General features: G+C 55.8%; 46 protein-coding genes (2 of these 46 only partly in view). 20 read left to right on the forward strand and 26 right to left on the reverse strand.

What is annotated here, in order from left to right; all coding sequences use genetic code 11:
- From A3850_RS11595 to A3850_RS11605, 3 genes are all read left to right on the forward strand, one after another.
- A protein-coding gene (locus tag A3850_RS11595; RefSeq protein ID WP_068216670.1) for a glycosyltransferase family 4 protein crosses the window boundary here: on the forward strand, positions 1–784 show its 3' portion. It extends 434 nt beyond the left edge of the window; 784 of the gene's 1,218 nt are visible here — the last part of the coding sequence; its start codon lies beyond the left edge, outside the window; its stop codon occupies positions 782–784.
- A gap of 105 nt (positions 785–889) precedes the next feature.
- Positions 890–1,981: an endonuclease/exonuclease/phosphatase family protein gene (locus A3850_RS11600; RefSeq protein WP_068216671.1), complete on the forward strand. Its 1,092-nt coding sequence runs from the start codon at positions 890–892 to the stop codon at positions 1,979–1,981.
- 76 nt (positions 1,982–2,057) lie between these two features.
- Positions 2,058–2,915, forward strand: a complete 858-nt coding sequence (locus A3850_RS11605) for a hypothetical protein (protein ID WP_157501081.1) — start codon at positions 2,058–2,060, stop codon at positions 2,913–2,915.
- Positions 2,916–2,920: 5 nt separating this feature from the next.
- Here the strand turns inward: A3850_RS11605 and A3850_RS11610 are convergent, their stop codons facing one another.
- On the reverse strand, positions 2,921–5,581 hold the full coding sequence (locus A3850_RS11610; protein ID WP_068216674.1) for an AAA family ATPase: 2,661 nt from the start codon (positions 5,579–5,581) through the stop codon (positions 2,921–2,923).
- A gap of 538 nt (positions 5,582–6,119) precedes the next feature.
- Here A3850_RS11610 and A3850_RS11615 point away from each other — a divergent pair.
- Complete coding sequence (locus A3850_RS11615) at positions 6,120–6,590, forward strand: ribonuclease H-like YkuK family protein (protein ID WP_068219713.1); 471 nt, start codon at positions 6,120–6,122, stop codon at positions 6,588–6,590.
- Positions 6,591–6,973: 383 nt separating this feature from the next.
- Here A3850_RS11615 and A3850_RS11620 read toward each other — a convergent pair whose 3' ends face one another.
- From A3850_RS11620 to A3850_RS11630, 3 genes are all read right to left on the reverse strand, one after another.
- Positions 6,974–8,359 (reverse strand): MATE family efflux transporter, encoded by a 1,386-nt coding sequence (locus tag A3850_RS11620; protein WP_068216675.1) that lies wholly within the window; start codon positions 8,357–8,359, stop codon positions 6,974–6,976.
- Positions 8,360–8,440: 81 nt separating this feature from the next.
- Positions 8,441–9,190, reverse strand: coding sequence for a DUF6438 domain-containing protein (locus A3850_RS11625; RefSeq protein ID WP_068216676.1), 750 nt, complete (start codon positions 9,188–9,190; stop codon positions 8,441–8,443).
- A gap of 32 nt (positions 9,191–9,222) precedes the next feature.
- The gene (locus A3850_RS11630; RefSeq protein ID WP_068216677.1) at positions 9,223–10,200 is read right to left on the reverse strand and encodes an OmpA family protein; all 978 of its coding nucleotides are present in this window, start codon (positions 10,198–10,200) and stop codon (positions 9,223–9,225) included.
- Between the two features lie 139 nt (positions 10,201–10,339).
- Between A3850_RS11630 and A3850_RS11635 the strand changes: the two genes are divergently transcribed.
- Positions 10,340–10,906, forward strand: a complete 567-nt coding sequence (locus A3850_RS11635; protein WP_068216678.1) for a cohesin domain-containing protein — start codon at positions 10,340–10,342, stop codon at positions 10,904–10,906.
- On the opposite strand, the gene A3850_RS11640 is transcribed toward A3850_RS11635, so the two are convergent.
- Positions 10,907–11,890, reverse strand: coding sequence for a septal ring lytic transglycosylase RlpA family protein (locus A3850_RS11640; protein WP_068216679.1), 984 nt, complete (start codon positions 11,888–11,890; stop codon positions 10,907–10,909).
- A 301-nt stretch (positions 11,891–12,191) separates the two neighbouring features.
- Here A3850_RS11640 and mnmA point away from each other — a divergent pair, with 301 nt between their 5' ends.
- The 3 genes from mnmA to A3850_RS11655 are packed head-to-tail and all read left to right on the forward strand — an operon-like array spanning position 12,192 to position 16,648.
- A complete protein-coding gene (gene mnmA / locus A3850_RS11645) occupies positions 12,192–13,295 on the forward strand; it encodes a tRNA 2-thiouridine(34) synthase MnmA (RefSeq protein ID WP_068216681.1) in 1,104 nt (367 codons plus the stop codon).
- Positions 13,296–13,341: 46 nt separating this feature from the next.
- Positions 13,342–13,998, forward strand: coding sequence for a hypothetical protein (locus A3850_RS11650; protein WP_068216683.1), 657 nt, complete (start codon positions 13,342–13,344; stop codon positions 13,996–13,998).
- Between the two features lie 34 nt (positions 13,999–14,032).
- Complete coding sequence (locus A3850_RS11655; RefSeq protein ID WP_068216685.1) at positions 14,033–16,648, forward strand: lamin tail domain-containing protein; 2,616 nt, start codon at positions 14,033–14,035, stop codon at positions 16,646–16,648.
- 78 nt (positions 16,649–16,726) lie between these two features.
- On the opposite strand, the gene A3850_RS11660 is transcribed toward A3850_RS11655, so the two are convergent.
- Positions 16,727–17,662, reverse strand: a complete 936-nt coding sequence (locus A3850_RS11660; RefSeq protein ID WP_068216687.1) for an N-acetylmuramoyl-L-alanine amidase — start codon at positions 17,660–17,662, stop codon at positions 16,727–16,729.
- A 132-nt stretch (positions 17,663–17,794) separates the two neighbouring features.
- Here A3850_RS11660 and A3850_RS11665 point away from each other — a divergent pair, with 132 nt between their 5' ends.
- Positions 17,795–19,456: a caspase family protein gene (locus tag A3850_RS11665; protein ID WP_068216688.1), complete on the forward strand. Its 1,662-nt coding sequence runs from the start codon at positions 17,795–17,797 to the stop codon at positions 19,454–19,456.
- 37 nt (positions 19,457–19,493) lie between these two features.
- Here the strand turns inward: A3850_RS11665 and A3850_RS11670 are convergent, their stop codons facing one another.
- Genes A3850_RS11670 through A3850_RS11680 form a run of 3 tightly spaced genes read right to left on the reverse strand, consistent with a single transcriptional unit; the run spans position 19,494 to position 21,244 of the window.
- A complete protein-coding gene (locus tag A3850_RS11670; protein ID WP_157501083.1) occupies positions 19,494–20,465 on the reverse strand; it encodes a YbbR-like domain-containing protein in 972 nt (323 codons plus the stop codon).
- Positions 20,434–20,748, reverse strand: coding sequence for a preprotein translocase subunit YajC (gene yajC / locus A3850_RS11675; protein ID WP_068216692.1), 315 nt, complete (start codon positions 20,746–20,748; stop codon positions 20,434–20,436). The genes A3850_RS11670 and yajC overlap by 32 nt, the downstream gene beginning before the upstream one ends.
- Positions 20,749–20,758: 10 nt before the next feature.
- On the reverse strand, positions 20,759–21,244 hold the full coding sequence (locus A3850_RS11680) for a DUF1573 domain-containing protein (RefSeq protein ID WP_197494041.1): 486 nt from the start codon (positions 21,242–21,244) through the stop codon (positions 20,759–20,761).
- Positions 21,245–21,342: 98 nt separating this feature from the next.
- On the opposite strand from A3850_RS11680, the gene A3850_RS11685 reads away from it, so the two are divergent.
- Both A3850_RS11685 and A3850_RS11690 read left to right on the forward strand, forming a co-directional pair.
- A complete protein-coding gene (locus tag A3850_RS11685; RefSeq protein WP_068216694.1) occupies positions 21,343–21,888 on the forward strand; it encodes a shikimate kinase in 546 nt (181 codons plus the stop codon).
- A gap of 75 nt (positions 21,889–21,963) precedes the next feature.
- Positions 21,964–23,382: a S8 family serine peptidase gene (locus tag A3850_RS11690; RefSeq protein ID WP_197494042.1), complete on the forward strand. Its 1,419-nt coding sequence runs from the start codon at positions 21,964–21,966 to the stop codon at positions 23,380–23,382.
- A 625-nt stretch (positions 23,383–24,007) separates the two neighbouring features.
- Here A3850_RS11690 and A3850_RS11695 read toward each other — a convergent pair.
- The gene (locus A3850_RS11695; protein ID WP_068216696.1) at positions 24,008–25,354 is read right to left on the reverse strand and encodes a dihydroorotase; all 1,347 of its coding nucleotides are present in this window, start codon (positions 25,352–25,354) and stop codon (positions 24,008–24,010) included.
- 286 nt (positions 25,355–25,640) lie between these two features.
- On the opposite strand from A3850_RS11695, the gene A3850_RS11700 reads away from it, so the two are divergent.
- On the forward strand, positions 25,641–26,285 hold the full coding sequence (locus tag A3850_RS11700; protein ID WP_157501085.1) for a hypothetical protein: 645 nt from the start codon (positions 25,641–25,643) through the stop codon (positions 26,283–26,285).
- A gap of 107 nt (positions 26,286–26,392) precedes the next feature.
- Here the strand turns inward: A3850_RS11700 and A3850_RS11705 are convergent, their stop codons facing one another.
- Together A3850_RS11705 and A3850_RS11715 are read right to left on the reverse strand one after the other, a co-directional pair.
- Positions 26,393–28,894, reverse strand: a complete 2,502-nt coding sequence (locus A3850_RS11705; protein ID WP_068216699.1) for a M12 family metallo-peptidase — start codon at positions 28,892–28,894, stop codon at positions 26,393–26,395.
- A 371-nt stretch (positions 28,895–29,265) separates the two neighbouring features.
- Positions 29,266–29,883 (reverse strand): NifU family protein, encoded by a 618-nt coding sequence (locus A3850_RS11715; RefSeq protein ID WP_068216704.1) that lies wholly within the window; start codon positions 29,881–29,883, stop codon positions 29,266–29,268.
- Between the two features lie 260 nt (positions 29,884–30,143).
- Between A3850_RS11715 and A3850_RS11720 the strand changes: the two genes are divergently transcribed.
- From A3850_RS11720 to A3850_RS11735, 4 genes are all read left to right on the forward strand, one after another.
- Entirely contained in the window at positions 30,144–31,028 is an 885-nt protein-coding gene (locus tag A3850_RS11720; RefSeq protein ID WP_068216706.1) for a porin family protein, read from the forward strand.
- An 89-nt stretch (positions 31,029–31,117) separates the two neighbouring features.
- Complete coding sequence (locus A3850_RS11725) at positions 31,118–31,645, forward strand: GNAT family N-acetyltransferase (RefSeq protein ID WP_231915314.1); 528 nt, start codon at positions 31,118–31,120, stop codon at positions 31,643–31,645.
- Between the two features lie 50 nt (positions 31,646–31,695).
- Positions 31,696–32,265, forward strand: a complete 570-nt coding sequence (locus A3850_RS11730; RefSeq protein ID WP_068216710.1) for a nitroreductase — start codon at positions 31,696–31,698, stop codon at positions 32,263–32,265.
- A 123-nt stretch (positions 32,266–32,388) separates the two neighbouring features.
- Positions 32,389–32,616 (forward strand): hypothetical protein, encoded by a 228-nt coding sequence (locus A3850_RS11735; RefSeq protein WP_068216712.1) that lies wholly within the window; start codon positions 32,389–32,391, stop codon positions 32,614–32,616.
- Positions 32,617–32,649: 33 nt separating this feature from the next.
- On the opposite strand, the gene A3850_RS11740 is transcribed toward A3850_RS11735, so the two are convergent.
- Both A3850_RS11740 and A3850_RS11745 read right to left on the reverse strand, forming a co-directional pair.
- Complete coding sequence (locus A3850_RS11740; RefSeq protein WP_068216714.1) at positions 32,650–33,525, reverse strand: hypothetical protein; 876 nt, start codon at positions 33,523–33,525, stop codon at positions 32,650–32,652.
- A gap of 140 nt (positions 33,526–33,665) precedes the next feature.
- Positions 33,666–34,250 (reverse strand): Dps family protein, encoded by a 585-nt coding sequence (locus A3850_RS11745; RefSeq protein ID WP_068216716.1) that lies wholly within the window; start codon positions 34,248–34,250, stop codon positions 33,666–33,668.
- A 215-nt stretch (positions 34,251–34,465) separates the two neighbouring features.
- Here A3850_RS11745 and A3850_RS11750 point away from each other — a divergent pair, with 215 nt between their 5' ends.
- Positions 34,466–35,290 carry a type 1 glutamine amidotransferase gene (locus tag A3850_RS11750; RefSeq protein ID WP_068216718.1) on the forward strand — a complete coding sequence of 275 codons (825 nt, stop codon included), beginning with the start codon at positions 34,466–34,468 and terminating at the stop codon, positions 35,288–35,290.
- Positions 35,291–35,443: 153 nt separating this feature from the next.
- Positions 35,444–36,352, forward strand: a complete 909-nt coding sequence (locus A3850_RS11755) for a transcription antitermination protein NusB (RefSeq protein ID WP_082921924.1) — start codon at positions 35,444–35,446, stop codon at positions 36,350–36,352.
- Between the two features lie 46 nt (positions 36,353–36,398).
- Here A3850_RS11755 and A3850_RS11760 read toward each other — a convergent pair whose 3' ends face one another.
- The 6 genes from A3850_RS11760 to A3850_RS11785 all read right to left on the reverse strand — a co-directional run bounded on the left by A3850_RS11760 (position 36,399) and on the right by A3850_RS11785 (position 45,465).
- Positions 36,399–37,430 carry an OmpA family protein gene (locus A3850_RS11760; protein ID WP_082921771.1) on the reverse strand — a complete coding sequence of 344 codons (1,032 nt, stop codon included), beginning with the start codon at positions 37,428–37,430 and terminating at the stop codon, positions 36,399–36,401.
- A gap of 94 nt (positions 37,431–37,524) precedes the next feature.
- Positions 37,525–38,208 (reverse strand): outer membrane beta-barrel protein, encoded by a 684-nt coding sequence (locus A3850_RS11765; RefSeq protein ID WP_068216724.1) that lies wholly within the window; start codon positions 38,206–38,208, stop codon positions 37,525–37,527.
- 134 nt (positions 38,209–38,342) lie between these two features.
- Complete coding sequence (locus A3850_RS11770; RefSeq protein WP_068216726.1) at positions 38,343–38,861, reverse strand: hypothetical protein; 519 nt, start codon at positions 38,859–38,861, stop codon at positions 38,343–38,345.
- Between the two features lie 26 nt (positions 38,862–38,887).
- The gene (locus tag A3850_RS11775; protein ID WP_076639946.1) at positions 38,888–40,327 is read right to left on the reverse strand and encodes a SusD/RagB family nutrient-binding outer membrane lipoprotein; all 1,440 of its coding nucleotides are present in this window, start codon (positions 40,325–40,327) and stop codon (positions 38,888–38,890) included.
- A gap of 86 nt (positions 40,328–40,413) precedes the next feature.
- Complete coding sequence (locus A3850_RS11780; RefSeq protein ID WP_082921772.1) at positions 40,414–43,539, reverse strand: SusC/RagA family TonB-linked outer membrane protein; 3,126 nt, start codon at positions 43,537–43,539, stop codon at positions 40,414–40,416.
- A 288-nt stretch (positions 43,540–43,827) separates the two neighbouring features.
- Positions 43,828–45,465, reverse strand: a complete 1,638-nt coding sequence (locus A3850_RS11785) for a helix-hairpin-helix domain-containing protein (RefSeq protein ID WP_068216730.1) — start codon at positions 45,463–45,465, stop codon at positions 43,828–43,830.
- 114 nt (positions 45,466–45,579) lie between these two features.
- On the opposite strand from A3850_RS11785, the gene A3850_RS11790 reads away from it, so the two are divergent.
- Positions 45,580–46,728 carry a hypothetical protein gene (locus A3850_RS11790; protein WP_068216731.1) on the forward strand — a complete coding sequence of 383 codons (1,149 nt, stop codon included), beginning with the start codon at positions 45,580–45,582 and terminating at the stop codon, positions 46,726–46,728.
- A 36-nt stretch (positions 46,729–46,764) separates the two neighbouring features.
- On the opposite strand, the gene A3850_RS11795 is transcribed toward A3850_RS11790, so the two are convergent.
- Positions 46,765–48,972, reverse strand: a complete 2,208-nt coding sequence (locus A3850_RS11795; RefSeq protein WP_068216733.1) for a pyrroloquinoline quinone-dependent dehydrogenase — start codon at positions 48,970–48,972, stop codon at positions 46,765–46,767.
- Between the two features lie 151 nt (positions 48,973–49,123).
- Positions 49,124–51,313 carry a right-handed parallel beta-helix repeat-containing protein gene (locus A3850_RS11800; RefSeq protein WP_068216735.1) on the reverse strand — a complete coding sequence of 730 codons (2,190 nt, stop codon included), beginning with the start codon at positions 51,311–51,313 and terminating at the stop codon, positions 49,124–49,126.
- A 496-nt stretch (positions 51,314–51,809) separates the two neighbouring features.
- Between A3850_RS11800 and A3850_RS11805 the strand changes: the two genes are divergently transcribed.
- A complete protein-coding gene (locus A3850_RS11805) occupies positions 51,810–54,719 on the forward strand; it encodes a leucine--tRNA ligase (protein WP_068216737.1) in 2,910 nt (969 codons plus the stop codon).
- A gap of 132 nt (positions 54,720–54,851) precedes the next feature.
- Here the strand turns inward: A3850_RS11805 and A3850_RS11810 are convergent, their stop codons facing one another.
- From A3850_RS11810 to A3850_RS11825, 4 genes are all read right to left on the reverse strand, one after another.
- Positions 54,852–55,166, reverse strand: coding sequence for a helix-turn-helix transcriptional regulator (locus tag A3850_RS11810; protein ID WP_076639947.1), 315 nt, complete (start codon positions 55,164–55,166; stop codon positions 54,852–54,854).
- Complete coding sequence (locus A3850_RS11815; protein WP_068216740.1) at positions 55,163–55,588, reverse strand: SRPBCC domain-containing protein; 426 nt, start codon at positions 55,586–55,588, stop codon at positions 55,163–55,165. Before A3850_RS11815 ends, A3850_RS11810 begins: the two co-directional genes overlap by 4 nt.
- Positions 55,585–56,115 carry a DUF5655 domain-containing protein gene (locus tag A3850_RS11820; RefSeq protein WP_068216741.1) on the reverse strand — a complete coding sequence of 177 codons (531 nt, stop codon included), beginning with the start codon at positions 56,113–56,115 and terminating at the stop codon, positions 55,585–55,587. Before A3850_RS11820 ends, A3850_RS11815 begins: the two co-directional genes overlap by 4 nt.
- A gap of 196 nt (positions 56,116–56,311) precedes the next feature.
- On the reverse strand, positions 56,312–57,671 hold the 3' portion of the coding sequence (locus A3850_RS11825) for a hypothetical protein (RefSeq protein ID WP_068216744.1). It continues 752 nt past the right edge of the window; the window shows 1,360 of its 2,112 coding nt (coding positions 753–2,112); its start codon lies beyond the right edge, outside the window — the gene reads right to left on this strand; its stop codon occupies positions 56,312–56,314.

A 57,671-nucleotide genomic window follows, 5' to 3' on the forward strand; every position in this document is an offset into this window, starting at 1 on the left:
AATTTGGGAACGGTGCTCGGCCAATATGTCCTTCGCGCCCAAGCGTTGGTACGTCCGCCACCTCACCAAGCAGCTCAAAGCCTACGAGTGCCAACAGCTCAATCAGTACGATCTCTTGTTACCAATCACGAAGCGGGACGAGAAGCAATTTGAGGGCCTCGGCTTCCGCGGCGAAAGTCACGTGCTACCCATCGGTCTTGATACGCCCTGCGGGGAGCCGCGCTACGATAGTTACGGGCGCAAACTGAGCATGCACTTCATCGGTTCGCTCGACTGGTTGCCCAATCTGGAGGGCCTTAAATGGTTCTTTACTGATATCTGGCCGGCCATCCACCGCGCTTACCCCGACCTAGAATTTCACGTTGCGGGGCGGAATATGCCGGCTTCCATCAGCCAGTTGCGGATGAAGAATGTCATCATCCACGGCGAGGTGGAAAGCAGCTGCGATTTCGTGGCGGCCCACAGCATCAGCATCGTGCCCCTCCTCTCCGGTGGTGGAATGCGGGCCAAGATTTTAGAAGCTATGTCGCTGGCGCGTGTGGTCATTTCTACCTCCATCGGTCTCGAAGGCATCGAAGCCAAGCACCGTCGCGATCTTTTCGTAGCGGATACCCCCGCTCAGTTTTTGGCCTCCATTGAAGATTGTGTCCGCCGTGGCCGCAAGCTTGAGCGCATTGGCCGTTCTGCCGCCAACCGCTTCCATAAGCGCTACGACCGCCGGGTACTGGCCGAGAAATTACTCCGCAAGTACGAGCAGTTGATGGCCGCCGAGGTAGTTGCGTAAATCTCACGCTTTATAATTCGGGCGCTGCCGCGGGTGCGGGGTGGGGGACAAGTGAACCTTCCCGCGTACTTTTGCCGGAACATTCCACTTCGGTAATCCGGCCATATGAAGAAGTTCCGTAAGGTAGTTTTGTACGTCCTCCTCGCAGCAGCCCTGTACGTAGGTGGATTACTTCTGTTCGGTACCCTCACGGACTGGGCGCCGGAAGGAACCGAGCCGGCTCAAGTTTGGAACGCCGACCGGGCTAACCCCGAAATCCAGGACTCCGTACTCACCTTTCTGACGTGGAACGTCGGCTACGGAGGCATCGGTAGTGAGGATTTCTTCTTCTACAACAAGGGTGACTTTTTCTGGACGGACCCGGGCACGGTCCGGATGTCCAAAGAACGCGTCACGGCTAACGTCGGGGGGCAACAAATGACGGTCAAAAATACCCTCACCGACTTCTTCCTGTTGCAGGAAGTAGATACCGCCGCCCGCCGCAGCCACTACATTAATGAGTTGGACACGGTCCGCAGCGCGCGCGACCAGTACGCCACGGCCTACGCATCGAACTTCCAGAGCAAACGAGTGCCCCTGCCACTGTTGCAACCGTGGGACCATTATGGCTACGTCGTTGGTGGATTGGCCACCATGAGCCGGTATACGCCCGTTGAGTCCAGCCGCATCCAACTGCCGGGGGAATTCCCCTGGCCCACGAAACTGTTCCAACTGGATCGTTGCGCGCTGCGCCAGGAGTTCAGTGTGGCCGGTGGGAAAAAAGTGGTCACCTACAACGTCCACCTGTCGGCCTACGATAAGGGAGGAGGGATCCGGCTGCAACAAATGAATGCCATCAAGCAAGCGGTGCTAGCGGATTATGAAGCCGGCCACTACGTCGTCGTAGGGGGAGATTGGAACCAACTACCGCCAGGTTTCAACTGGTTCAGCCTGAACCCGACCGTTGAACGAATCGAAGCACCCAAAACGGTGGCCTTCGACTTCATGCCCGCTGGGTGGAAGTACGCCTACGACCCGGGGACGGCCAGCGTCCGGGAAAGCCACGAACCCTACGATAGCCACCGGACGCGCCGTTCGGTGATCGACTTTTACCTCTTGAGCCCCAACCTGCGGATCGCCCAGGTTAAAGGTCTCGAAATGGGTTTTCAGCACAGCGACCACCAACCCGTTTACCTGGAGGTGGAGTTGTTGAAATGATCCCCGTCTCTGCAGCATTCTGAACCCAATTTCTCCGCTTACGTTTGTTCCTCAATTGACCGAAACCTACCAGCCAATGAAAACTGCCTCCCCCGTAATGATGGCCCTGCTTGCCCTCCTCCTTTGCACCTGCGACAGCGCCCAGACCGGCGTAGCGGAAGAGCCAGCGGAGAGCCCGGAAGTAGTTTCCGAAGCCCAACGGCGGGTGAATGAGGCGTCGAACATCGCCCTGGTCGATTCGCCCAATCCTGCAGCTCCAGGATTTAATGTAGCGGGTTCAGACGCTAAGGCCATTCGGGTGGTAGATAGCCTCGTAAAGTACCACGGGGGACGGGCGGCCTACGATGCGGCGCGCTACTTCCGGTGGAATTTTTTCGGCGCCAGGACACTGAGTTGGGATAAACTGGAGAAACTGGCGCGGATCAACGTGCCAGAGCAAAATACCGTGTACCTGCTGAACTACGGAACCACGCCACTGAGTGGCCGCATCCGCGTAAAGGGTGACGAAGTGACGGACCCCGACGCGCTCGCCGAAGGGCTGAAAAAGGCCCACTCGATGCTCATCAACGATAGCTACTGGCTCGTGCACCAGTTCAAATTAAAGGACGACGGCGTAACACTGAAGGCCGCCGAAGACGTGCGGACCGACCCACTGGCCACCCGTCCTTCGTTCGTGATTGACCAGACCTTTGATGGGGTGGGGGAGACGCCTGGCAACCGGTACCGGTTGTACATCGACAAGGTAACCTACCGCATTAACACCTGGCAATTTTTCCGGAATGCGGACGACGAGGAACCCGCTATGCAAACTCCGTGGAATGGCTACGTGCCGCACAATGGACTCTTACTTTCGGGTGACCGCGGCGGCCGCTTTCAGCTGACGGACATTGGTGTCCCAAAGTTGATCCGAGAACGGGAATTCAAGGAATTTTAGGCAGGTTAGAAACCGATGCGCTTACGCTGGATAGAAAGCTCCTTTGTATCCAGTTTGAGGTGGTCAACGTCGGCCAACTCTACGAGGATATTGGGCTGATCGGTAGTCTCCGTACTACCGGCGTGGCGTAAGTCGTAACGGTGTAAAATGTCCCCCACCAGTTTACGGACGGTGCGAGCGTTGCCAAAGTAGCTATCGCGGTACTTATGGAGGAAGCGTAGGTAGGCCGCGAAATGCTTGCCGGCTGCTTCGTCCAGGTATGCCTCCTTTTCAGCAAATAGGCTGACGCCAATCTCGTACAGTTCTTCCGGTGAATAATCCTCGAAGCGCAGCACTTTGTCGAAGCGACTATCCAAACCAGGGTTAGCCTTCAGGAAGGTATCCATGTTATCGGGGTAGCCCGCTACGCAAACGAAGAATTCGCCGCGTTTATCCTCCATGCGTTTAAGGAGGGTTTGAATGGCTTCTCCGCCAAAATCTCCGCGTTCGGTGCCTTTCTGGGTGAGGCTGTACGCTTCGTCGATGAACAGGACGCCACCGATGGCTTCTTCGATCTTTTTCGCCGTTTTTTCTGCGGTTTGGCCGACGTAGCCGGCGACCAATCCCTGTCGGTCAGTTTCCACGATGTGGCCCCTTTCCAGAATGCCCAGGGCGTTGTACAATTTAGCGAGGATGCGGGCGACGGTGGTCTTACCAGTCCCCGGGTTACCGATCAGGACAGTATGAAGGTGGAAGGTGTTCAGGACGTCGCGACCAATGCGGCGGTAATAGCTGACGAGGCTGACGAGTTCGCGCAGTTGGGTTTTGACGTTTTCCATCCCGATGAGCTTATCGAGTTCCGCCAGCGCCTCATCGAGTAACTGCTGGTTGACGGGGATCGCCGGACGTTCTTTTTTCTGGAGAAGATCGATGCTCTCAACATCCTTTAAAATGACGCTACTCAGCTCTTCCGGAGTATAGCCATCGAGGTTGCTTTCCTCGTTTTGCATGAGGCGCAGGGCCAACTGGATCTTGACTTTTTCGATCAAGTCGTGGACGAAGCGGGCGTTGCCGAAGGTTTTGTCCCGCTCGCGGTACGCCTTAACGATTACTTCCTGGAGCCTGGCCCGGGCTTCGATGTTGAGGGTGATGCCTTGCTGTTCGGCCGCATAATCCGCAATGGCGTTGAGCTCTTGTGGGATGAAGTCCGCAAAGTCGTAGTGGTGCTTAAATCGGGATTTAAGACCGGCGTTGCTGTTGAGGAAGCGCGTCATCTCAGCGGGGTAACCGGCGACGATGATGGCGATGTCGCCGTTACCGCTGGACATTTCTTTGACCAAAATTTCGATGACCTCGCGGCCAAAGTCCTTCCCGTCGTCATTCGTCCTCGCTAGACCGTACGCTTCATCGATAAAAAGGACGCCACCACGAGCCTTGTCAATCACCTCTTTAGTCTTGGGTGCTGTCTGGCCAATGTATTCCCCGACGAGATCAACCCGGTCAGCAATCACGGTGTGGCCCTTGCTGAGGAGACCCATGTGGTGGTAAAGCTGGCCGATCATCCGTGCTACGGTGGTCTTACCGGTACCGGGGTTTCCGCTGAAGACGGCGTGGACGTCGATGCCCTGATCCATCTTAAAGCCCCGCTGCTGGCGAAGTTGGAGGAAGCGGATGTAGATGGCGTGCTCCCGTACTTGCCGTTTGACTGCCTGCAGGCCGGTCAGGGCATCCATCCGTTGCATGATGTCGGTGAACGATTCTTCAATGGCGGTCTCCGGGGCGAGTACTTTGGGGTGCTCTTCGCCCGGAATAAATACGGCTGGGTAACCGGGGACGGCCATGTCTTCATCCACAACGAAGGGAATGCTGACAATGAGTTTGTCCAGGAAGACCACGTTAGCTGTGTAATTGTCCGACCACCACAAATGGGGATTTGCGGCGCCCCACCCGGCGGTGATAACGATCTCGTCCTGGCTCTTCTTAATTTGCTGAAGGCGGACGATTTGCCCTTTGAGCTCCCGTGCCTCGTTTTGGAAGCGGGTAAATAACTCAAGGTGCCAGTCGTCTTCAGACTGCAAGTTGCGGAAGGTCAGTTCCACGTAGATGTAGCGGGTCTCCTTGACGGAGAATTCCTTGAGGTAGACGCGGTCCGCTTCCAGCACATCATCATAGGGCCCTTCGTAAAGACGAACGGTTTTGAGCTCCAGATATTTTTGGGCGGCGTCCACGTTGAGCCACTCGAGCTCGTTCTCGTCGAGCGCGTCGGACTGGCTTTCGATGACGTAAAAGTATTTGGTACCAATCTTCTGGCCGTCCACGTAGGCGTCCCAGTAGTAGGTTCCCTTTTTCCAGAAAGTGCCGGGGCGCTTATTGCCCCAACCTTCCCGCATGAAGATGAGCTGGTCAAACTTGCTGACCTCCTTCTCAATGCTGAGGTTGCAGATCTCCGTATGGCCCTCGTCTTCCACGAGGAAACACTTCAGGTCCACCTTGAGCGACCAGTCGGCCATGTCGAAGGCCTTATTGTACAGGCTGAGTTCCGTGTAGATGTAGGCAGTCTCGAACCGGTCGAAGACCTGGCGGTATTTCTTGACGTTCTCCCACAAGTATTCCGTGGAGTTATACACCTTCAGTTCTTTAAACTTAAAGGTGCTTTCAGGTGCCTTGATTTCCTGTCCGCTACGCATAAGACTGAGGGGTGAAAGAGATTGAAAGGTATGGTGCCGGTACGTACTGTCGTGCCTGGTCGCCTGGCTACCCTACAAATATCGGGTTTAATCCATAACAGTGTTTGGACACATAAATGGTCCTAATCTAAGCACGAAAATGCGGGGGGAGGTTCGGTGGTGTGGCATAAAAAAAGGCGCGCCAGGTCAAGCCCGGCGCACCCCAAAACCACCTATCTAAACTTGGCTGCGGTATGAATTCGCGCCGTGGCCAAGTTCGATGAGTTGCCCTATTAACTAGGATCGGCAATTTTGGTTGCGGATTAGAAAGAAAAAACTTTAAAAAATTTAATTGAATGGAGTGGAAGATGACAAAGGACCAGGTGCAAACGCGATAAGTATTGAAAAGAGTTGCAGATTTTGGAACTTGCTTGGCATCCGGCATAAGATTCTGCCAACAGGGATTGGCCGCAACTAATCTCCGCTCACAGCCATTAGCTGCGGGAGACTATCACTGACACAAACTACTCCTCAAATGAACCAAACTGCTCTGACCGAAATGCGGTGGCGCCGATTCGACGGTCGGAAAATTGAACTACCCATCGTAGATGCCGTAGCGAAGACACTTGTCCGAGAAAAGGAAGCGGGAAATAAGCTTAAGGTCTGTATCGGTACCGATTCTCAGGTCCGTGGTAAAACGGTGGAGTTTGCTACCGTCATTGTCTTCCTCCGGGAAAAGAAAGGCGGCTTCATGTTCATCGCCAACTACAAAACGGAGCAACGGATGAGCATCCGGGAACGAATGATATTAGAAGTCGGCCGTTCCGTTGAAATCGCCTACGCGCTTTGTAACCTGTTGGATGAGCACGGTGTAGCTCTCGAAGTTCACGCAGATATCAATACGGACCCCAGTTTCGCCTCCAACGCCGCCCTCAAAGAAGCCATGGGCTACATCTTGGGTATGGGCTTCGTCTTTAAGGCTAAGCCGGATGCTTTTGCGAGTTCTGCTTGTGCGGATAAGGTTTGTTAGTGTTTTGGTGCTTTGGTGCTCGGAATACCGAAGCACTGGGAGTTTGTCTATTTACTTCTGTCTTTTCGATTAGGACCGGGTTCTCTGAGCGCCCGGGGGTATACAGACTTTAGGTCCTCGTGGCGTGGTCAAGCCGCGCGCAGCAAGGGTTGAGCTCCCGCGAGCGTCCGGTACATCGTAGAATTTCCTAGCCAAGCCGGACGCTCGCGGGACCTCCTGCGTCGGACGCCACGAGGACCTGAAGATTGTGGAAGTATTTAAAAATGTTACCTTCCTTGGAGATCCGTGGGACTTACGAAGAATAGCGACTAAGAACAAAGACCACTTTAAGCGCCCGGACCTTGATAGGCACAGTTGAGCGGACATCCTCACACTTAACACACCTACTCCTTCTCTCCCACAAACGAAGCCAACGTCCCCTCATTTTCCCGCTCCTCCGGCAGCCGCCGCCATTGCCGTTTCCGGAAGTAGCGCAAAGAGATAACCAAAATTACCAACCAGTACACGATCTCCATTCCCCACGCTAATGGCAGGTTACCCCAGGAGCTACGGACGACGATGAAGATCAGGACAACGTACAACACCGCTACGGCGCTCTGAATGCGCAGTGCCAGTTTCGTTTCCCCCGCGCCAATGAGCCCGTTGAAGTAAATACTCCCAAAACTGAAACTGGCGAGGATACCCCAGAGTACCCAGAAAACAGGGTAGGCGAGGTCGAACAAGTACGCCCGGCCGTCTCCTAACAAAGGGTAGAGCACCAATTTTGGAAAGGCCAGGAGAGGCAAAATCATCAAGGACGTCACCCCAAAACACATCCACGCAGTTTTCTTGAGGACGATCATCACGTTGTGCCGCTCCCCCCGGCCCACGAAATAGCTCGCCAGCGTATTGATGCCCGTACAGAAACCCCAAGCCGGAATGGACAGGATGAGGTAAGCAATCCGAACAATGTTGGTCGTGGCCAGCGCCCGCTCCCCAAAGTTCTCGACCAGGCCAAAGAATACAAAGGCTGACCCTAAACCCACCACCGACATGGCTACGATCGGGACGGACAAAGAGAAGATCTCCCTGATCATGATCGGGTTGTACTTGGGTAACCGGAAGATGTCGTAGATCCGGTTCTTCTTGTCAAACGCCATGTAGATCAGGAAGACAATTAGGGCGACATACTCCGCAATGGTACTGGCCAGCCCGGCACCGGCAATGCCCATCTCCGGGAAGCCGTAGAGCCCGAAGATCAGCGCTCGATCAAGAAAAATATTGGTGGCAGCCAGGATGACGGTATCCACAACCACAAAGACCGGCCTGGCAATGCCGGTATACAGCGCAATACAAGCTACACCGAGGTAGCTGGCGAAGACGCCCCACTTGCGCATCTCCAGGTACTCCAGTGCCTTATAAAAAATGACGTCGCTATCCACCAGGCTGGCGAAAAGCCAGTACACCCCGAAAGTCATGAATAGGAACATCACTACGGAGAGCGCGGCCTCAAAGTAGACGGTGTGATAGAAGACCTTCCCGACTTCGCTGGGCTTCTTCTGGCCCGCTCTTCTAGCAATCAGAATTTGCCCACCCCGGCTAAAGCCAAAGCCAATTGCGGCTACGATGATGTAGAACGTCGCCACGAACCCAATGGCCGCGAAGTCGTCCTCACTGCGGTAGTACAGAAACACGCTATCCGTCATCGCCACCACGTTCTGGGCCGCGCTACCGATGATGATCGGCAGCGAAACTTTCCAGATATCGCGGTACGAAGTGGATAATTGCACGGGCTAAAGGTAGTGGTCCTTACAACGGGCAGCCTGGCTAAACTTTCGGCTTGCCGTTCCCGCAGTTAAAGCCATGATGGCCTATTGGCGGATTTGAACATCCTGATTCAGCTGAGCGGAAATAACCTCAGCGTCCTTACGCAGGTAGTCCAGTAATTCTGCCGCCGCCATTTTGTTGGGGTTAGCCGTCACCACGTAGTAGTTGCCATTCGGGCTGACGCGGTTCTTTAGCTGCAGGTCCTGCTTACCGTATTTGGTGAGCCAGGCGACTGGGTCGACGAGGGGGCGCAGGTGTACGATGATCTCCTCCCGCTCTCCATTAGCCGTAGCCGTCCGGCCATCATCCAGGGTGGCAGAACGCTGGCGGTAACCGTCCAAAGCCGACCATTCCTTAAGCTTCTGGGCAACGCTTCGCAATTCCGGCGAAGTCTCTTCCTTCCAGGTCAGCGTTACCGGGTTCTGAGCACCATCGTACCAGGTTAGGGTCGTGGCGGGCATATCCGGCAACCGGCTGGGGAAAGTACGTGGGTAGGCCTTAAAGTTGATCTGGCTGATGCTGTCCAAAAAGGAGGTTACCTCCCTTCGGCTAATGCTCTTCTGCCACGTTCCGGGCTGATCCGTGTACCGCTCACCTTTCCGCACGAGCAGGCCGTTGCTGTAGACGTCAAGGGTAAACACTTCGCACTCTCCGAAGCAAATACCTTCCCCGTAGCTCAGCCGCAGTAGGGAGGGGTCCGGTTGTTTGACGGTCGTTTCCACGAGGTTAGCGGGGTCGCAACCGGTAAAGTTGGTGAGCAGGGCCACGGCCGCAAGGAGTAGGAAGCATTTCATGTTTCATCAAGTCAGTGTGTAAATGTAGGGGGCTACTGCCCAACGCCAATCAGAATCTCCACTCGGCGGTTTGCCGCCTGTCCCTGCGGGGTGGAGCTGGACATAACCGGCACGTAGAATCCCTGGCCACCAGCCGTGACGCGGCCGGGGTTGAGTCCGGCACCAACCATTTGTTGGGTGATTAGAATAGCCTTGTCAGTGCTCTCCTCGTAGGCAACCTGCGCGTCCTCGTCGGATCCGTCCGCGTGGCCAATGACAAACACTTCGCTGCTCGGGTATTTTGCCAGCGTGTAGGCCAGACGGCGCAGCAACAGTTGCCCGTCCGCGCTGAGGACGTATCCGTCCGTGGTTACCAGCCCGTCGGCCAGGGTGACCTTGATGCGCTCGCTTCCGACGGCGTTGATGGTATAGGACCCCGTCGGTAGATAATTGAGTTGTTGGGCCACTTCGCTCTGCAGGGTATTCAATTTAAGGGAGGCATTCTGCTGTCGGTTGAGGTTGGAACTACTACCGGCGGGTGCCACCCGACCGTACCCGCTTGGTTGTCCGGCGGGCGTAATGTCCGTTTCGATGCGGGCGATGGCAGCCTCACGCTCTTCCAGGGCCTTTTGCAGTTGCAGTAATTCTACCTCTTTCTTACTGATGGCGTCATTACGCTGCGCCAGGTTACTCTGCAGACCGGTTACTTCCTGGCCATTGGCCGAAAGCAGTTTCTGGTTATTCTCCAGTAGATCATTGTACCGGTTTACCATGGCTTGGTAACTGTCGTTCAGCGCCATGTTGGTGGCCTTGACGGAGTTGAGTTCCCGGATAAGACTGGCCTGGTCCAAATTATTTGCGGTAGAAGGCTGGTCGTAAGTTTTCAACGCCTTAACGTCGGCCAGGCTATCGGCAACGACCGTCTTGTTGCGGTAGTAATTCCGCTCAATCACGAGCGCTTCGTATTGGTCCTTGGGGACGCAGGAGAAAGCAAGGCAGGCCAGTACGGCAAGTGTCAGGTAACGATTCACAGTTTCAATTCTTTTGGTATCTACCCGCAAAAGTAGCGTAAAGCGGATGATGTTAGGCAGCCATCAACTATCAGGTTACTTCTGCCCGTCCAGCGCTGGGAAATTTATCATCTTTGCGGCACCCAAAACTGACCTTCGTATGAAGTTGCTTCCTTTACTCATCGCTCTATTCACGTTTGCTGCCTGTGCCGATGCTCAGGTAAAGGCACAGCAGGAAGGGCCGGTCATTGGCGAGGTTGACCACAAGGAAAAACTCCGTCAAGGCCCTGCCAAACCGGGTAAAGAATACCTCACGTTACGCATTGGAAGCGCAGCAGTAGAGAAGGGGGAGAAGGTCTGCTTACCCATCGAGGCAACCGGGTTTAAGGACCTAATTGGTTTTCAGTATACCATTCGGTTCGACTCGGCGGCCCTGGATTTTGATCGCGTCCGCTCTTTCAACCTACCCGGTTACCAGGCCAATAGTTTCGGGACGCGCTTCGCCGACCGCGGCGTCGTCAGTAGCCTCTGGACGGACCTCGCGCTGAAGGGAACCTCCCTGGCGGATAACCACCGCCTGTACGAGATCTGCTTCACCAACTTGATGGAGGAAGGGGAGACCACCACCGTTGAATTTTCCGACGGACCCACCAGCTTTGAGGTCATCGACAAAGCGATGGCGGAATTACGCTTCATTTACGCTAATGGTAAGGTCACCTCGAAGTGATCATTTAGTCAGCGGCACCACGAACCCATCCAATTTGTAGCGCGACTTCAGGCTCTTGGTGTAGCGGGCGGCTGAGGCTTCCGTAGTGAAGGGGCCGAGCATGACTTTATAGACCGATCCGCCGGTAATCTTTACCCGCTCGATCAGGATATCCTTGAACCACTTGGATTGTAGGTAAGCCACCTTTTCCATCGCCGCTTCCAGGTCGCGGTAGGTGCCCATTTGCACGCCAAAGTTGCCTTCGGGTTTCTGGGCCAGGTTGATTTTGTAAATGCCCGGAGCAAAGTCTGCCGCTAGTTTTTCCTTGGTGTTCTCTGCCGGCATGCTGGGTTCGCGGGTCACGGCCGGGGAAGCGCTCGCCTTCACTGCAGCCACTTTTCTGGGCGCTGCCGCAGGTGCCGGGCGGGTGGGGGAGGGGATCGCCGTAACCGGTTTAGGGTTGGACTGCATAGCGGGGGACACTTCCGGAATATCGGTCGTTGAAGGCTGAGGCGTTACCCGTGCCGTAGCAGGAGAGGATGCATCGCTGGCAGTCGAACTTGCCGCTGGGACTACCTCTCCGGACCTACCCGACGCAGGGGTAGGGGATTGCACCGGGGCAGCTACTCTCGCGGTAGCTTTACTCGGCGCAAGGGAAACGAGCGTTACCTCTACGGGGACGGACACTTTGTTCAGCATCCCCAAAAGATCCGCCGCCCGCTCACTCACTTCAATGATGCGCCCGCGGATGAAAGGCCCCTTATCGATGATCTTTACCTGCACGGTTTTGCCGTTATCCAGATTCTTCACCCTTACGGTGCTATTCACCGGAAAGGTCTTATGAGCGGCCACCATTTTATTCCGGTCGTACGTCAATCCGTAAGCCGTTTCCGCGCCGTCGTAGGCCCGGCTGTAGTAGCTGGCTAGCCCGTTTTCCGTATCCCCAATCAGCTGGGCGTTGGCAACCGTAGATAGGAGCAGGAGAAGGGCGAGTAGAATTTTCATTGGTTATCAGTTTACCAATCAAAGATAAGGTCGGTCCGCTGTCCCCATTACATTGCACCCGCGGCAGCGCCTAATGAAAGTTTAGTATCTGCTGCGGACTTACGCCAAACTCAGGTACGTCGGGAGACGGACGCAGTGAGCTACCCCGCGCGGCAGCCAATCAGTCCTCGCTTATCGAGAATCGCCAATCGAGAATCACTTCCCGCAACCTTAAACGCAGTACGTTAGGTTCCATATTCAAAACCCGTACCTTTGCACCCGATTTGGCAAGGCCCTTTAACCTTCGCGAAAACACGACAGCATGAGTAAATTAGGCAGAGTACTCGTCGCCATGAGCGGCGGCATTGATTCGACCGTGACGGCCATGATGCTCCACGAGCAGGGGTACGAAGTGGTCGGGATCACCATGAAAACCTGGGATTACGCCAACAGCGGCGGCTCCAAAAAAGAGACCGGCTGCTGTAGCCTAGATTCGATCAACGACGCACGTTCGGTGGCCGTATCCATGGGTTTCCCCCACTTCATCATTGATATCCGCGATGAGTTTGGCGACCACGTTATCGATAATTTTGTCGATGAGTACATGGCCGGGCGCACCCCGAACCCCTGCGTTTTGTGCAACACCCACATCAAATGGAGCGCACTCCTGAAGCGGGCGGACGCCATGGACTGCGAGTTCATCGCCACGGGCCACTATGCTCAATTGAACCAAACCGACGCCGGCCGCTGGCACGTGCGTAAATCCGCCGATGACCACAAGGACCAATCCTACGTCCTGTGGGGACTAAGCCAGGAATGTATGGCCCGCAGCCGCTTCCCGCTCGGCCACCTGACAAAACCTGAAGTACGGCAACTCGCCTACGATTGGGGCTACGAAGAATTGAGTAAGAAAGCCGAAAGCTTCGAGATCTGCTTCGTGCCCGATAACGACTACCGTGGCTTCCTCAAGCGCCGTCTGCCGGAGTTGGAAGGCCAGGTCGCTGGGGGCAAGTTCGTCTCCGTCACCGGTGAAGTGCTGGGTGAGCATGACGGTTACCCCTTCTACACCATCGGGCAGCGGAAGGGTCTGGGAATGGCCTTCGGCGAACCCATGTACGTCACCGAAATCGACGCGGCAACCAACCAGGTAACCCTGGGCCGGGTCGGTGACCTGGTGAGAAACGGCATGACCGTCGGCGGGCTGACGCTGCAGAAATACGCGGAACTGCCCGCAGAAGGTTTAGAACTACTGACTAAAGTGCGCTACAAAGATCGCGGAACGCTGAGTCATATCGATCAGCTTTCCCCCGACTTGGCCAGCGTCGAATTCTTCGCCGACGTACGCGGTGTTGCTCCCGGGCAAAGCGCCGTGTTCTACGAAGGCGACGACGTCGTCGGAGGCGGTCTCATCCAAACTAGCCGGTAGAACTATCCCGTTTCACCTCCCCATTACCCCGAAATCCCAAGCGAATATGAAACCCATTTACTACTTCACCTTTGCCGGTCTTTTGCTAACGCTCATCAGCTCCTGCCTGGGTACCGAATGCCGCGACTGCGAGGCATTCAACTACGATGCCGCTGCTTTTAATCCGGACTTTCGGCAGGAAAGCTTCACGATGGTTGATACCGCCGGGGCGGACATCACCTTTGAGTTCGTCAACGCCCTGGCCACGCCCGAGCAGGAAGTTTGTTCAAGTGAGGTGGACAGCCCGAACGAAATTTCCTGCGTTACGGCCTCCACGCTGAGCTACCGGGTTGCCGATCTGGGTTTTGACATGCTACTGGTATTTGAGGAAGAAGAGCAGTTTACCGCCGGATCTATCACTCAGGTAGTTATGTCCTACGAATTGAAGTCATTTGAAACCACTCAATTCCTTCGTACCGCTGCCATCATCGTCGAGCCGGAGATCGTTTTTGCCGCCGACAACGTAGAGAGTGTGGACTCAGTGACCCTGAATGATGTGACCTGGACGGACGTCATCGAAGTCATCCGCCCCGTCGAAGCCTACGAGCAAGTGGGCGACTTGATTCCGGAATCCGCGCACTTCACGAGCCTTTACTTCAAGGAGAGCGTCGGTTTGGTCGGGTTGGTGAATGCTTCCGGTGGCGTACTCGTACGGGAAATGTAGGTGAGCCACTCCTTCCTCCTGTTATCTTTAGGCCATGAAGTTGAATTTTCTGCTCCTGGCTTGTTGCCTTATGCTCACGGCCCTCTTCCCTTCGCTCACCGCTCAAACTACGGTGGACGACTTTGAAGACGGTGATCTACTGAATCCGGAGTGGACAGGTGACGTAGCGGACTTTGTCGTCGAAGATGGCCAATTACTGTTACGGGCGGACGGCGCGGGGCGGTCAGTGCTCACACTGGCCTTACCCGGAAGCTCTCCCGGTGCAACGCTGGAAACATTTAGTCTGGAGTTTTTGGTCGAGATGGATTTTGCGCCTTCCGGCAGCAATTTTACGGAGATCGCTTTGCGGTCTTTTCGCGAGGGCGAGGCCCTGAATTCTTCTATCGAAACCAAACTCGGTGGCATTTCTGGCGATCAGGATACCTGGACCGGGTTTGGCGTTAGCGGCGGCGACGTGATCACGGGCGACTTCTCCGGTGCTCCTGGGGCTTTAGGTGGAAACCCGGCTATCGCCCGGATCCGAATTACCTACAATGAATCCGACGGTTGGCAGCTGGCCGCCGACTACACTGGTGGTACGGATTACTCGGTTGAGGGGACGTTGCCCACCGGTCTCAACTTCCCACCCATTGTATTCGAGTTGGCGTGCAGCTATACCGCCACCCGTTCCGATAAATTCAGCTTTGACGATTTCTCCAGCTCCGTCACCTACCGGGAGTTCGTTGATGAAACCGCTCCCCGGTTGATCAGTCGTACGCTCGTTGACCGGCGCACAGTCATCTTCGCGTTTGATGAGCCACTTAGCACTGACGCGGCGACCCCCTCCAATTTTACCTTCGGCCCTCCCTCACTTCCAGTTGCCAGCGCAGTACTATCTGGCAACCAAATCACCGTTACCCTGGCCGAAGATTTGCCCGAGAACGTGGAAGTGCCCATCACAATTTCGGGTATTGCTGATGTCGCGGGAAACGTAGCCGATGACATTTCAAGTTCCGTCCTATTCAGGTTGATCAACCCGCCAAGCAGCTCCAATCTGCTCATTACCGAGTTCCTGGCGGACCCTAACCCCGTAGTGGGCCTGCCCGAATTTGAGTACGTGGAGGTCCACAATCCAAGCGACACTGCGGTCAATCTGGATGGGTTAAGAATTGGTAGTGGAGGCACCCCGGTCGAGCTGCAGGGCTTCATTCCTGTGGGTGGCTACGTTGTCATCGCGGATAACGAGGCGCGTCCCGGCCTTGAAGATCTTGGCGCAACCGTCGTTCTTGCCAACCTTCCTGGACTAAGCAATTCCAGTGACAACATCGCCCTCATCTTGAATGGGGATACGCTACAATCCATCGACTACACGGACGACTGGTACAATGACGCTGACCGCGATGACGGCGGATACAGCATCGAATACACCAGTTTTTCTGGCGCTGACGCAGGATGCAGTGGAAGGTGGCGAGCAAGCCTGGACCCCTCCGGGGGCACCCCAGGCCGCGAAAACTCCGTCCTCAACCTCCCAGCGGACGTAACCGGCCCCACTTTAACCTCCACCGCCATCACCGAAGAAGCCATCCTGCTAGGTTTTGATGAACCCCTTGGCACGACTACCCCAGACTTCGTTCTAACCCGCGAAGGCCAGGAGATCCCTATTACTGGAATCGAGAACACCGACAACGGCCGCACCTTCCGGCTGACGTTCATGAATGACCTGGACGCCGGTATCCTCTATCAATTATCGTTACCGGATGTGACGGATTGTGTAGGCAACCAAACTGAAGGCAGAGACCTGGACATTGGCATTCCGGCCACCCCCGCACCGGGCGACGTGGTCATCAATGAAATCCTGTACGCTCCGGCCTCGGGTGGGGCGGAATTCATTGAATTGTACAACTGTTCGGATAAGATCCTTCAGGTGAGTGGATGGACGTTAGTGAACGACCAGTCAACGAGCTCTACGGCCAGCCGTGACGTCGACGCCAGCCGCCTCTTCACCCCAGGGCAATTCCTGGTATTCACGGACGACGCTGCCGACCTCATCAACCGTTACCGCAACGTGGACCCCGCTGCCATCATCGAACAAGCCACCCCCAGTTTGGGGAACAGCGAAGGCAACATCTCCGTCATCGCTGGTAGCCTCACCTTAGATGCCTTCGACTATTCTGATGACCTTCAATCGGAGCTGATCGACGATGACCGCGGAGTTAGTCTGGAACGGCTTCGCTACAAAGTGGCTACGGATGCGCCGGGCAACTGGTTCAGTGCTGCATCCGCCGAAGGTGGAGCCACACCCACGCGGGCCAACTCCCAATTTCGGGACATCGACTTCGGTAACGGTGAGGGCGACGGCGTTTTTAGCCTCCTCTCCAAAACCTTCTCCCCCGACTCTGATGGAAACGAGGACGTACTGGAGATCGAGTACCGGTATGCCCCCATCGGTTCCCTCACGCGCGTCCGTATCTATGACGCCCAGGGCCGCCCTGTACGTACCCTCCGCGATATTGAACTACTGGGGACGCAGGGAAGCCTGACTTGGGATGGCGCTAACGACGAAGGTCGCAAAGCCAAAGCCGGTGCCTACCTCATCCTTATTGAACTCATCTCTGCGGACGGACCAGTCGAGACTGAGAAACTGGTAGCCGTATTAGCGGGGGAGCTTTAAATGCTAGGATAATTGGCATAGCATCCGTTATGCTTAGCGGTGGAGGCAGCCCGCATAAGGGTTGTGCAGATCTACCTCCTACAAACCATCGCGATCGATCTCCAGGATGGCCGCCACGTGCGCATCCGCCACCTGCTGCCTGAAGGCCGGTGTCAACATCAGGGGAAGTTCGAAGCGGTTGTTGTAGAAGCCATTCTCCGTCAGGATAGCCGGCATTCTGGTAGCCCGCAGTACGTAGAACTGCCCACTCACTTTAGACCGTAAGTGACGATTGCGCAGCCCCGTTTGATTTATGAGGTGGCGCTGAAAAACAGCAGCCATTTTACGCCCGGTCGTACTCCCGTAGTAATGCCAGGTTTCGATCCCCCGGACGTTGTCTCCGGTGAAGGATTGCATATCCGGCGCGGGGCCGGCGTTACCGTGTACACTTACGAAGAGCTTGGGTAGGGCGCTGCTGAGTTCATTGGCGCGGCGGACGCGCTCCTGCAGAAAGTTGCCGATCTGTACTTCAGGGGTGACTTCAAAGTAGGCCGCGCCGACCTGCTCGAGTTTAGCCATGATGCGGCTAGTTACGTCGCGGTTGAATTCCCATTCAAATAGCTGGCGGCCATCTTCCAGGACCGGGCTCCGCTTCCCCGGGCTGAGGGCGCCGTGGCCATTATCGATGCACCATAAGTACCGGGAACGGTATTCGGGGGAGTTGGGTACGGGGCTAGGCGTGGGCCCGGGTTGCTCGGGTGGCCCGTCGGTATCGCGGGCGGGTGGGGGAGCGGGCACGGGGTCAAATTCAGGCCCATCCGTGATACGCGGTGCTTCGTTTTCGTGGGTGATCAGTACGTGGTCTTCCGGGCGGAGTTCCGAACTGTCCTGCGGCTCCGTGGGGTCGGTAACGCGGGGGCTAGTTGGGCCGGGAGGTAGGCCGGGGGGAAGATTTTGTGGTGGCTTTGGCCGGGCCGGGTCGCCCCCAAATAATCCGGCAACGATGTCTACGAGGCTCTGTAAAAAGGTTTCCATCCGTGGGTTGGGTTTGGTGGGGCGGCGTTCTTTGGGAGTTTCCCAAATTTAAGGTAGGCTGATGGCAATTTTTTCAGAGAATGGCGGATTCTATTACTCCCCTTTCCTCCCGTCGCTTAACTTATCCCATTCATGCGTATTCTTCTCATTGCGGTATTTCTTTGTTTTGGGGTGGCCCTGTGGTCCCAACCCGGCACCTGCGTCAGCGGCAACTGTACTGATGGGAAAGGGAAATTCGAATACAGCGATGGTGCCTACTACGACGGCCGCTTCGTAGGTGGAAAATTCCACGGCATCGGCCTACTCCGTTACCCCGATGGCGGGGTATACGCTGGCCACTGGCAGGAGGGGTTACAGCACGGAAAAGGCCGGATGACGCAGGCGGATGGGACCCAATATTTCGGCTACTTCGTGCGGGGCAAACGCGAGGGGGAGGGCACCATCACTTTCGCCGATGGCAACCGCATCGTCGGAAACTGGCAGGCGGACCAGGTGGCCGGCGCCGGCGAATTCCGCTTCGCTAACGGGGATTACTACCGCGGGCAAATTACCGACGCCCGCCTCGAGGGGCAGGGGACGATGGAATACGACAACGGCGATTACTACGTAGGTGCCTGGCTAAATTCCGCCCGCCACGGCTTCGGGAAGATCGTATTCGAAAACGGCGCTGAACTAGAAGGGCAGTGGTTGAATGATGAATTCCAGGCGGACTGGACCCAACTTGGCTTCCGGGGCGACCCCACAAGTTTACCGGACTGCGCGCTGGGATGCACCAACGGCAATGGCCGAATCAATTACCCCGACGGACGGATCTACCGCGGTGAGGTCTGCGACAACCGACCCAATGGCAATGGCACCGTCCGTTACCCCAACGGCAACATTTATTACGGAGGCTTCCTCAACCATAAACCGGAAGGCCTGGGCATCATGCACTTCGCCGATGGTGAAATGCGCGGCGGCATCTGGAATAACGGCCGCATCTACCGCCGCATCTTTTCTGCCACTGGCCGCCCGGCGCGTGAAATTACCCCCGACTACGATGAAGCCGTCAAAGTTTGGGCCGTCGTGGTGGGTGCCGCCCGCTACTCCCACATGCGGACACTTAGGTACACTGACGACGATGCCTACCACCTCTATGCGTTCCTGAAATCAGTAGAGGGTGGGGCACTACCCGACGAGCAGGTGAAGATTCTGGTGGACGACGACGCGACCCACCGCAATATCCAGATGGCCATGCGGGAGATCTTCCTGCGGGCGGATGAGAACGACGTCATCCTGTTCTACTTCTCCGGCCACGGTATCCCCGGCGCCTTCCTGCCGGTGGATTTCGATGGCTACAATAACCAGCTCGAACACTACCAGCTCCGCGATGCCCTGCTGGCCAGCCGCGCCAAGCACAAACTGGTCATCGCAGATGCCTGCCACAGCGGTAGCCTCGGCGGTCGGAATGATGACGGTAACGACCTGGCCGCCCGCAACAACGGCGCCGCCGAGGCCCTCGCCGCCTACTACGAAGGGCTAAACAATGCCTCGGCGTCCACTGCGCTCCTGCTTTCGAGTAAGGGGGAGGAGATCAGTTTGGAAGATGGCGGGCTCCGCTCCGGCATCTTTAGCCACTACTTGATCCGGGGTATGAAGGGCGAGGCAGATGCTAACCAGGACCAACTCGTATCCATCGAAGAGCTTTTCGGATTCGTTCACCGGGAGGTGCGCCGGTATACGGGCAACATCCAGACGCCCACCCTCACCGGTGTCTACGACGGGCGGATGCCGATCAGTGTGATCCGGCGGTAAGGTAAACTCACGCTGGTAGAGCAGACCCGAAATGAGGCTAGCGAATGGCGTAGTAAGTCACTACCTGCCGGTCGAGGTAAGCGCTGATCACGCTGGCGGGCTGGTCAACGATTTGCAGCGCGACGTTGGGGGAAAAGCTGCCGTCACGTTGATTACCTACGTCAGCTACGATCCGAAAATCACTCGGCCTCAGCCGCCCGTACACCGATTGCGGTACGTTGACGGTGATGTTGACGGCCCGGGGCGTGATCTCATAACTGGCACCCAACGGCGAGTTAATTACTTCTACCGGCACCAGTAGATTCGTTTGGATGAATGGCTCCGCGCGCAGGCTGTAGCGCACTTCGTTCCGGCTAAGTTTGATGGTGGTCGCACCGGAGGGCTGCAACGCAATGTCACCGCCAGCATCGGAGGTGAGGTTCTCGATGGTGAGGGGTTCCGTAGGCCATGAGTTGATCTCTTCCAGGTCGTCCTGCCCCGCATTAATGGTCACCGAATCAGGAGAAAGTTGCAAAGAATCCGTGAGGATGTATCCTGGCGCGACGGTCACGTCAATATTGGGAATGATGGGAACGCGCTTACCCTCCAATGGCGTGGTGAGGAGTGGCACCGACTCAAACTCCATGTAGGAAACGGAGAGAGCACCGCTCGAGAGCCGGCGTTGAATCTGTTGCTCCAGCTCCGCTCGGGTAAGTCGGTTATCGGTTTGCTGCCGTACGTCGATTTCCACCGGTAGCGGACCGGGGCGGATGCCTTCCCAGATCAACGCCCAGCCGGTACCGGTGACGTCAGTCTCGATGTTTTCGGGCATGGAGCCGACGAGGACGCGTTCGGGGTCAACCAGGTAGTCCAGTTTTACCTCGCGGTCCACGGTATAATCCTGCGATAGGTTCAGGATGAGCCAGAAAACGAAAGCTGCCGTTACGCAAATGGCGAAGACTTGCCGATCGGTATCGGCCATCTTCTTCCAGGGGTTATTACTTATCCACTTCCGTAGGGAAGATAGCATCCGTCAGGTCTTTTGAGATCGCATTCTTGGTGACCCGAATGTACGTTTTATTGCCCACGTTGAGGGTGACGATGGCGTCCTCCATCTTATCGATGTGGCCCAGAATTCCGCTGGCGGTAACTACTTGGTCACCCTTTTTCAGGCCATCCATAAAAGTGTTCTGCGCCTTGGCTTTGCGGCGTTGGGGGATGATCATGAAGAAGATCAGGACGACGAGCATGGCCATCATGAAGAGGCCATTCGTGGCGAGGCTGCCACCAGCCTGAAGGAATATAGATTGCATATTTCTTGGTTTATTCTACCCGCCCCTTGACGTAAACCGTCGTGCGGGCCGGGTAGGTATTTGCGGTGATCACCACGGGTTTTTCCTGGTAACCATTCTTGTTTTTTGTGTCGAAAGCTACCTCGATAACGCCCGACTCTCCCGGTGCGATCGGAGCTTCCGGGTAGCTGGGTACGGTGCATCCGCAAGTGCTGCGGGCGTTGGTGATCAGGAGGGGCACCTTACCATCATTCGTAAATTCAAAGCTGTGCTTCACTACCGCGCCCGCCTTGACCTGGCCGAAAGCGTAAGCCGTTTCCGCAAAAGTCATTTTGGCCACGTTCACCGTATCCAGTTGGCCCTGGTCTACGGGGTTGCGGATGATCGAGGCATTCGTTCCCAACTCACCCACTTCATTTTCGGGCGCTGCCGCGGGTGCCGAGGTACAATGGCTCAGGACTCCGACGAGCAAAAGGCAGACGATCAGAATGGGAAGTTGCCGGAGGCGGAAGACCATGTTCAGAGGATTAGTAAAGGGTAGCAAAGGTACACTGCAAACCAGAGTAATTTAAGCTGATCGGTACCCGTGAGGTGTCGCTTTGTTATTTTGGCGGCATGGACCATCAAACGCACTTTAGCCCCCTGCTACCGGAGCCCGGCATCGTTTTTCTGACGGGTTTTATGGGGTCCGGAAAAACCCACACCGGGCGCCTGCTCGCGGAAGCCTTGAGCGTCCCTTTCGTAGATCTGGATGATCTGATTGAGTCAGTGACCACCAAAAGTATCTCTACGCTGTTCGCGGATTACGGCGAGGCTAACTTCCGCTTGTTGGAGAGCCGAATCTTGCGGTCAATCCTGGGTAACCCCGTCGTAGCAACGGGTGGAGGAGCTCCCTGTTATTTTGAAGGGATGCAATACATGAATTCAGTAGGGACGACTGTATTCCTTGACCCATCCGAAGATATCCTTTTTGACCGGCTGGTAGCCGAACGTGCCCACCGCCCTTTGTTGCAGGAGGACCGGGCGCTCCGCGAGCTCATTAACGGTGAGATGACCGTGCGACGGAGTACTTACGAGCAGGCTGTCCTAACGCTTAGTTACGATTCGGACCAATTTCCTGTCGTGGATCAGCTGCTGGAGCGATTACGCGAGCGAGAGTAAAACAGAAACAATTACCCACCGTTGATGCTGATACCGCTACCGTTGTCGGTAGCCAAATCTTCCCAAAACGAACTTATGCGCTTTTCCTCCTTCAGCAGCAGACTATGCCTTGCCGCTGTTCTTTTCATTGGTCTCACCACCGTCGCCACCGCCCAGAACCGGACGGAAACCGGGATGTACTTCGTGGGGTTTTCGGACAAAGCAGGTAGCCCCGGTACAATTGAAGACCCATCTACCTACCTATCTACGGAAGCGATTCTCAGACGTGCTCGCCATGGCGCGATCATCACTGAAACCGATTTGCCGCTGACCCCCAACTACGTAGAGGGGGTCCAGGGGACTGGCGCTAAACTCTGGTTGAAAAGCAAATGGATGAATGGGGTAGTGGTCGCCGCCGCAGGGCCGGAGGTAATATCCTTACGCGAACTCCCCTTCGTGGATACGGTGTACTACGTCGCCCCGGTTCAGTACGAGCGCGCTGGCGCCAACCCAGTCATTCCTTCTTTTGAAAGGCCAGCTCCGAAAGTGGATACCGTCCCCGTCCTCGAACGGTACTATGGCTACGGATGGACGAACTTGCAACAGATGAACGGAGACAGCCTCCACCAGTGGGGCTACCGGGGCGATGGCGTCCTGGTGGGCGTCCTGGATGGTGGGTTCCCCTACGTAGGAAATCGACACTTTTTAGGTTATGACGATGAGGCCGCCATCCCGGCCAACTACGACGTAGTTGCTCAGGACGAAACTGCCCTGGATGGTGGCACGCACGGCGCGACGGTACTGAGTACGATGGCCACTTTCCGCCCCTTCCTCTTCGTCGGGACCGCACCGGCTGCCCGTTACGTACTCTTCACCACCGAAAATGGGAAGGGAGAGCACCGGCTGGAAGAGATCAACTACGCCGTCGCCCTGGAGCTGGCGGACAGCGCTGGAGTAGACATCGTCAACAGTTCGTTGGGCTACTCCGAGTTTGGGGAGAAAGGGATGAACTACACCTACGCTGACCTGACCGGTGAGGTGAGCCCCGCTAGCCGTGCGGCGACTACCGCTTTCGCTCGGGGGATGATCCTCGTGACCAGCGCCGGCAACTCCGGTGGCGACAAGTGGAAGTTCATCAGTATCCCCGCTGACGCCAAGGACATATTTGCCATTGGCGCCCTCAATCGCGACGGCAGTAAAGCTTACTTCAGCAGCTTCGGCCCCACCGCCGACGGTCGCATCAAACCCGACGTGAGCGCTCTCGGTGTTGACGTGGCGGCCATGACCGCATCAGGCCGGGCGGTCACGGGAGCTAACGGAACGAGCCTCGCTTCTCCCCTCGTAACTGGTCTGCTGGCCTGCTTGATCCAGGCCTTTCCCGATGCGACCAACCAGGAGATTTTGGATGCCGTCCGCCAAACGGCCGATCAGGCCGATGCGCCCGATAACGAACGTGGTTACGGCCGCCCCGACTTTGCCGCAGCCTACCGCCTGCTGGAGAGCCGCCGGATGTAGAATTAATCAATAGTACCCGGTCATGGGCGAGGATTGCGTCGTCCGGCACCAGATAGGGACTCCACCTAGCCGTATTATTCGGCTACACAGGACGATCTATAATTTGTACGATGTATAAATCAATAGCGATCAGATGGTTAAACAATTCGCTGACAAAATTTGGTGTTGTGACGTCGGTATTTTTTCTTTCCTAAGGCTTGGCCTTTCGCATCGCGTTAGCTAATTTTACCAAAGGTTGAAGGGCAACCGCCAGTGTTTTCGCTGGTTACTTTAGTGCCTTCACCCAAAGAATTTTTTATTTGGTATCAGTAAGTTGGAATGAGCCCTGGCAGTGCGCTGTCAGGGTTCTCTTTTTTTGGTTCCGGACCTTCGGTTCGGATTTGTGGAAGCTGGGGTACACCAAGGGTACACTGAACGCCTGTATTTTCTGCGTACGATGTAAGCAACCCGACCAGAGGTCGGGCCTCCAAATTGCGACGGTTCCGGACCTCTAGTCCGGATTTAAAATCAGGAGGTTATCAACTTAGGGTTGCGGCCTCAAACTTTAGTAAGCGGTAGTCTTTAGCCCGACGTGGACGTCGGGAGCCGGTAACAAACCCGACCGGAGGTCGGGTCTCCACAGTCACTAATCCCGGTCAAAGAGCAAACGCTCTCCCTTTTGCTCTTCAAAGAATAGCCCCCGATCGTAAGCCAAATGGCCGGATACGATGGTCTGGCGGACGCGCCCTTGCACGGCTTCTCCCTCCAGTGGAGACCACCCACACTTGTAGAAGATATTATCCGCTGCAATCGTCCAGGAAGTAGCGGGGTCGTAGATGACGATATCGGCCCACATGCCTTCGTCGAGGTAGCCGCGGCGGTCGATCTCAAAGCAGACGGCGGGGGCGTGGCACATTTTCTCCACGATTTTCTCCAGGGTGATTTCTCCCCGTTGTTCGAAGCGCATCATCATATCCAGAGCATGCTGAACGAGGGGAAGACCACCGGGCGCTTTGAAATAGTTTGTCCGAGCTTTCTCCTCCGCGGTATGGGGGGCGTGGTCGGTGGCCAGTACGTCGAAGTGATCGTCCAGCAGTGCGGGCATGAGGGCGGAGCGGTGGTACTCGTCCTTAATGGCGGGGTTACACTTCACTTTGTTACCGAGCCGGTGGTAGGCGCCCGCGTTAAAGGTGAGGTGGTGGACGCATAGCTCAGCGGTGATGCGCTTTTCCGCGAGAGGAATGTCGTTGCGGAAAAGGTCAATCTCTTCCCGCGTAGAGATGTGAAGAATATGGAGCCGTGTGTTGTGTCGCTTCGCCAGTTCGATGGCGAGGTGGCTGCTTTTGTAGCAACCTTCGGGTGACCGTATGATGGGGTGCTCAGTGACAGGAATTTCCTCGCCGTACTTCTCCCTGGCTAGAGCAGCGTTAGCACGGATCGTGGCCTCGTCCTCGCAGTGGGTAGCGATGAGTAGTGGGCTCTTCTCAAAGAGAGCGTCTAATGCTTTTTCATTGTCCACCAGCATATTCCCCGTGCTGGAACCCATAAAGATCTTCAGGCCACAAACGTTCTTAGGGTTGGTGCGGACCGCTTCGTCGAGGTTGTTATTGGAGCCGCCCATGTAGAAACTGTAGTTGGCTGGGCTACAGGCTGCGGCGCGGTCGTACTTATCCTGTAGTAAGTCCTGGGTCAGTGTATTGGGAATGGTGTTAGGCATTTCCATCCAGGAGGTCGTTCCACCGGCAACGGCGGCGCGGCTCTCGGTTTGGATTTCCGCCTTATGCGTGAGGCCGGGCTCCCGGAAGTGGACCTGATCATCAATCACTCCGGGGAGGATGTAGCAGCCTTCGGCATTGATCTCCCGGTCGGCTTTGCGGTCAAGGTTGGTGCCAATCGCTTCAATCATTCCGTTCTTCACGAATAAGTCCCCGACGAAGCGTTCGCCACGGTTGATGATGGTTCCGCCTTTGATGAGAATACTGCCTTTGCGCATGGGAGGGGTGTTTTGCCAGGGGGACTTTCCGCCCTGACGGCGAAGATAATTCGTGGAGGGTTTATCGTCCTTACTTACTTGGTCCTTGGTTTGTACCTGCGGTCGGGCTGCGCTAGTCTATAGTCTACAGTCTATAGTCTTCAGTCTATAGTCCGCTAGCCACAGACATTAACGCTGCCTTAAAGAACGGAGGGTAAGAAATTAAGAGTCCAGGATGCAACCTTTGGGTAGCGGCGACAGCCCTTGCTACCATACACCAAAACATTCAACAAAAACCTAGTATATCATGAGATACCTTTTGCCATCCCTCCTTTGCTTCTTCGGCCTCAATTTGGCCGCCCAGACTGGTGGCGACGCTGCCGTGCTCGCGTACCAGCCCGAGGAGAAGACCTATGAATTACACGAATTCAAGCAAAAGCGCGAGCGGACCCTGCTGGGCGACCTGGACCTTACCGGTCTGTGGGGCGGCCCGACCTACAACTATTCTGCGTCGGGTGATGAGTGGGCGTTTGTCCGCGGTGGCTTCGGTGGCCTGGAATTCGGCGAAGACTTCTTCCTTGGCTACGGAGGCTGGAAGAGCCGCGAATCGTTCAACATCGACGAGAACCCTACCGATGATACTGCCTATGACTTCCGGCAGGGTGGGGTGATCATGGCCTACAGCCCAAACCGCGACGCGGCTATTCACCCTCGCTTCACGGCTATCCTCGGCCCGGGTAGCATCGATCGGGCTGGCGAAGAATTCGAACGCGATCGGATGCTCATCGGCCAGGCCATGGTCGGCCTTGAGCTTAACCTATTCCAGGTGATGCGCCTCGGCATCGACGGTGGATATCGCTTCGCAAACGGCGTTGATACGGAAGGGATCACCGGCAACGATATCTCTGGTGCAGTCGTCCAGATCGAAGCGCGTTTTGGTTTTAGCTGGTAAGCTTAACCAATACATAATGAGCAGATGCTCAATAAAGAAGGGCCGCAAACTGTGTTTGCGGCCCTTCTCATTGGCTTCACCCGAAGGTGTTGGAATACGGTCAGTACTTACCGAGCCACGTTGAACTTCGACGTTGCGCTGAAGCCATTATTGGTTTCCAAACGCAGGAAGTAGGTGCCGGCAGGAAGCTGACTTACGTCAACGCCGAGCGTCTGGCGGCCAGCCGCGAGGGTCACGGCGCGGTTTACGAGGGTGCGGCCCGTAAGGTCAATCACGCGCACCAAACCTTCCGTTTGCCCCGCAACTTCAACGGCTACGTTGAGGTCACCGGCGGTAGGGTTAGGAAATACGGACATGACTTCTTCCTCAATGATCTCAGCAGCGGTTACTGCCTCACCGTCGATGAGCTCACCACCAGCGGGGAGGTTAGAATTACAGGCGGTTCCTTCGTAGAGACGAATGTTGCGGAAGTTGGCCTCCGCGTTGCGTGGCTGACGGTCGTGGTCATTCGTAAACGTGATGCGGTTGAAGGTGCCCGTGAAGAATTCACCAACGGGGATAGTATAGGTTTTGTAGTAACCCATATCCGCATCGGTGTACGTCTTGAAGTCGCGGATACCCCAATTCTGGGTGCCGAACAGCTGGAACGTACGGGTGCTGCTGATCACGTTGTTGTTATCGAAACCGATGCCGTGAATCTCGCCTTTGTTAACGGCTCCAAATTCAAAAGTCATCACGGTGTTTGGCGTTACGGTGTAGTCTAGGTTGATGTCTTTCCACGCGTTACCCTTCAGTTTGATGGTGCTCTCGTTGATTACCGTTACTGTACCACGGTCCTGCGATCCTCCGTAAGTGCTGGGCACGTAGTTCGTAAAGTCGATGGGAGGGCAGGTGTCTTCACCACCGCCGTTGCCACCGTCTCCACCACCGGATCCGCCGTCACCGCCATCGTCGCCACCTCCGCCGACGCAGAAGTTCTCGGTAGCCGTCCGGCCAAAGTTGCCGCCAGTAGCGACGTCGGTACCGTCCACGTTGATGGTATAGGAACCATTACCGTAAGCACAGCAGATGCCGTCACCGTAGGAATCGTTGATCACGAAGTCATAGCAACCGTCGGGCAAACAAAGATCTTCGGTGTAAGTGGTATTGCGGCTAGAGTAGGGGCCACCGGAAGCTACGGTGTTACCGGATGCGTCCGTAAGCTCCCAGGTCGTTTCGCCGGGGTAGTAGTCAGTAATGATGGTGATGGAGCCTTCGGTATCGGTACAAGCGTCGCCGCCACCGTTACCGCCGCCACCGCCGCCGTTGCCACCACCGCCGCCGGTGCTGCAGGACGTCAGACAGGAACCGTTATAAGCACGGTTACGCATGAGGTTGCCGGGCTGGGTGCCAAAGCCAAGGTTGAAGTTTACCCCAACGTTCGTCAGGTGGCAGTAGCTCATGATCGTTCCGCCGCCCGTGGGAATCGGTGCTGCACCACAGTTGCCCTCCGTAGAGTAACAACCGTCGATGGCCGTGCCGTTACCGTTCCAGGCACAGGCGTGCGTGTGCTGAGAGCCAAAGTTGTGGCCGAATTCGTGGGCCAGTACGTTCACGCTCCAGCTGTAGGTAGGAACGCTGTTGTAGCCATTCTGGATGGAGCTGAATCCGTAAGCGTAGGATGGCGTACACAGGACGTCCAGGTAAGCAACACCACCACTCGCCTGAAAGGAGATCAGGTGGGCAATGTTACCGTTAAAGGTTGGACGGTTTGAACGGAAGGCATTCAGGTTGCCGCTGCTCGTGCCACTGTTGTAAGGGTCCGCGCTCGTCCAGATGAACATCTCGCTCATGACGAGATTCAGTGACTCGTTTGCGTAAAGCGTCGCCACCTGGTTGAAAAGGCCGGTGATGAAGGAAGTCGTTCCCGCACCGCGCTGAGCGTAAATGCTGTTGTCAATCTCTAGGTAAGCGTTTACACAATTGTTGGCGTCCTTCTGCGTGACGTCGAGGTCCAGTAGCTCCTTGGGGGAGTAGGGGAGGTTCGTATCTGGGGTAGCACACTCACCGAGGTCGATGGCGGGGAGATCCTTATCGTTATATACGATGTGGTTGGTGGCGGACTTGCCGCGCAGTTTGCCGAGCGTGAAGTTGCCTTCCGCCGTGGAGATGGTACCACTCACTTCACCTTCGAAGATGGATATAGCAACAACACTCTTGCTGTCGTTAGCCAGGACGCCGCGGTAGTGCAGTCCCAAACCTTCTTTGGTGTAGCCTTCGCTGGTGGACGTCCGAACGACGAAGCCTTCCGCGAAGATGTTGGCCTTCACGAGGTTCGCTTTGCCCAGCTGACCGGGGAGGTCCAACTGAAGGGCATCCGGCGTGCTTTTGTTGATGGCTTCGAGCGAGTTGGCTTCCAGGCTGACTACGTGGTAGTCCGCGCCAACGGCATCCAGTTCCGCGATGGCGGGGGCGGATTTTTGCTCGACGAATAGTTTGTAGGAGCCTTCGAACCCAGATTCTGCCTGCATGGCTTCCACCATGGCGGCGGGGCGAAGGGATTGAGCGTTGATGCCCGGGGTCAGCAGTGCCGTGCAAAGCAGCGCTGAGAGTAAAAATAATGAACGCATAGTTGGTTGTTAAATGACTTGTTCTGATGAGGAGGGCTCGCCGCCGTTGCGGGAGCCAAAATTTTTTCAGTCAAGTGTCTTGCGGGAGATTGCCGTGGGCCTAAAAGAGAATGAAGTGTGTGAGGCCGGAGAGTTGTACTTAATGCTCGCCAAATATATAATGATATTTCCGAATGTCTTGCTAGATGAAGGCTTTCTCCCCTCTGCATGTCGCCTGGCGACTAAAGAAGAGAAGCCAAAAACTTTTCGGTATTTGGTGGAGTCAATTCTGGGCAACGACTTGGTAATAAGTCACTTAGGTGCCTTCAAATAGAAAGGGCCACCGGAATGCTTCCGATGGCCCTATAGCTAATTGTTAAAGTTCATTAAGGTTAGCCCATTTCCTGGCGTACTTCCTTCACCTGGGGCATCATCCGCTTGAGCATGGACTCGATGCCGGACTTCAACGTCACGGTAGAACTGGGGCAACCGCTGCAGGATCCTTGCATGATAACGGTCACGACACCTTCTTCGTAGCTCTTGAACTCGATGTTGCCGCCATCCATCTCTACGGCTGGCTTGACGTAGGTATCGATCAGTTCCTTAATCTGGTTGACGATCTCGCCATCCTCCTCGCTGTACTGGTAGCTATCGCCGCGCTCTGCTTCGAGGCGGGCAACCTCCTCGGCGAATCCTTCCTTAATGATGGGCTTCTCTTCCTGCAGGTAGTCCTTGATGAACTCCTTGAGTTTGAGCATGATGTCATCCCAGGAATAGTTAAACTCCTTGGTGAGTGTCACGTAGTTGTTGGCGAGGTAGACCTTCTTGACGTAGGGGAAGTCGTAGAGTGCGGCGGCCAGCTCCGACCATTCGCGGGCGAATGCTTCTTCTTTGAACTCTGCCGTACCGTTGAAGAGCATCCGATTAGTGACGAACTTCAGGCTTTCGGGGTTAGGCGTTTGCTCGGTGTAGAGGAGTACCGGGCGTTTTTTTGCGACTACTTCGCTCATGTTTTTTGTTTTGCGGGTTGAAAGCCCGGTTCGCCACGTAAACGTTTCACCGCTTACAGGGTTGAAGGGGAGGTTATCTTTGCCGGCAAATTATCTTTGCGCGCCGGAAACGAATGGCGCCGTCGATACCGTCTTCCTCTTCGTGGGGATCTGCCGACCAACCATTTGGTAGTGATCACCGATCTTAACCCCGTACCACTTTAGTTTTAGCGGCTCAAGCCATTGGGCAGCTTCCTTGCTTTATTCATCTCCACCCAGCTATGCGTTTTACCCTTACTGCTTTTCTTGCCTTTTTCCTGTGCACCTGCGCCAGCGCCCAGGGATTTAGCGGTGGCTTCCGTGCCGGGCTGAACTTTGTTACCCTCTCCGGGCCAATCGAAGAGGATGCCGATGGCGGGCAATACGAACGCAGGAACCGAACGACCGGCTTTCACGTCGGCGCAACGTTTGCTTACGAAATTACCGACTTGTTCGGGTTAAAGGCCGACTTACTGTACAGCCAAAAAGGAACCGAGATAGTGTACGACGACGTGCCTTCTTATTTCTACCTCTACACCGGCCCGGATGATTTGGACGGTGAGATCTTCTTCGGCCGCCGGACCAGCGACCAGGACGTGCTGAACAGCTACATCGACATCCCAATCACGGCTTACTACAAACTGGGTAAACTAGAGATTGAAGGTGGCGTTTCGGCCGGATTTCTCGTCGGGAGCCGGGTGAGTGGAGGCGTAACCTACCGCGAAACGAATCTGCCACGCTTCGGTGATGGAGAATATGAATTTACCATCGACGGCAACTACCTCAGTGATGAACCCGGCGGTGCATCCGTACAAAACCTGGGCTCCACTACCGTTCCCGGCCTCGCCGAGCCACTACCCGATCTGGTCGGCGCCTTCTATAATAGCAACAACGACACCCGCCTGTACAACCGCTTAGATTTTGGCCTGGTGGGCGGTTTGGCTTACTACCTTAATAATGGTCTCTACCTCGGCGCCCGCTACCAATTGGGCCTCACCGACGTTACCAAGGGCGAAAGTGACCGCCGCATCACCAACGTAGACCCCAACGTACCGGAGCGCACGTACAACGAGGACGATAAAGATTACACCCGCTCCATGCAGGTCAGTATTGGTTTCCGCTTCTAAATCTACGCCGCATTTCTACCTCAGCCCCCAACCAACCGTTACGCGAAGAACTCTTCGAAATCGATACCGCCCTACTTACGCAGCGGTGTGTGATTCGCCGCTTCCGCGAGCACGAAGGGGCGCAACTGTTTGATTTGGTCCGGGATAGCCAGGATTATTTGCACGAGCAGTACCCCGATCTTCCGCGGGCGGTAGGGGAGAATGCCAAGCAAGCGGAAGGCTTTGTACGCCGCCGCATCGCAGACTGGTTACTCCAACAAAATTTTACGTTTGGGGTGTGGGATAACGAATCCACTGAACTCATCGGTTACCTGCAGGTGCGCGACGTAAACTGGTCCGTTCCCGCCGCCAGCCTCGACTTTTTCTTGCATCCCGCCCAAAAGGAAGGTGGGTACACCGTTGAGGTGCTCGCCCGAATGCTCCGTTTTGCTTTCCGGCAGTTAGGATTGGAAAAACTGAACTACTACGTGTTATCTGACAACTTTGCCGCCCAGCGGGCCGCTCGTAAAGTCGGCTTTAAGCGGGAAGGTGACCTCCGCAACCAATTTCGCAAGGGCAGCGGTTTCCTCGCCGATCTGATGTGCTTCGGCCTCAGCCGCGAGACTTACGGGGAGTAGGATTTCTCCTGCGCATTCAACTTTCTGACGGTCCAAATCCTTTGCGTGGCATGCTCGCACACGTAGAAAATCGCCGTTCCATCTTCCCCCAATTTTTCACGGACCAGCCGGTTGCAGAAGCCACGCTGCGCACTTTGCTAGCGGCCGCCAACCTGGCCCCCAGCCACCGCAAAACCGAGCCGTGGCGCTTCCGGGTCTACCAGGGCACGGGAAAAGATCAGTTGCTCGACGAGTTGCGCACCGTGTACAATCAGGGCGCTGCCGCAGGTGCTTGGGGGGAGAAGCTAGAAAAAAAGTTTGGGAAAAAGCTGACGCAGAGCCCAGTCGTACTGGCCATCTTTCTACACCGGGACGAAGCGGAATCCGTCCCGGAATGGGAAGAAGTTGCCGCCGTGGGTTGTGCCGTAGAAAACCTGTGGACTAGCCTGGATGCCTTCGGTCTCGGTGGCTACTGGTCCAGCCCTGGATTCATGTGCGGCGGGTACGGAGAGTTCCCCGGGGCAGGGGAGCGGGAACGCTGCCTTGGGTTGTTCTACCTGGGCCATCACGCCGCACCGGATTTGCCGCGACCGCGAGGAAACTGGGAGGATAAGGTCACGTTTGTTGGCGCTCCCGCATAAGAAGGGCAAAATGTTTTAGCGCGGACAAAGCTCGATGGGGCGGACAACACCGAATACACCTTGTTAGCGGTTACCTTTGGATTATACACATGACCAACCCGGCGCCATCTGAATCCTAATTCCATGCGCCAATTATTGAAACGCTTTACTGCTGCTAAGCAGGCCCCCTCTCTTCTGCAAGTCTTGCTCGGTACCCTCACCGGTATCACGTTATCCTACGTAGCGATCTACTCCCGTGAAATACTGGCCGGTGAGCATTTTCTCGATTTCCAACTAATGAGCAACCTGATCTGGTTGGGCATCGGTGTGGTCCTCTTCGGGCTCTGGGAAGCCAAGAAGGGAGGTCGCTAAACCGAGATGGCCAGCGGCATCCCAATTACTTAGTTATTCCGTAGGTAGGTCATTGACGACTTTTGCGGTAGCTGGTTTGTCAAATGCAGCGTCCTCCGTATCGGGGCGGAATTCGTAATCAGCGATAGTGATATCCGTAATGTTCACGTCCGGATCACTCGACCAGGAGGTGGCGTAACCCGTTGGTAGCAGGATGCCGTCAACGCGCGTTTTCCCTTTAAGGCGCATGAGTTTTTCTGGTAGGGATTTCCCCTCCTCAAAGAAGCCGCGGTAGCTGACGATGTAATTAAGGGCCACCAGCTCGTGGGTAGTAGGGTCCAGGTGGAGGATGTAGTAATCATCGTCCGCGTCTCCGGTGCCAGCTTCGTAGGTAACCTTGACCCGTTGCAAGTCCGCACCGTCCAATTCCGCATTTTCGAGAACCTCAAAGTTGATGCCTTCGTCAGCCAGCACGAACGGAAGGCCAACGAAGTAGTAGGGCGTTAACGACCAAAAACGGGGACTTACGCCGGGGTCACTATCGGCGGGGTTTTGCCAGGCGTCCGTTCCGTCGAAGCCGTAGGTGACGTCAAGGTCGCCCGCCTTTTGGTGTACGGCCCGTGCGCCCCGGTAGTCATTCAGAATAAAACTGTTGCGGACCTTTCCCTTGCCGTCGGTCGGTACGTAGTTGAAGTGGTAGTAAAGGGGGCTTTGCCGGTACCAAGCGTCGAGACCTCCGTGAGCTTCTATTGCGCTGGCTACGAGTTGGCCACCTTCGGAACCCGCCAAGCGCTTTTCCGCCGCGGCAACGCGTTCGGTGATGGCGTCTGTCGGAGTGCTTGCTACGACCGGATCAGACGTTGTCGCTCCAGGATCACCACAGGCGAAAAATATTATGGTAGATAGAAAGAGTAAGGTCAAATATTTCATTTCAAAGGATTTTCTGGTTTGTTAAGGCGTGCGGCTGCACGTTGTTCGGTCGTGGTGGGGTAGGGTGTCCTGAAACGACAAAAGCAGCCATCCTCAATTTGAGGATAGCTGCTTTCTAGTAGAATTGGTGGTCGAGGGGATTACTTCCCTTTCTTCTTAGACTTCTTTTCATCGCCCGTCTCTACGGGTGGCGCTTCGTGGAGGAAGCCGTAGGCCAATGTATCCTCACCGAGGAAGTGCTCCAGGTGGTGGGCGCGGTCTTCGATTTTGAAGAGGAAGCCTTCCAACATGGATTTAGTGCCGAAATCATCGTGCTTGATGCAGAGTTTGATGGTCTTCCGGAATTCGACGGCGATCTTCCGCTCGTTCTTCATGTCGTTTTCGAGGCTCTCGCGGATATGGAAGACATCTTCATCCTCCTGGGGGATGTAGGAAAGAGTCTGGTACTTATCCAGGCGGGTGGATGGCGTGTAACCGAGCAGCGTAATGCGCTCAGCGACGGCGTCCAGCTGCAGGTTTACCTCTTCGTAGTGGGATTGTAGGAAAAGGTGGAGGTCGCGAAACTGTGGGCCTTCCACCATCCAGTGGTGCTTGTGGTACTGTGCGTACATCACCCACAGTGCGGCAAGGTGCTTATCAAGGTCTTGAGCGATCTCCTTACAGGCCTTGTCGGAGAGACCGACGGGGTTACCTTCGTAGACGCGTTTCTTTCTTAGCTTTTGCATTGGTAATTCTGTTTTATTCTACTGCTGGAGCGTAAAACGGAACGGCAATGTTCAGGGTAAGATTCGAAGACTTAGGTGCGTTGGCGGATTTTCTGACCAAAGCGCATCAGGCAATATCGTCTACCGAGATTCTCGTTACCTTGGCGTTGGAATTACGTCGAACCAACGACTGGCTTTTGCCGTCTTGACCCCGGTTACCCAAAAATCTTTCCCCAATGAGCAAACTGAAACTGGCCATTCTGGACCTGTACAACGGCATCCCTAACCAGGGTATGCGGTGCATCAAGGAGATCGTCGAGCAATTAGCTGACGTCATCGATTACAAAGTATTCGACGTGCGCCAAACCTCGCGGGTGCCGGACATGACCTACGACATTTTCATTTCTTCCGGCGGCCCGGGTAACCCCATTGGTGGCGACGGCCTCGAAGGCTGGGAGGATGCTTGGACGGGATGGTTGGATAAGGTTTACCAGTATAACCTGAGCAATGGCCGGAAGAAGCACGTGCTCTTCATTTGTCACAGCTTTCAGATGGCCGTGGCCCACTTTGAACTGGCCAACGTTTGTGCCCGTAAAGGGATTAGCTTCGGCACCTTTCCAGTATACCGTGAGCACGACGAGAATATGGACCTACTGTTCGCCGGCTTGGACAACCCTTTCTGGGTGGCCGACTTCCGCCGCTTCCAGGTGATCGAGCCAAACGATGTCCGCCTCGAAGAAATTGGTGCTTCCGTAATCGCTCTGGAAAAGATCCGCCCTCACGTCGACCTTGAACGCGCCGTGATGGCCATCCGTTGGAGTGACGAGATTGTCGGCGTACAATTCCACCCGGAGGCCGACCCGGAAGGGATGATGGCGCACTTCAGCCGCAAGGATATAAAGGATGAGGTCATCAAGGACCATGGCCGGGATAAGTGGCTACAGATCATGGAGGATCTCAACCACCCGGAACGAATCACGCGAACGCACGAAACCGTAATCCCCGGCTTCTTGAAGCGGGCCGTTCAAGCACTGACCATCAGTGAAGTGCAATCTATCTAACGGTAGACCCACTACGCCTTATCGTTACATCCGCCGTTGAGTTGAGTATTCACCTCAAGGACTTGACATTTTATGCCAGGTATTTGGGCAAAACGATGTTCCTTTGCGGCAGACACGCCAGAACGCCCGTGTCCTCAATTGAAATACTGCCCCATGCTGAGCCGCCGCAACGTCCGAATCAAAGTTATGCAAGTCCTCTACGCCGCCCAGCGGCAGGGGTTTAGCACGCCGAACGCCTACGTATCGCTGCTGAATAGTATGACGCGGAATACCTTCAAACTCTATCTGGAAAACCTGCTGATCTTCCAGCGGGTGTGTGAGTATGCTAAGCACGACTTCGCTACCCGCCAAGCAAAGTTGCGGCCGACCGAAGAAGACAAGTCATTCCGCCCGGTGTTGGCCGATAACCAGTGCGTGCAGTCGCTGTCGGATAACAATGACCTCAGCCAGATCTACGATCGTTACGGCGTCCGATCCATGATCGATGCGGACCAGATCCAGAGCCTTTACCGCGAGTTTGGTAAGACGGATACACATCAGTCATTTCTCGAAATCCCCAACCCCAGCAACGAGGAAACTAAGACCTTGCTGTTGGCGCTGTACAAGTGGTTACAGAAGCAAGATCTATTCCTCAACATGGTGGAGGACCAGTTCCCACTTTGGAATGAAGACAAGAGCCTGGTGATCGGAGCCATGAAGAAGACAATTAAGTCCATGCCGGTGGACGCCAGCTTCTACCACGACTACGAATCCCCCAGCGAAGCCATTACCGACTTCGGCCGGCCACTCCTGCGCTTTGTCGTGGAGGCAGAGGAAACCTTACTGGAGAGAATCAAAACCGTCCTCCAAAACTGGGACGCGGACCGCGTTGCCATCGTCGACATGATTCTCCTCAAAATGGCGGTAGGGGAGTTCACCCAATTTCCCGCCATCGCGCCCGAGGTGACCATCAATGAGTACATCGATATCTCCAAAGCGTACAGTACCCCGAAGAGCCGGGAGTTCATTAATGGCGTGCTGGATAACCTGAAGAAGCAACTGGAGAAGGAAGGGCTGATTTAGTCGGGTAGTCGGGTAGTACGTACTACCTGACTACCCGACTACGATACTACAAAACTCTAATCTCCACTCTTCGATTCGCCCGCATCTCCCGCTCATCAACCGGGTTCGGATTCACCATTTCGTAATTCGAGTAGCTGCGGTAGCGCATGCGTTCTGGTTCAATCCCTCTTCCTACCAAGTAATTATAGACCACTTTGGCCCGGGCACCTGCGAGGGCGTGCAGTCGCGTACCCGGGAGCTGTGGCTCGCCCGGTTGGTTGACGTGGCCGGCCAGTTCTATCCTCGTGTCGGCGTTGTACTCCATGAAGTGATACAGCCTTTCTAAGGCGGTGGATCCTCCCGGTAGAAGTTTGGTCTTATTTCCTACGAAGTAGAGATTTTGGATGTCAATCCTGCGGCCGGTGGTTGCCAGCTTGAGGCGAACGTCGAAGGGTGGGGGAGGGCCGTCCGCCACGCTGAGTTTAATGTCCCTAGTCTCAATGAAGTGTCGCCGCGCAAAGACGTCCAACCGAATCGGGTCGTCGGCGGGCAGCCAGATGGCAAACTTCCCTTGATCATCCGCGGTAACCGTGTCTATGAGGTAAGTCCCGTGAGCAATGGCGCCACCGGGAATGGGATTGCCGACTTCGTCGCGAACGGTACCCGTCAGTTGAATGTAAGTCCGTGGCAAGCCCGACCGTAGGAGGACGCGGCGGTTCAATCGTTCTTTAGCCTGGGTGGGGACGGCTAATTTTCGTTCCCCAAAATACCGGAGTTCTACCTTATCCGCAGGCCAGCCGGCTTCGATCATGGCTGCGCGGGCGGCTTGGCACCGGGCTTCGGCCAACGCTTCATTGGCGGCGTCCGTCCCGACGGCATCGGTGTGGCCTTCGATGTACAGTTCCAGGTCTCCAGGCCGGTCGGCAACCATTTGGTGGATCTTGGTCTTTGCGGTGGCATCTACGTCAGCGCCCGCGAAATCGAAATAGATGGTGTCGTTGCGGTGGACTTCTACGGAGTCTTTGACGCCGTTGGTCTGTGCAAAAACGCCGGAACTAGTAAAGAGTACCAACAAACTATACCGGCAAAATGATAGCATTTTAAGCGTGTCTACGTTCCGACTATATAACGGTATAAATCAAAAAATAGCTTGGCTTAACAACTTGGGAGCTCCCCGAAATAACTACCGACAATCAGTACAAGATATGCTTGTACCCCATACTGAGCGAATAAGGGTAAAGGGGAAGGACTTCATCGTACGCTGAATTATTGGGGCGGTAGAGCCCCACGAAGGACTTGTTGTGCTGGATGAAAAGTGCGCCCCGGAGGCCAGTGGGGATGGTGACACCAACCATAACTTTGACATCCCAGTCCCGATATTCATCTTCTACGGCTGCGAAGTTAAAATTGCGGGGGAGCCGCTCCGTTTTGCCGGAAGTTTCGATGGTGTAGCTAGTTAGGCGGGACACCACGAAGCCAAGTTGCAATACACCACTTCGGTACAATTTAAAGTTGTCTTTCTTACCCGCGAATCGCTTATTTCCCAGGCGGAGATTATAGAGTAGCGGAACTTCGACGGTGTTGAGGCGAAGGTCAATTGCGTTGTTCCCCCTTTCTTTTCTCTCGGACCGATTGGATTTGGCTCCAGCCTGAGCGAAGCCCACGCCGACGGTCACGAATGATTTGGGCGTTAGTAAGATCTGCGTTTCCGCCCCAAACCGAACCCCAATCTTATTGTAGCCAAAGTAATAATCCCCATCGATCTGACTCAGGTTGACGCCAGCATAGGCTGCCGCAGCAAACTTTTGCTTTGCGCCGGGTTGGGCACACAGGAATGATGAAGCTAGGAAAAAGCAAGCGAGTAATAGTGGCCGCATATTTTCTGGGGTTACAGGAATGGTATTCAAAGGCTAGTCGATAATGCTGAGCGCAATGATCAATCAATCTACGAAAAACGCCCTGCTTTACTGAGTAAAACAGGGCGCTTTCGATTGGTTTACCGAGTAGCGGACTAATCGTTAACCAGATTCAGTGTAATGGAAGTACGCAGTTCAGGCGTTTGCCCCGCAACAACGTTACCGCTACCGCCCGAAGCTTCGGTCAGCGTAAGCACGATGGTTTCGGGGCCAGCCGCCAACGTATCTACCAGGAACTCAATCGTGATGTCATCCGTAGAGAAAGCAGTGTTCAACTCGTCACCGTTATCAAAGACAATGGTGCCGGAGCCACCGGAAGCGGATGCACCGTCGATGGTGTAAGTTTCACCAAAAACTGCCGTTCCACCGAGGGAATAGGAGTAGTCGATGTCACTACCATCGTTAAAGGGGTACTGTACCTCCACGGATGTCATGGTGTTGGTCTCACTTACGACGACCTCCTCCATACCGGCTGCAGCGCCGGTAGAGATGCGGATGTAACGGTCACCGAATTCGAGGCCGGCGGGGGTGGGCTCATCTTCAAAAGTGTCCCATTCGCAGGAACTGAGCGCCGCCATGCAGAGCAAGGCTAAGAATATATTACTAAACTTCATTGATTTTGCTTTTAGAGAGGCTAAGGTTAGTTACCCTCGTACCACATTGGTGAATCTAGGTTGGCGTCCAGCGTTTCGGGAACGTTGGGGTTTGCAGCGCGCTCATCCGGTGGGTAGAAGAAACGGCGAACGACTCCGTCGGCGTTGCTACCGTTAGGAGTAGACAAATTGGGGACCTTCGTTCTTCTCCACTCCGCCCACGCGGCAGGAATACGGAGGAAGTTGGCCAGATACAGTTGTTCGTGGATGCCTTCCAGATCAAGATCCAAAGAGTTGATGTATGCCGTAACGGCATCCTCCTCAATGGCTTCGGCGGTCGTGTCAAATTCATCCATGCTGGCGCGGATACCAGCGGCAAACGCATCTTCGGCGCTACCGTCGGCTAATCCGCGGAGGATAGCCTCTGCTTTGTAGAGTTGAGTCTCTGCCGCAGTAATGTAAGTATCGGGGCGATCCGCACGAATCACCGTCAGGCTAACAATGGCAGCCGTACCACCTTCGCTGCGGAAGACACCGGCGGGGCTACGTACCCCGAAATTGCCGGTACCCTGAGTAGAGTCGGCTGCGCTCTCCGAGTAATATACACCTAGACGTGGGTCATCCAGGTCTTCCAGGAGATCAAAACAAACTTCACCAGCCGTGTACCAGGTTGGATTAACACCACCAGCAAAGTTGTTGAGAATACTCCAGAAAGGATTAAAGGCACCCGCCATGTCGAGGTATTCCAGCTGAGCGTTCTGGTCTTCCGTTTCCAACAGTGGGCTGTTTACCGTAGCTCGGATCTGATCGCGGACGCTCGCTTCGTCAACGTTGGCGATTTGCAGCAGAATCTTCAGTTTGAGGCTATTGGCAGCTCTCAACCATAGGTCCATATCACCGTCGTAAACCAGGTCGCCATTCGTCATCTTGGCGCTTTCCTCATCAATGAGGTTAGCAGCTTCGTCGAGATCACTTACGATACCCCGGAGGACGTCTTCCTGGCGCTCGTATTCGGGAAGGGCCGTGACGAAGTCAGCCGCCTGGCGGAACGGAATGTCTTCCCACAGCATGGTAGCTTGCCAGAAAATGAGGGACTTCATAATGAGGCCCTGAGCCAGGATGTTGTTCTGCGTTCCAGGTTCTGCTTCACGGGCGGTGGCCTCGAGGAGGTTGATGTTCTTTACCGCGTTGCCGTACATGGCACCCCAGGTATTGTTCATCATGTTGACGTTACTACGCTCGGCACGGGCGTAATCACCGATCACACCAAAAATTGCTTCATTGTACTGGAGTACGGTACCAAGGCGACCGTCGAGCTCAGCTTCGCGGTTATTTGAGAAGTTGAGAAGGACCTCCGGAAAGAGGAGGTTAGCGTCTACCGCAGTAGCCGCGAGTGGGTCAGTGTTGATGTCAAGCTGATCGTCGCAGGAAGTCCCAACGAAACCGAGCAAGAGCACGAGCACTGGTAGATAAATTAATCTTTTCATTATTACTTTCTTAAAGCTGCTGGCTGGTTTTTCTTTCAGCCAGCAACTTCTTGATGATTTGAATTAGTGTGGACTTAGCAATTAGCTTAGAAGCCCAAACGGAGGTTAAGACCGAACGTACGCGTAGTCGGCGGGCTGTTGAATTCAATACCCGCACCGTCATTCGCTGAGCCGAAAATGTTGGATTCTGGATCGATGTGAGGGATCGTGCTGTAGAGGATGCCGAGGTTCCGGGATTCCAAACCAATGGTAGCCGAGCGAATGGGTAGTTTATTCAATAGCGTTGAGGGCAGGGTGTAACTAACTGCAATTTCCCGCAACTTGATAAAGCTGGCATCGAAGAAAGATGTCTCATCCGCGGCAGTGTAGTTGGTCCAGAATTGCTGGGCCGTAACCGGAATGTCGTTTGGCGTAAGGTTGCCTTCCGCATCCTCAAAGAAACTCTCCGTGTCTACGAAAGAAGATTCACGGTTAACGGCAGTCTCAGCGGCAAGGCCGCCGCTGCGCAAACTAGCAACGGTTTCAGAGTAGAGCAGGCCACCGTCACGGTAATCAAACGTAAAGCGGAAGTTTAAACCCTTCCAGTTCAGGTTATTCGTCCAACCCATGATAAAGTTGGGGTATACATCACCAATACGCTCAACACCAGCCGTTTCGCGGAGACCCGTTTCTGGGTTAGCGATGATGCGCTGGTCAGCAAGTGCCAGGCTAGAGTCAGCCACGGCGCGGCGGAAAGTAGATGCATAGAGTCCGTAAGTCTCGCCGGGGACGGCAATGATGGACTGACCGTTGAAGCCACTGTTGATGACGAGCTCTTCAGCCGTTTCACCCAGGTCTTCGACGATGAATTCATTCGCCGTGAAGGTGACGAGTGAATTCCACTTAAAGTTCTCCGTACGAACGGGAGCGAAGTTCAGTTCGAATTCTACACCCGTATTGGAGGTCTCACCAACGTTCTGCAACTGGAAGCCGAATCCGGTAGATTCAGGAATTGGCACGGCAAGGATCTGGTCGGTAGTGATGACACGGTAGTAAGTAGCGTCAAGGCCAAGGCGGCCACCGAAGAATTGAAGTTCAGTACCGATCTCAAAACTGTTCTGGTTCTCCGGGCGTAGGCTTGTGGGAGGAATTGTTCCCGGGCCGGAGAAGCCCAAACGGCCGTTGAATGGGAAACTCGTACCCGTACCGAATTGGCCAAATACCGTCGTCTGAGGTGAGTAATTGAACGCTAATTGGTAAGGTGCCGTGTCACCACCGACGTTTGCGAAGCTAGAACGGAACTTACCGTAGCTCAGCACGTCGCTGTTGATCTCAAAGGCGTCAGTAAATACGAAGCTCAGACCAACACTGGGGTAGAAGTAGCTGTTTTCGTTCAGACCCAGGGTAGAGGTGTAATCATTACGACCCGTTACGTTCAGGGAGAGGTAATCGCGGTAAGTAAGCGTCAGGTCTCCGTAAAGGCCGAAGAGGCGGCGCTCGCTGAAGTCATTCGTTACGTTGTTGACCTCCGCGTTACCCGTGCTGTACAGCTCATCTACCGTCAAGTTTTGCGCGTTGTTGAAGAGGCGTTCAAATACCCGGTTATTGTAGTTAAAGCCAATGATTCCTTTGATGAAGAAGTCATCACCCAGGTCGTTAGCGGCAGTTACGAGGAAGTTGTAGTCCAGCTGGCGCTGCTCGATGCGGTCATCGGTGAAGTCGCCAGGCAGGCGACCGAGGGTGCCCTTACGGTTGGAGCGGAAGCGGTTGTCCGCAATGAAGTCGATACCCACACGACCGGTGATGTCCAACCAGAAAAGGGGTTCGTAAGTCAGGGCGAAGTTACCGAACACGCGGTCTGCCTCAGTATCGAAGCGGTTCTCGTTGGCAATCCAGTAAGGGTTGTTCGTCATTCCCGTGAGCGTATTCAGTTGTTCGCCTACACCGGAGGACTCGTCGATGTAGTCCGTGATGGTGTTCAGGTCCAGGTTACGGGGGAAGGAGTTAACGATGCTGGAGAGAACGTTCGGGTCGTTAGCACCCTGGGCTACCCGTCCTTCACTGGTTGTACGCACCAGGTTGATACCAAAGGAAGAGCTGATCTTCTGGTCAAACTTCTGGCCGGCATTCAAACCAAGGGTGATGCGATCAAGCTCGGAACCGGGGAAAATCCCCTGCTGGTTCAGGCTCGTCATACTGAAACGGTAGTTGCTCTTCTCGGAGCCACCGCCAATGGCGAGGTTGTTGATCAGCGTGCTACCCGTTTCGTAAAAGTCCTTTACGTTATCAGGGTTGGCTTGCAGAGGCACTTCCTCGTCGGACAGGTTAGGCAGGACTTGACCATTAATACGGGGACCCCAACCATTCAGGTTCTGGCGGTTGTAACGGCCGTTAGATCCCTGAGCGTACTCATTCTGGAAATCGGGGAGGCGCAGTGGAGAATCCGCACGGGCCGTACTGTTGAAAGTGATCTCGGCGCGGTTACCCTTGCCGCCTTTCTTAGTGGTCACGATAATGGCACCGTTAGCGGCCCGGCTACCGTAAAGAGCGGCTGCGTTAGCACCCTTCAGTACCGTGATGGATTCAATATCGTCCGGGTTGATGTCCTGAGCGCGGTTACCCGTGTCAAAACCACCGGAGATCCGGCTACCCGTAGAAATGTTGCTGTCGAAGATCGGCACCCCGTCCACTACCCACAGTGGATTGTTGTTGCCGGAGAGCGAGCTGATACCGCGAATGAGGATCTTGGATGAACCACCAAGGTTACCACTCTGCTGGCTCACCTGTACGCCGGATACCTTACCCTGCAGGGAGTTTACGACGTTGGTTTCCCGCACGGTACCTACCTCGTCGGAACTGATGGTAGATACCGCATAACCGAGATCACGCTTGGACCGCTCAATACCGTTTGCCGTAACGACGACCTGATCGAGGGAAGTAGCGCTTTCCAGTAAGGTCACCTTGTAGTCCGTCTGGCCAGTAATGACCGGGATTTCCAAGTTGGCGAAGCCCGTGTAGGAAATGACGAGAATTTCGGTGTTGGCGGGGAGATTGAGGGAGAAATTTCCGTCAATATCCGTGACCGTGCCGGTCGTGGTGCTTTTAGCGAAAACGGAAGCACCGATGAGCGGAATCCCTTCGGAGTCCGACACCGTACCCGTAATCGCCGTCTGGGCCGTCAGAGCCGCACAGCTCAGTAACAGCGCCCAGCTTAATAGTAGCAATTTTTGCATACGAATAAAAGGTTAGGTTGATTAAGAATTAGGCTAGTGTGTGGGTAGCCCGAGTGATAGTATTCTGCAGAAAGCCGGTTCGTGGGCCGGCGCTCGATTCATCCCAAAGAAACGATAAGAATGTTAATTCCTTTACGTTTCCTTAACAGTAGGGACGAATGCGTAACGCAGGCTAGCGGAAATTCGCTGCCTCATTGATTACACCACGAAACATTTCGTCCGCCACGCGTTCCCGCCCCAAATTTTTGTCACCACAAGTATTGTTAGAAAAACAATCAACTGAATCGCCTATTTGTCGACCAGCGGCAATTTTTCTTGGCTATTCCAACAGTTTTTTGCCGTCAACCCACCTTTTCTAGCGGCTAACACACCGTACACGATGTCGTCAATCCCACCCATAGAGTGAGCGTCGGGGTTGATGCTGACGGGGACGTCGCGCTCCGTAGCGTAGGGAATCCACCGCCAGTCCAGGTCGAGGCGGTAGGGGTTGGCGTTGAGTTCGATGGCGACGTTATGCTCTGCGCAGGCATCGATGATGCGGGCGTGGTCAATAGGGTAGCCTTCCCGGCTCAGGAGCAGCCTTCCGGTGGGGTGGCCCAAGACCGTGGTGTGTGGATTTCGAATCGCAGTAAGGAGGCGTTCGGTGGCTTTCTCCTGGTCCATATTCAGGCCGCTGTGGATACTGGCGATCACGAGGTCAAACCCAGCCAGCACGTCGTCCGGATAGTCCAGGCTGCCGTCGCTGAGGATGTCGCTTTCGATGCTTTTGTAGATGCGGAAGGGCGCCAATTCAACGTTCAACGCATCGATCTCAGCCCATTGCTCACGGACACGATCTTCCTTCAATCCACCGGCGTACACGGCCGTGCGGCTGTGGTCGGAGATCACCAGGTAGGCGTACCCTTTATCGCGGGCGGCCTCGGCCATCTGCCGGAGGCTGTGGATACCGTCGCTGTAAGTGGAGTGGGAGTGAACGACGCCGCGCACGTCGGTAGCTTCAATCAAGTCCGGAAGTTGGCCTGCGGCAGCGGTGTCTAACCAGGTGTCGTCTTCCCGTAATTCAGGTGGGATGAACTGCATGCCGACGGCCGCAAATACTTCCGCTTCCGTAGCCAATCCGGTGAAGTCTTTTCCGGGGTAGCGCTCCACGAAGGCCTGCAAAAATTCCGGGTTGCCCGTGTGTTTGAATTGCTTCGACCCAAAGTTTTCCGCAGTCACGTGGTGGAGTACGAAAGGGTAGCCATCCACCACGCCGGTGGTCTGGTTGTCTTTATGGATTAAGATGTCTACGCCTTCCAATTCGGGCGCTGCCGCGGGTGCGATGGTGGTGACAAAGTCCATCCGCGTAAGGGTAGGGCAACAACGACGTAAGGCACCGGAACGCTCCGTGGTCGCTTCGGGGAAGAGACGGGTGAGTTCGGCAAGGAAAGCCTTTGCTGCCAAGTCGAGATCGCGGTACAAGAACTGCCCCCGGCTCCGCTGGTGAAACTCCAGCTTCTCGCGGAGGGTCTCCTGGGTCTTGGCTCCGAACCCCTTCAGCTCCACCAGCCGGTTTTCGTTGATGGCGTAGAGTAGCTGGCCGACGGTAGTTACCCCGAGCCCGTCCCAGACAGCCTTCACTTTTTTGGGTCCGAAACCGCGGATGTTGAGCATCTCCTGGATGCCGGCGGGAGTCTGGTCGCGCCACTTATTTAAGGTCGCCATTTCGCCGGTCGTGGCCAGTTCGTGGATCTTTCCCGCGATGGCTTTCCCGACGCCGTCCAGTTTCTGCAACTCTTCTTCCGACATGGATGCCAGCGGCCGGTCATCCTTCCGCAGCTTATTATAGGCGCTGGTATAGGAACGGATCTTGAACGGGTTATCCCCGTGCAACTCCATCAAGCGGGCGAGTTCACGGAAGTGGCGGGCAATGTCGGGGTTCGTCATGCCGCGAAGGTAAGTTCCCGATTGGAAAGCCTACACCCGTCCAACAAGGGTAGGGCGATGCCTCCTCCCTACAAACCTTAGCCGCGAATTCAGTGTAGATGCTACCTTTAAGCCGTGATTCCGTCCTTACTGCTTGCCGTTGCCTTTATTCTGCTTGCCCTTTATCTCTGGCACCTGCGGCAGCGCCCCTACGCCGCCGTGCCCTTCTTGTTGGGAATAGGATTGCTGACCCTAACGATCACCATCAAGGTGCAGGATGAAAACCGGACGCTGGCGAAGCAGGACGTCGATACGCTGCTCGACCACCTAAGTACGACGGACCTGTGGCGCATCAACGAGGTGGACCGGGCCGACGAAAGACTATTGCTGGCCAGCACCGCCAGCCAGGCACTCTTGCGGGCCAAAACCTGGTACCCGGAGCGGGCGGGAGCCATTGATTCTACGCTGGCCGTACTGGCCTATTTTGCCGCTAGCCCCACGAACTTTCCGCAGTGGAAACGGCAGCGAAGTTGGGACGAACAGGTCTTCTTCCTCGCTCACGCCGGAGCGACCCTGGCGCACTACCAACTGGCGACGGGCAACGCCGGGCGCGCCAGCGAACTCGGCCGCATCGGTAATCATTTGGGGACGCGCCTCATCCGCAGCAAGTACAAACACCTACCCAGCCGGGCGGACGAACCCTTCTTCCGGCCAGCCGATAACGCTGCTGCCCTGTACACCCTCTCTCTCTACGAACGCATCGACAGCGCCGGCCTGCTGCTGCCGACCTATACGGACTGGAGCGCCTACCTGACGGACGAATTGTACTACGAAGAATCGCGGCTCCCCTGCGCTGCATTTAGCACGACGAATACCTGCCAACTAGAGCCAAGTGCTGCTGCCACGGGCCTGTACATCGCCTACCGCGCCGCCGCCCGCGAGGAGGTAGAAACGGATATTCCCTACCGCGAGTGGCTCCACTATTTTAAAGGGGGCATCAGCACGCCATTCACGTTGAGCATCCGCCAGGATATGCGGCAGGATGAACAGACCCGCTTCTGCGGTTTAGGGTCCAAACCACTTAAGTGCGGTCGCTACGAATCCGCCGTCGCGCTCTGGGCCAGCGCGGAATACGACGGCGACTACGCTTACTTCCGCCTCTTCGCCGGCCGCCTCCTCGGTCGCTGGCTTAATGAACGGCCGGACTACGCCGCCATGAGCCCCGCCAAACGCGTGGAGGCTTTGCAAGGGGTAGCCTTCTGGGCCTTGGGGGAAGGATTGTAGGCGTCTTTTAAGCCAACTGCCTTTACCGTAAATCAACTAGTCACGCCCCGGAAGCGCAAACGCAACGTACGCATCACTCGCTTTTGTACCCAGCTTCCCGCCACCGCAGGCGATGACGATATACTGGCGACCATTCAACTCGTACACGGAAGGCGTGGCGAAGCCCGAGGCTGGTAATTCATGTTCCCAAACTATCTCGCCCGATGCTTTATCGAAGGCCCGGATGAGCCCATCCGACGTAGCGGCGATGAAGAGTAGGCCGCCCGCCGTAACCACTGGCCCGCCGTAATTTTCCGTCCCGGTTGCGGGATAGCCAGCTGCTTTGTAGTGCGCGTACTCACCGAGGGGGACCTGCCAGGCGTGTTCGCCGGTATTCAGGTTGATGGCGGTGAGCGTACCCCAGGGCGGGGAAATCGCCGGCATGCCATCCGAGGCCAGGAATTTGGTGTAACCTTTTAATTTGTAGGGAAGGAAAGTAGGATCCTCCTCCGGCGATTTAGGGACTATCGTAAAGCCTCTTTTCCCCTCCTTTTCTTGTTCCAAGACGAAGCTGGCTAGAGCGTTAATCTCCTCTTCTTCCAGGTGGCCAAAAGCCGGCATCATGCGTCGGCCCCGCCGCATCAGGGAGGAAAAGGTCGGCGTATCGTACCGGTCCCCGATGTTGATGAGCGAAGGGTTGTTGCCAGTCCCTGCCCGGTCGGTGCCGTGGCAGTTCAGGCAGTGCTGGTTGTAGATGCGGTGGCCGGCCCTGGCCCAGGTTTCCGGGCCGGGTGCTTCCCAAGTGTTGGGGATCATTTCGAGGAAGCGGGCGATGTTGTTGGCGTTGACGTAGAGCAATCCCGTCTCCGGATCAAAAGCCGGGCCGCCCCATTCGGCACCGCCGTCCATACCCGGGAAAAAGATGATCTTTTGTTCTCCCGGTGGCAGGTAGGGGTGGCCGTAACGTGAGGCCTGAAACTCCGCCAGCGCGGCCTCCTTATCCGCTTCGCTCATGTAAGGATTGAGGTCATTTGGCGTTAATTCCTGGCGGCCGAAGGGTTTGGGCAAAGTGGGTTTAGGCTGGGTGGGGTGGACGTACTCTTCGGGAAAAGCGCCCTCCGTCGGGACGGGTACTTCCTCCACCGGAAAGAGGGGTTCGCCGGAATCGCGGTCGAGGAGAAACAGGTCACCGTTCTTCGTGACCTGGGCGACCGCGTCTACTTGATTTCCGTCGTGGTCGACGGTCACCAGCATGGGCGGGGTGGGGTGGTCCTTATCCCACAGGTCGTGGTGGACGGTTTGGTAATGCCATTTCCGTTCGCCGGTGCGGGCATCGAGGGCGAGAATACAGTTGGCGAAAAGGTTAGTGCCGGGGCGGTTGGCGCCGTAGAAGTCGTAGCTGGAGGAGCCCGTCCCGCAGTACACCACGCCGCGTTCGGGGTCGAGGCTAAAGCCGCTCCAGGGGTTGCCGCCGCCGGTGTATTCCCAGGCCGTGGGGTTGTCCCAAGTTTCGTAGCCTTGCTCGCCAGGTTGGGGGATGGTGTGGAAGATCCAGGCCAATTCTCCCGTCCTGACGTCGTAAGCGCGAATGTGGCCGGGGGCGGCGGGCAGCGTTTCGTCAACGCGGGTACCCATGATCAGTAGGTCTTCAAAGACGATTCCCGGGCTGGTGGAGACCACGAAATTTTCGTCGACGTCGCGTCCCAAATCTTTGTGCAGGTCAATGTAGCCGTCGGTGCCAAAGCTTTTGATCACACTTCCGTCGGCGGCATCAATGGCGTAAGTCAGGCTACCGGCAGTGAAGAAGAGGCGGGTCTGATCGTCACCTTTCCAGTGCGTCAGGCCCCGGCTATTGATCATGATGTGTTTGTATACGGATCCGTTTTCGTCGAGGGCGTCATCGTCCGGGTCAAAGGTCCAGTGGTGTTTGCCGGTTGCGGCATCGACGGCGAATAGACGCATTTGTGGGGTGGAACCGTAGAGCACGCCATCCACCACAATCGGGTTGCACTGGATCTGGGAGGCGTTGGCGGTATCTGCGTCCCCGGTTCGGTAAGTCCAGGCGACTTCAAGTTGGTCAACGTTGGCGGCACTGATCTGGGTGGAGGAGCTGTAGTGGTTCAGCCCGAGGTCGCCGCCGTAGTGGGCCCAGGTGGTGAAGTCTTGCCAATCTGTATCAACCCCTTCTGCGTTCGGTCCGGATTTGTCGCCCGCGCAGGTGCAGAGCAAAAGGAGGAGGAGCGGGAGGGAGAGGAGCTTGTGCATGATCGTAAAATAGGGTTTACGGATGCAACGACGTTCGGATGCTAGCCTTCCACCTTGGCACCTGCGGCAGCGCCCTCTGATTAGAAAAGAATGGATCTAATCCTGACTCGGTCTCTGCGCACATATTTGAACGTTTTCAACCAGTAGTAATTCAATGAACTACCAGCCGGCTCACTGGGCTTCCATCCGAAACTGTAATCAAGTAGGTCCCCGCTGGGAGATTAATATTGACGTAGGCAGAGACGCCACGTACGGCGGAGCGGTGTACCTCCCTCCCCGTAAAGTCGAGTATGCGTAGGATGGCCGGCGATTCCTGAACGCGAACCAGATGAAAGCCTCCTCGGGCTGGCTGTGGGTAGATTCCAAGCTTAAGATCTTGCGGCGGACAGCCGTGATCTAGTACAGTGGCCAGTGGCGAGGTATTGACGCGCCCATCCCAATCGTATTGCTTCACCCGAAATACGGTGCCCGGCACTAGTAGTTTCCTATCAATGGTTTGCCCGTAGGTAAAGACACCGGCCGGGACCTCCTGGTTGATACTTCGCCACTCGGAACTGCCCGCCACGCGGTACTCAACTTGAAAGGATCGCACGTCCGTTTCCGCTGTTGTTTCCCACCTCACGAAACCACTCCTACAATCACGGTTCCGCCCTATCACTACTTCTCCCCACGCTACGGGCAAGCTGGTAGCGCCAATGGAGATCGTCGCGGCTTCAGCCCGTCCGACTACCGGCGGGCTGATTTGGAATGGGGTGTTGGCATTAAGATTAAAGGTTATGTCTTCCGACTCTTCTACCTCATTATCCCGTCGTGCCTTCACGAAATAGTTCCGGTCGGTTGCACCAGCAGGCACCACCACGAGACCGGGTGCATAATTGTAATCAATACGGTTGGTCGCGGAGCCCGTTACGTCGTACAACACGGGTGCCGGGACGGACAGTGCATTACTAAGGCTGATCTCAAAAGCTCCACTATCCGCAGGGCTTTCCGCAATGATTTCGTCCAGCGCCGTTATGCTTACCTCTGCCGACGGCCAGTTGGTAAGGGCAGTCGTTACAATGCCCACATTGTCGACATTCCCCCCTTCTGAAAAGATTTCCGTGGGCGTAAATGGGCTAATTACGGTGATGTTGCCCGTAACATCCTGCAGCGTCCGATCCGGTTGGTTGTTGCCGGTGGCGACGAGGTACTGGATGTCCTGGTCCTGTTCCACCACGACATTCGTGAAGGTGACGCCACCAAAGGGTAGGGTAGGATTCCGAAAATTGGCCTCGATTTGAATGGGGCGGGCGATCCGAAATACAGTGTCACCCACGCTCGCCGTGTTCAACGTGTCCGGATGGTTGGCAACGTTGCGCAGTATCACGTTCTCCAAATCAACGGTAACACTGGCGGGGGCGGACTTAAGAAACAGACCGTCGTAGGGCTGGTCTTCGATCAGGACGTTGCGCACCGTGACGTTGCCCGTCACGCCATTGTTGCCCACGTTCAGCGTAATCCCGCCGGCCTTGACCCTGGAATTGCTCGTTCCATTACGCGCGATGTAGGTGTCTTCGATCAACACTTTAATTGGAGGTGTTGTAGCGTCCGATTTGCCGAACCCATTTTGAATTCCCCGCCCGGCGTTGTCGGTGATCCGGCAATTACGTACCACGCAGTTTTGGATGACCTCCTCGGGAAAGGAGGGCTCGAAATCAATTCCGGAAGAAGGGAGGGCGCCTTCCGTATTCGTCACCTCACAATTTTCGATCAGTACATTCTTCCCACCGGTAATGCTGATGCCCTGGCGGTAGTTATTGTCCAGGAAGCAGTCGCGAATGACCACGTTTTCGCAAAAGTCTTTGCCTCCGTCCTGGAAGTTTTTGCTCACCTGAATCCCGTCCCCGCCGGAGTCCCGAAGCTCCAAACCGATCACGCTGATGTTGGTGCAGCCACCAAAGTTGAGCAAGTGGCGAAAACCGCCGGGGTCACCCTCCGAAAATGACACGCCCGGCACCATCCGAATCGTCGCGCCGTAGCCGATAAAGTGGACGTTACTGCGGCCCCGGATATTGAAGAATTTAAAGTTGGTGTCCTCAAACGCTCCCGCCAGTCCAGTGACAATCGTACCCGGCTCAAGCAGGATGGTGACGTCGTCCCGGTTTACGAAGATCCGTTCGCTAAACCATTCCCCAACGTTATCGATAATGACGGTATCCGCGGTGCTGTTCGGGCCCAGGGCCTGCCGCAAAAAGTTGGTAGCATCCGTCGCATCGTAGCCGTAGGCTTCCGATACTTTGACGGAGGTCGCGTGGCTCAGTGCGGGCACTAGAATAAGGAGAGTGAGTAAGATCCGTAGCATAGCGAGTAGGTTAGTCGATCGCACCGCTGCTGCTTACAAGGCAGTAGGGCGCCGCCGCAGGTGCGGAGCGCAGTGGCAAGTAATCAGGACCGGTCGATCAGTGGGCGTGCAAACCCAGGGTGTGAATGTGTATGCGGGGAAATAGTCCAGTACCCAAGTAAGGAGAGATAGGCATTTTTGTTGACGGCAAAAGCCAAAAACTAGGGACAAGTTGTTACACCACGCTCGAAACTATAAACTGCAGACTGAACACTACAGACTACAGACTGTAGACTTCCCCTGGCGTTTCAGCCAGTACAAAATGTGGCTATCCGCCTCCTCGAAGGTTTGGATTTTGAAGGCGGTGCGGTCGAATTCGAACATGGTTGAAAGGTAAGGGGAATAACAGATTCGGTCTCGCAACTTTAGCCCCGCTTCAAATTGATTAGAGAGACTTAAGACTACAGACTATAGACCATTGACTAATAATTACCTTTGCCCACCCCAAAGAATAAAGATGAAATTCGACGTACAACACATCGACGCCAAGTGGCAGGCACGGTGGCAGCAGGACGAAACTTACAAGACTTCCTCCGATACCTCCAAGCCGAAGTATTACGTACTGGACATGTTCCCGTACCCCTCCGGCGCCGGGCTACACGTGGGGCACCCACTGGGCTACATAGCCTCGGATATCGTCGCCAGAAGCAAGCGCCAGCAAGGGTTTAACGTCTTGCACCCAATGGGCTTCGACGCCTTCGGACTGCCCGCGGAACAGTACGCCATCGACACGGGGGTACACCCCAGTGAATCCACCGCCGTGAACACGGAGCGGTACAAGGAACAGATGCAACGCCTGGGCTTGAGCTACGACTGGAGCCGCTCCGTCAATACCTCGGACCCTAAATACTACAAATGGTCTCAGTGGATCATCGGCCAGGTCTTCGAGCACTGGTACGACGTTGACGCTGATCGCGCCCGCCCCATCAGCGAATTGGTCGCCCACCTCGCCGAGCAAGGAACCGTGGGGCTGAACGCCGCCCAGAGCGAGCAACTCAACCTGACCGCCCACGCCTGGGGAGAACTGAGCGCCAAGGAGCAATCCGACGTGCTCATGAACTACCGCCTGGCCTTCCGCTCGGTCACCTACGTGAACTGGTGTGAAGCCCTCGGGACGGTACTCGCCAACGACGAGGTAAAGGACGGCCGCAGCGAACGCGGCAACCACCCCGTCGTCCAAAAACCAATGCTGCAGTGGAGCCTCCGCATCACGGCCTACGCCGACCGCCTCCTGGCCGGCCTCGATACCGTGGATTACAGCGACGGCCTCAAAGCCCAACAACGCAATTGGATTGGCCGCAGCACCGGCGCCCAGGCTTTCTTCGACATCGAGGGCTACGAGCAACGACTGGAAGTCTTCACGACCCGCCCCGACACCATCTTTGGCACCACCTTCATGGTAATTGCTCCGGAACACGACCTGGTGGGGGAACTGACGACGGACGCCCAACAAAAAGAAATTGACGATTACCTAGCCTACGTCGGTAGCCGCTCCGAGATCGATCGCCAGCAGGAAACGAAAGTGACCGGTGCCTTCACCGGCAGCTACTGCATCAACCCCTTCACCGAAAAACGCGTCCCGATCTACATCGCCGAGTACGTACTGAAGGACTACGGCACCGGCGCCATCATGGCCGTGCCGAGCGACGACGAACGGGACAAGCGCTTCGCGGAGAAGTTCGGGATCGAAATCATTGACGTCGTCGACAAAAGTGATTACCCCGGCGCTTCGCTTAAGGATAAGGTGGGCAAGCTCATCAACTCCGGCTTCCTGGACGGCATGGAGGTGAAGGACGCCATCGCCGCCGCCACCGAAAAACTACGGGAAATGGGCCGAGGTAAAGAGCAGGTCAACTTCCGCATTCGCGACCTCGTCTTTAGCCGCCAACGCTACTGGGGCGAGCCCTGGCCGATCGTCTACAACGACCAAGACGTGCCTGAGCTGGTGCCGGTTGAAGAACTTCCCGTCACGCTACCGCCGATGGACGACTTCCGCGCCGTCTCCGGCGTTAGCCCCCTCGAGCGGGCCAAGGAATGGAACACGCTGCCCGGCGGTCGTCGCCGGGAGACTGACACCATGCCCGCCACGGCCGGATCCAACTGGTACTACCTGCGGTACATGGACCCCAACAACGATAAGGAGTTCGCCGCCAGGGATATCGTCGATTACTGGCAGGACGTCGACCTCTACGTTGGTGGAGCAGAGCACGCCGTCAGCCACATCCTCTACAGCCGTTTGATCCACAAGTTTCTGTTCGATCTCGACAAGGTCCCCACGCGGGAACCCTACAAGAAACTGCTGAACCAGGGGATGATCGGTGCGCCGATCGTGAATATCCACCTGGGTATTCTGCTGACGGAGGACGGGCAGCGTCACCCGATTTGGGTAAGTGCTCATGCCACTGAAGGTCAAGCACTCGAGGTGGATGGTCTTGGAACAGGGACTCTAGTATTTGACGGCAGCACCGGTTATCGAAAGGTGCCCCTGCGAATGATTGAAGAGACCAGCGTCAATAACGAACCTAGTTTTCGGCTTTATAAGGACGCCATCGACAAACTAGCCGCCGATGAAGCGATGGATGCAGCGTACTTCAAAACCATCCTTCAACAGGCAGGCGCCTTCGTATGGGAAATAGACAAGGAAGGTAGAGCCTACCTAGAACTAAGCGCACAAATGGGCAAAATGTCCAAACGCTACTACAATGTCATTAACCCCGACGACATTAGCGAACGCTACGGCACGGATACCTTCCGGATGTACGAGATGTTCCTCGGCCCCATCGACCAGGCGAAACCCTGGTCCGTTTCGGGCATCGACGGGGTGTACCGTTTCCTGCGCCGCTTCTGGAACCTATTCGTAGGCAAGGGTGACCAACTGAACGTGAGCGACGCCGAGCCCACCAAGGCCGAGATGAAGATCCTCCACACCCTGATCAAAAAGGTGACGGAGGACATCGACAAGCTCAGCTTCAACACCTGTGTCTCCGCCTTCATGGTGGCCAGCAACGAACTGAATAAGGCGAAATGCAACAAGCGCGCCGTTCTGGAACCCATGGTCCGCCTCATCGCGCCCTTCGCGCCGCACGTTGCCGAAGAACTCTTCGCCGCCCTGGGTGGTGCGGGAAGCGTCCACCACGCTGCCCTTCCGGAAGTGGAAGAGAAGTGGTTGGTGGAGGATTCCCACACCTATCCCATTGCCTTTAACGGTAAGACCCGCCTCACGCTGGACTTCCCCGCCGGTGCCTCCATGGAGGACATCGAAGCCGCCGCGCGCGCTAACGACCAAGTTGCCAAGCAGCTGGAAGGGAAGACGGTGCGGAAGGTTATCGTAGTCCCCGGGCGGATGGTGAATTTCGTGGTGGGGTAGAGGGGGCTGTTAGTTCCGTTTTTTGCCGTGACAAATTTTATTGGCGGTTACTTTGGATTACTACTTCTGGTGATTCGGTATGTTGGTGCTTTGGGCGTGCCATCTTAAGCCGTGCAAAACGGTTGGGTGGGACTACTTCATTTCGTCGAGTAGGTTGCCCAGCTTGTCCAGACGGTCTTCCCAGGTTTGGCGGAGTTGGCTCAGGTAGTCATCCAGCTCCATCAGGGCTTGGAGTTCGGCGTGGACGACCCGTTGGCGGCCATCGGTCGCACCACGGGCGTAGCGGACGAGGTTGGCGCCTTCCAGCACCCGCAGGTGTTTACTTACGGCTGGCCGGCTGATGTCAAACTGTTCAGTCAGTTCGTTGACCGGGCGGGGGCGTTCGGCGAGTAGCATCAGCATGGAGCGCCGGGTGGGGTCCGCCAGGGCATTGAAGGGGTCGGTCATGATAGGTCGTTGAGGAGGGCCGGAAGTTGGCGACTGAGCAGTTTGCCGCGCCATCCGCTGGCCAGTACGTTTCTGGCGATGAGGCGGTTGAGGAAACCGGCAAAACCGGCGTGGTGGAAATTCAGCGTGGTCGTCCCGTCGCCGTTGTCCTTGAGCCGGAAGGTAATCGTGGTGTTTTTCAGGCCTCCGCCGCTCCAGGTGTAGGCCAGTTCGTAGGGCTCTTCGACCGTAAATACTTCGCAGTGTACGGTGCCGTCGAAACCGGGGTAAGGGTCCGTTTGGAAGGTGAAGCGGTGGCCTACTTCGGCTTTGATGTCCGTCGGCATCAGCCACTGACTCACTAGCTCGGGGTCCGTGATGGCCCGCCACACTTTTTCAATGGGGTGAGGGTAACGTTTCTGGGTAGCGATGCTCTTCTTCATTTGGCGTTGTTTTGGTAGGCCCGGTGAAGAAGGTCCCGCTGTCCGTCGCTGAGGGTAGCATTAGCCGGCAAATTGATGACGTGGGTCATCCGCTGGCTGCCCTTAAAAGCGTCCACTTTTTCGGCTTCTGGGGTAGCTGTCGCTTCATCCAGCGCAAGGCCGATCTGCATGCCCTCCGCGCTCGGGGCGGCCATGGCAAATACGCGTTTCGCGTAGAAGGGCACGTAGGTTTGGCAGGGCCGTACGGAAACGTCCTTCCCAAAGCCAAGTAGCTGTTTTTTCAGATCAGCGTAGGTCGTATTGCCGTTGAACTGCTTGGCTTCCAGCCCGGCGGCATCGTCGTACTTCGCCTCGCCGACGGAGCGTTCGTAGACGGCTGCGGCCTGGAAGTGCCCGAGCCCGGCTTGCTTCAATTGGGAAATGGCCGAGCGCTTATCCGGCGCGTCGAGTTGTTGAAGGACGCCGAGCCAGTGGTCGAGGCCGTGGCCCGTTTTGGCAGGTAAATTCTTTAGAATGGCAATCTTCATTGCCTTTGGATCACAAGACATAGGTAACTGTTTGGTTACGCAAATTTAGGTAGCCAAACGGTTACGCAAAAGGGTCTAAGTCAATTATTCAAGCTTTCGGACAAAGTCAATCCGAATCGTCACTGCTCACCTTCGTGATGAATCAGGGCGCTGCCGCGGGTGCCCGGAAATAGGCAAGTAAAAAGAACCTGCCCTCTCACCGAATGACGAAACGACTACTCATAACTCGCCCGTCCGTCATTCGTAACACGATGGCGTAAGGACCGGGGCGGTACTGATGACCGGTGAGAGAAATGACCAATCTATCTGATGCCGGCTCCTTTATCGTAGTCACCTTTCTGCCAGCCAGGGTAAAGATCTCCGCTGAAGCGACACGGCGTGTATCTAGGTCCACTGTTAGTTGGTCCTTAACCGGATTCGGGTAGAGTTTGATCCCTGCCTGAGCGAAGGTGGAAACCGCAGTCAGGTCATCAATGACAAAAGTCTCCTCGTAGGTGCAGTCGTTGGCGTCCGTTATTGTCACGGTGTATTCCCCGAAGTTGAGGTCCGTCCGGATCGAGTCCGTCAGCGTGGTATCGGACCAGGCGTAGCGGTAGGGTGGGGTGGCGCCTTCCACCGTCAGGGTAATGGTGCCACCGTCGCGCAGACGGGCGGGGGTGGTTGCGCTGGTGACCGTGAAGTCGGAGTCGGGCCCGGTGATCGTAAAGGTCACCCGTACGGCATTGCCGGACATATCCCTAAAGAAGATTGCCTTTTCGCCGACCGTCAAATTAGTTACGGACTGTTCGCCAGCCGTCCCCTCCGCTTCGGTACTGCCGCCGGATACGTTGAACGTAGCCGTTCCGTCGTTCCCCCCAAAACATGACACCGGCGTCAGCGCCACAATAGTCGCGACGAGCGGGCGCTGAGTACGTAGGGAATATAACTCGTGGCCGATCTCGCCGTCGTCGGCAAAGAAGTAGAGCAGCTTGTCGACGGATAGGAAGTGGGTAGGGAAACTGCTGCCGCCACCCCGATTAACGTTGGAGACGAGCACGGTGCCCGCTACGGTCCCGTCGGAAACGTACAGCTCGGTGCCGGTAGAATTGCCATTGTTATCTAGGCCCCGCGCCGCGAAGTAAAGCTGCCCCTCATGCTCGTGGAATAAACTGCTGGGGACAATGCCACTCTCCGCGCCGGGTATGAGGTCTTTCACCTGGGTCGTCCCCAACTGAGAGCCATTCGTCCGCCACAGTTCGACGCCACCGGTAGGCGTAGCATCTGCGTAGTAAACGAAGTCGCCGACAGTCGTGAAGTGTTGGGGCGCGTACCCACCGTTACCGATTTCTGGCAGGTTCTCAATGATGCGCGTACCCTGCGGGGAGCCGTCGCTGACGTACACGTCCGCGCCCCCGTTGATGTCGGCGGCGAAGATGAAGCGGTCGCCAATGAATGCGTAGCGATCGTCATCGGAATCGGTCTCGATGTTCATGCCGGGACCATTGAAGTCAAAAATGAGCGTAGGGCGGGCGTTATCCGGGCCAAGTTTGTAGAGGTCGTAGCTCGTCAGCCGCGTG

Origin of the sequence: Lewinella sp. 4G2, assembly GCF_001625015.1 — a bacterium.
Classification (GTDB): domain Bacteria; phylum Bacteroidota; class Bacteroidia; order Chitinophagales; family Saprospiraceae; genus Neolewinella.

What these genes read in the sequence shown, in the direction of transcription:
- A3850_RS11600 (WP_068216671.1), top strand. Translation starts at nt 890, where the DNA reads ATGAAGAAGTTCCGTAAGGTAGTTTTGTACGTCCTCCTCGCAGCAGCC.
- A3850_RS11605 (WP_157501081.1), top strand. Translation starts at nt 2,058, where the DNA reads ATGAAAACTGCCTCCCCCGTAATGATGGCCCTGCTTGCCCTCCTCCTT.
- A3850_RS11610 (WP_068216674.1), bottom strand. Translation starts at nt 5,581, where the DNA reads ATGCGTAGCGGACAGGAAATCAAGGCACCTGAAAGCACCTTTAAGTTT.
- A3850_RS11615 (WP_068219713.1), top strand. Translation starts at nt 6,120, where the DNA reads ATGCGGTGGCGCCGATTCGACGGTCGGAAAATTGAACTACCCATCGTA.
- A3850_RS11625 (WP_068216676.1), bottom strand. Translation starts at nt 9,190, where the DNA reads ATGAAATGCTTCCTACTCCTTGCGGCCGTGGCCCTGCTCACCAACTTT.
- A3850_RS11635 (WP_068216678.1), top strand. Translation starts at nt 10,340, where the DNA reads ATGAAGTTGCTTCCTTTACTCATCGCTCTATTCACGTTTGCTGCCTGT.
- A3850_RS11640 (WP_068216679.1), bottom strand. Translation starts at nt 11,890, where the DNA reads ATGAAAATTCTACTCGCCCTTCTCCTGCTCCTATCTACGGTTGCCAAC.
- mnmA (WP_068216681.1), top strand. Translation starts at nt 12,192, where the DNA reads ATGAGTAAATTAGGCAGAGTACTCGTCGCCATGAGCGGCGGCATTGAT.
- A3850_RS11650 (WP_068216683.1), top strand. Translation starts at nt 13,342, where the DNA reads ATGAAACCCATTTACTACTTCACCTTTGCCGGTCTTTTGCTAACGCTC.
- A3850_RS11655 (WP_068216685.1), top strand. Translation starts at nt 14,033, where the DNA reads ATGAAGTTGAATTTTCTGCTCCTGGCTTGTTGCCTTATGCTCACGGCC.
- A3850_RS11660 (WP_068216687.1), bottom strand. Translation starts at nt 17,662, where the DNA reads ATGGAAACCTTTTTACAGAGCCTCGTAGACATCGTTGCCGGATTATTT.
- A3850_RS11665 (WP_068216688.1), top strand. Translation starts at nt 17,795, where the DNA reads ATGCGTATTCTTCTCATTGCGGTATTTCTTTGTTTTGGGGTGGCCCTG.
- A3850_RS11670 (WP_157501083.1), bottom strand. Translation starts at nt 20,465, where the DNA reads ATGCTATCTTCCCTACGGAAGTGGATAAGTAATAACCCCTGGAAGAAG.
- yajC (WP_068216692.1), bottom strand. Translation starts at nt 20,748, where the DNA reads ATGCAATCTATATTCCTTCAGGCTGGTGGCAGCCTCGCCACGAATGGC.
- A3850_RS11680 (WP_197494041.1), bottom strand. Translation starts at nt 21,244, where the DNA reads ATGGTCTTCCGCCTCCGGCAACTTCCCATTCTGATCGTCTGCCTTTTG.
- A3850_RS11685 (WP_068216694.1), top strand. Translation starts at nt 21,343, where the DNA reads ATGGACCATCAAACGCACTTTAGCCCCCTGCTACCGGAGCCCGGCATC.
- A3850_RS11690 (WP_197494042.1), top strand. Translation starts at nt 21,964, where the DNA reads ATGCGCTTTTCCTCCTTCAGCAGCAGACTATGCCTTGCCGCTGTTCTT.
- A3850_RS11695 (WP_068216696.1), bottom strand. Translation starts at nt 25,354, where the DNA reads ATGCGCAAAGGCAGTATTCTCATCAAAGGCGGAACCATCATCAACCGT.
- A3850_RS11700 (WP_157501085.1), top strand. Translation starts at nt 25,641, where the DNA reads ATGAGATACCTTTTGCCATCCCTCCTTTGCTTCTTCGGCCTCAATTTG.
- A3850_RS11705 (WP_068216699.1), bottom strand. Translation starts at nt 28,894, where the DNA reads ATGCGTTCATTATTTTTACTCTCAGCGCTGCTTTGCACGGCACTGCTG.
- A3850_RS11715 (WP_068216704.1), bottom strand. Translation starts at nt 29,883, where the DNA reads ATGAGCGAAGTAGTCGCAAAAAAACGCCCGGTACTCCTCTACACCGAG.
- A3850_RS11720 (WP_068216706.1), top strand. Translation starts at nt 30,144, where the DNA reads ATGCGTTTTACCCTTACTGCTTTTCTTGCCTTTTTCCTGTGCACCTGC.
- A3850_RS11730 (WP_068216710.1), top strand. Translation starts at nt 31,696, where the DNA reads ATGCTCGCACACGTAGAAAATCGCCGTTCCATCTTCCCCCAATTTTTC.
- A3850_RS11735 (WP_068216712.1), top strand. Translation starts at nt 32,389, where the DNA reads ATGCGCCAATTATTGAAACGCTTTACTGCTGCTAAGCAGGCCCCCTCT.
- A3850_RS11740 (WP_068216714.1), bottom strand. Translation starts at nt 33,525, where the DNA reads ATGAAATATTTGACCTTACTCTTTCTATCTACCATAATATTTTTCGCC.
- A3850_RS11745 (WP_068216716.1), bottom strand. Translation starts at nt 34,250, where the DNA reads ATGCAAAAGCTAAGAAAGAAACGCGTCTACGAAGGTAACCCCGTCGGT.
- A3850_RS11750 (WP_068216718.1), top strand. Translation starts at nt 34,466, where the DNA reads ATGAGCAAACTGAAACTGGCCATTCTGGACCTGTACAACGGCATCCCT.
- A3850_RS11755 (WP_082921924.1), top strand. Translation starts at nt 35,444, where the DNA reads ATGCTGAGCCGCCGCAACGTCCGAATCAAAGTTATGCAAGTCCTCTAC.
- A3850_RS11760 (WP_082921771.1), bottom strand. Translation starts at nt 37,430, where the DNA reads ATGCTATCATTTTGCCGGTATAGTTTGTTGGTACTCTTTACTAGTTCC.
- A3850_RS11765 (WP_068216724.1), bottom strand. Translation starts at nt 38,208, where the DNA reads ATGCGGCCACTATTACTCGCTTGCTTTTTCCTAGCTTCATCATTCCTG.
- A3850_RS11770 (WP_068216726.1), bottom strand. Translation starts at nt 38,861, where the DNA reads ATGAAGTTTAGTAATATATTCTTAGCCTTGCTCTGCATGGCGGCGCTC.
- A3850_RS11775 (WP_076639946.1), bottom strand. Translation starts at nt 40,327, where the DNA reads ATGAAAAGATTAATTTATCTACCAGTGCTCGTGCTCTTGCTCGGTTTC.
- A3850_RS11780 (WP_082921772.1), bottom strand. Translation starts at nt 43,539, where the DNA reads ATGCAAAAATTGCTACTATTAAGCTGGGCGCTGTTACTGAGCTGTGCG.
- A3850_RS11785 (WP_068216730.1), bottom strand. Translation starts at nt 45,465, where the DNA reads ATGACGAACCCCGACATTGCCCGCCACTTCCGTGAACTCGCCCGCTTG.
- A3850_RS11795 (WP_068216733.1), bottom strand. Translation starts at nt 48,972, where the DNA reads ATGCACAAGCTCCTCTCCCTCCCGCTCCTCCTCCTTTTGCTCTGCACC.
- A3850_RS11800 (WP_068216735.1), bottom strand. Translation starts at nt 51,313, where the DNA reads ATGCTACGGATCTTACTCACTCTCCTTATTCTAGTGCCCGCACTGAGC.
- A3850_RS11805 (WP_068216737.1), top strand. Translation starts at nt 51,810, where the DNA reads ATGAAATTCGACGTACAACACATCGACGCCAAGTGGCAGGCACGGTGG.
- A3850_RS11810 (WP_076639947.1), bottom strand. Translation starts at nt 55,166, where the DNA reads ATGACCGACCCCTTCAATGCCCTGGCGGACCCCACCCGGCGCTCCATG.
- A3850_RS11815 (WP_068216740.1), bottom strand. Translation starts at nt 55,588, where the DNA reads ATGAAGAAGAGCATCGCTACCCAGAAACGTTACCCTCACCCCATTGAA.
- A3850_RS11820 (WP_068216741.1), bottom strand. Translation starts at nt 56,115, where the DNA reads ATGAAGATTGCCATTCTAAAGAATTTACCTGCCAAAACGGGCCACGGC.